The 57,671-nt window shown below is 44.9% G+C and carries 55 protein-coding genes (2 of these 55 only partly in view); 13 read left to right on the top strand and 42 right to left on the bottom strand.

The features are described from left to right. The 5 genes in view from LJ707_RS14820 to LJ707_RS14800 are tightly spaced (at most 15 nt apart) and all read right to left on the bottom strand, a layout consistent with a single transcriptional unit that may run on beyond the window. Window positions 1-469 carry the 5' portion of an amidohydrolase gene (locus LJ707_RS14820; protein WP_228952330.1) on the bottom strand. It extends 365 nt beyond the left edge of the window, so the window shows 469 of its 834 coding nt (coding positions 1-469); the start codon lies at window positions 467-469; the stop codon falls past the left edge of the window. After that, on the bottom strand, window positions 456-1,313 hold the full coding sequence (locus LJ707_RS14815) for a fumarylacetoacetate hydrolase family protein (RefSeq protein WP_228952329.1): 858 nt from the start codon (window positions 1,311-1,313) through the stop codon (window positions 456-458). Before LJ707_RS14815 ends, LJ707_RS14820 begins: the two co-directional genes overlap by 14 nt. 15 nt (window positions 1,314-1,328) lie before the next feature. Continuing rightward, window positions 1,329-2,093: an SDR family NAD(P)-dependent oxidoreductase gene (locus tag LJ707_RS14810; protein WP_228952328.1), complete on the bottom strand. Its 765-nt coding sequence runs from the start codon at window positions 2,091-2,093 to the stop codon at window positions 1,329-1,331. Window positions 2,094-2,102: 9 nt separating this feature from the next. Beyond that, on the bottom strand, window positions 2,103-3,767 hold the full coding sequence (locus LJ707_RS14805) for a UxaA family hydrolase (RefSeq protein WP_228952327.1): 1,665 nt from the start codon (window positions 3,765-3,767) through the stop codon (window positions 2,103-2,105). Window positions 3,768-3,777: 10 nt separating this feature from the next. After that, window positions 3,778-4,110, bottom strand: a complete 333-nt coding sequence (locus LJ707_RS14800) for an L-rhamnose mutarotase (RefSeq protein WP_228952325.1) — start codon at window positions 4,108-4,110, stop codon at window positions 3,778-3,780. Between the two features lie 203 nt (window positions 4,111-4,313). On the opposite strand from LJ707_RS14800, the gene LJ707_RS14795 reads away from it, so the two are divergent. After that, the gene (locus tag LJ707_RS14795; protein ID WP_228952323.1) at window positions 4,314-5,180 is read left to right on the top strand and encodes an AraC family transcriptional regulator; all 867 of its coding nucleotides are present in this window, start codon (window positions 4,314-4,316) and stop codon (window positions 5,178-5,180) included. A gap of 70 nt (window positions 5,181-5,250) precedes the next feature. On the opposite strand, the gene LJ707_RS14790 is transcribed toward LJ707_RS14795, so the two are convergent. Continuing rightward, window positions 5,251-6,807 carry a choice-of-anchor I family protein gene (locus tag LJ707_RS14790; protein ID WP_228952322.1) on the bottom strand — a complete coding sequence of 519 codons (1,557 nt, stop codon included), beginning with the start codon at window positions 6,805-6,807 and terminating at the stop codon, window positions 5,251-5,253. A 295-nt stretch (window positions 6,808-7,102) separates the two neighbouring features. Between LJ707_RS14790 and LJ707_RS14785 the strand changes: the two genes are divergently transcribed. After that, the gene (locus LJ707_RS14785; protein ID WP_228952321.1) at window positions 7,103-8,086 is read left to right on the top strand and encodes an SH3 domain-containing protein; all 984 of its coding nucleotides are present in this window, start codon (window positions 7,103-7,105) and stop codon (window positions 8,084-8,086) included. A gap of 2 nt (window positions 8,087-8,088) precedes the next feature. Here the strand turns inward: LJ707_RS14785 and LJ707_RS14780 are convergent, their stop codons facing one another. After that, a complete protein-coding gene (locus tag LJ707_RS14780; RefSeq protein WP_228952319.1) occupies window positions 8,089-8,982 on the bottom strand; it encodes a pirin family protein in 894 nt (297 codons plus the stop codon). Window positions 8,983-9,070: 88 nt separating this feature from the next. Here LJ707_RS14780 and LJ707_RS14775 point away from each other — a divergent pair, with 88 nt between their 5' ends. Beyond that, the gene (locus LJ707_RS14775) at window positions 9,071-9,526 is read left to right on the top strand and encodes a hypothetical protein (RefSeq protein ID WP_228952317.1); all 456 of its coding nucleotides are present in this window, start codon (window positions 9,071-9,073) and stop codon (window positions 9,524-9,526) included. A 185-nt stretch (window positions 9,527-9,711) separates the two neighbouring features. On the opposite strand, the gene LJ707_RS14770 is transcribed toward LJ707_RS14775, so the two are convergent. The 15 genes from LJ707_RS14770 to LJ707_RS14700 form a co-directional block, all read right to left on the bottom strand. Beyond that, complete coding sequence (locus tag LJ707_RS14770) at window positions 9,712-10,056, bottom strand: phosphoribosylpyrophosphate synthetase (protein WP_228952315.1); 345 nt, start codon at window positions 10,054-10,056, stop codon at window positions 9,712-9,714. A gap of 147 nt (window positions 10,057-10,203) precedes the next feature. Next, window positions 10,204-10,638: a c-type cytochrome gene (locus tag LJ707_RS14765; RefSeq protein WP_228952312.1), complete on the bottom strand. Its 435-nt coding sequence runs from the start codon at window positions 10,636-10,638 to the stop codon at window positions 10,204-10,206. Between the two features lie 77 nt (window positions 10,639-10,715). Then, window positions 10,716-11,561, bottom strand: a complete 846-nt coding sequence (locus tag LJ707_RS14760) for an SDR family oxidoreductase (protein ID WP_228952305.1) — start codon at window positions 11,559-11,561, stop codon at window positions 10,716-10,718. A 47-nt stretch (window positions 11,562-11,608) separates the two neighbouring features. Further along, complete coding sequence (locus tag LJ707_RS14755) at window positions 11,609-12,694, bottom strand: DNA topoisomerase IB (protein ID WP_228952303.1); 1,086 nt, start codon at window positions 12,692-12,694, stop codon at window positions 11,609-11,611. 132 nt (window positions 12,695-12,826) lie between these two features. Further along, window positions 12,827-13,594, bottom strand: a complete 768-nt coding sequence (locus tag LJ707_RS14750) for a DUF1080 domain-containing protein (protein ID WP_228952301.1) — start codon at window positions 13,592-13,594, stop codon at window positions 12,827-12,829. A gap of 13 nt (window positions 13,595-13,607) precedes the next feature. Next, window positions 13,608-14,480: a sugar phosphate isomerase/epimerase gene (locus LJ707_RS14745; RefSeq protein ID WP_228952299.1), complete on the bottom strand. Its 873-nt coding sequence runs from the start codon at window positions 14,478-14,480 to the stop codon at window positions 13,608-13,610. Window positions 14,481-14,535: 55 nt separating this feature from the next. After that, on the bottom strand, window positions 14,536-15,777 hold the full coding sequence (locus LJ707_RS14740; RefSeq protein WP_228952297.1) for a nucleoside permease: 1,242 nt from the start codon (window positions 15,775-15,777) through the stop codon (window positions 14,536-14,538). Window positions 15,778-15,803: 26 nt separating this feature from the next. Beyond that, entirely contained in the window at window positions 15,804-16,310 is a 507-nt protein-coding gene (locus tag LJ707_RS14735) for a c-type cytochrome (RefSeq protein WP_228952294.1), read from the bottom strand. 60 nt (window positions 16,311-16,370) lie between these two features. After that, on the bottom strand, window positions 16,371-17,426 hold the full coding sequence (locus LJ707_RS14730) for a sugar phosphate isomerase/epimerase (RefSeq protein ID WP_228952293.1): 1,056 nt from the start codon (window positions 17,424-17,426) through the stop codon (window positions 16,371-16,373). 17 nt (window positions 17,427-17,443) lie between these two features. Then, window positions 17,444-18,595, bottom strand: a complete 1,152-nt coding sequence (locus LJ707_RS14725; protein ID WP_228952291.1) for a Gfo/Idh/MocA family protein — start codon at window positions 18,593-18,595, stop codon at window positions 17,444-17,446. Window positions 18,596-18,645: 50 nt separating this feature from the next. After that, complete coding sequence (locus LJ707_RS14720) at window positions 18,646-20,094, bottom strand: Gfo/Idh/MocA family protein (RefSeq protein ID WP_228952289.1); 1,449 nt, start codon at window positions 20,092-20,094, stop codon at window positions 18,646-18,648. A gap of 39 nt (window positions 20,095-20,133) precedes the next feature. Continuing rightward, on the bottom strand, window positions 20,134-21,852 hold the full coding sequence (locus LJ707_RS14715; RefSeq protein WP_228952286.1) for a GMC oxidoreductase: 1,719 nt from the start codon (window positions 21,850-21,852) through the stop codon (window positions 20,134-20,136). Next, window positions 21,845-22,396, bottom strand: a complete 552-nt coding sequence (locus LJ707_RS14710; RefSeq protein ID WP_228952284.1) for a gluconate 2-dehydrogenase subunit 3 family protein — start codon at window positions 22,394-22,396, stop codon at window positions 21,845-21,847. The genes LJ707_RS14715 and LJ707_RS14710 overlap by 8 nt, the downstream gene beginning before the upstream one ends. A gap of 129 nt (window positions 22,397-22,525) precedes the next feature. Next, window positions 22,526-23,434, bottom strand: coding sequence for a sugar phosphate isomerase/epimerase (locus LJ707_RS14705; RefSeq protein ID WP_228952282.1), 909 nt, complete (start codon window positions 23,432-23,434; stop codon window positions 22,526-22,528). A 155-nt stretch (window positions 23,435-23,589) separates the two neighbouring features. Beyond that, the gene (locus tag LJ707_RS14700; protein WP_228952280.1) at window positions 23,590-24,663 is read right to left on the bottom strand and encodes a fatty acid desaturase; all 1,074 of its coding nucleotides are present in this window, start codon (window positions 24,661-24,663) and stop codon (window positions 23,590-23,592) included. A 250-nt stretch (window positions 24,664-24,913) separates the two neighbouring features. Here LJ707_RS14700 and LJ707_RS14695 point away from each other — a divergent pair, with 250 nt between their 5' ends. Both LJ707_RS14695 and LJ707_RS14690 read left to right on the top strand, forming a co-directional pair. Then, complete coding sequence (locus LJ707_RS14695; RefSeq protein WP_228952278.1) at window positions 24,914-27,655, top strand: TonB-dependent receptor domain-containing protein; 2,742 nt, start codon at window positions 24,914-24,916, stop codon at window positions 27,653-27,655. A 57-nt stretch (window positions 27,656-27,712) separates the two neighbouring features. Continuing rightward, on the top strand, window positions 27,713-28,399 hold the full coding sequence (locus tag LJ707_RS14690; protein WP_228952276.1) for a hypothetical protein: 687 nt from the start codon (window positions 27,713-27,715) through the stop codon (window positions 28,397-28,399). Window positions 28,400-28,443: 44 nt separating this feature from the next. Here LJ707_RS14690 and LJ707_RS14685 read toward each other — a convergent pair whose 3' ends face one another. The 7 genes from LJ707_RS14685 to LJ707_RS14655 form a co-directional block, all read right to left on the bottom strand. Then, window positions 28,444-28,944: a peptidylprolyl isomerase gene (locus tag LJ707_RS14685; RefSeq protein WP_228952274.1), complete on the bottom strand. Its 501-nt coding sequence runs from the start codon at window positions 28,942-28,944 to the stop codon at window positions 28,444-28,446. A gap of 24 nt (window positions 28,945-28,968) precedes the next feature. Next, the gene (locus LJ707_RS14680; protein WP_228952267.1) at window positions 28,969-30,981 is read right to left on the bottom strand and encodes a thioredoxin domain-containing protein; all 2,013 of its coding nucleotides are present in this window, start codon (window positions 30,979-30,981) and stop codon (window positions 28,969-28,971) included. Window positions 30,982-31,141: 160 nt separating this feature from the next. Then, entirely contained in the window at window positions 31,142-32,572 is a 1,431-nt protein-coding gene (locus LJ707_RS14675) for a Glu/Leu/Phe/Val dehydrogenase (protein WP_228952265.1), read from the bottom strand. Window positions 32,573-32,731: 159 nt separating this feature from the next. After that, complete coding sequence (locus LJ707_RS14670) at window positions 32,732-32,944, bottom strand: CcmD family protein (protein ID WP_228952263.1); 213 nt, start codon at window positions 32,942-32,944, stop codon at window positions 32,732-32,734. Beyond that, a complete protein-coding gene (locus tag LJ707_RS14665; RefSeq protein ID WP_255678934.1) occupies window positions 32,944-33,615 on the bottom strand; it encodes a 2-vinyl bacteriochlorophyllide hydratase in 672 nt (223 codons plus the stop codon). The genes LJ707_RS14670 and LJ707_RS14665 overlap by 1 nt, the downstream gene beginning before the upstream one ends. A gap of 101 nt (window positions 33,616-33,716) precedes the next feature. Further along, window positions 33,717-34,919: a carboxypeptidase-like regulatory domain-containing protein gene (locus LJ707_RS14660; RefSeq protein WP_228952261.1), complete on the bottom strand. Its 1,203-nt coding sequence runs from the start codon at window positions 34,917-34,919 to the stop codon at window positions 33,717-33,719. After that, window positions 34,907-35,590: a heme exporter protein CcmB gene (locus LJ707_RS14655; RefSeq protein ID WP_228952259.1), complete on the bottom strand. Its 684-nt coding sequence runs from the start codon at window positions 35,588-35,590 to the stop codon at window positions 34,907-34,909. The genes LJ707_RS14660 and LJ707_RS14655 overlap by 13 nt, the downstream gene beginning before the upstream one ends. A gap of 74 nt (window positions 35,591-35,664) precedes the next feature. Between LJ707_RS14655 and LJ707_RS14650 the strand changes: the two genes are divergently transcribed. Then, on the top strand, window positions 35,665-36,156 hold the full coding sequence (locus tag LJ707_RS14650) for a methylated-DNA--[protein]-cysteine S-methyltransferase (protein WP_228952256.1): 492 nt from the start codon (window positions 35,665-35,667) through the stop codon (window positions 36,154-36,156). On the opposite strand, the gene LJ707_RS14645 is transcribed toward LJ707_RS14650, so the two are convergent. The 8 genes from LJ707_RS14645 to LJ707_RS14610 all read right to left on the bottom strand — a co-directional run bounded on the left by LJ707_RS14645 (window position 36,140) and on the right by LJ707_RS14610 (window position 45,451). Continuing rightward, complete coding sequence (locus tag LJ707_RS14645) at window positions 36,140-38,083, bottom strand: response regulator (RefSeq protein ID WP_228952253.1); 1,944 nt, start codon at window positions 38,081-38,083, stop codon at window positions 36,140-36,142. The two genes, LJ707_RS14650 and LJ707_RS14645, sit on opposite strands and share 17 nt — an antisense overlap. Before the next feature lie 28 nt (window positions 38,084-38,111). Beyond that, entirely contained in the window at window positions 38,112-38,699 is a 588-nt protein-coding gene (locus LJ707_RS14640; protein ID WP_228952251.1) for a chemotaxis protein CheB, read from the bottom strand. Next, window positions 38,689-39,519: a protein-glutamate O-methyltransferase CheR gene (locus LJ707_RS14635; RefSeq protein ID WP_228952249.1), complete on the bottom strand. Its 831-nt coding sequence runs from the start codon at window positions 39,517-39,519 to the stop codon at window positions 38,689-38,691. The genes LJ707_RS14640 and LJ707_RS14635 overlap by 11 nt, the downstream gene beginning before the upstream one ends. A gap of 3 nt (window positions 39,520-39,522) precedes the next feature. Then, window positions 39,523-42,966: a response regulator gene (locus LJ707_RS14630; protein WP_228952246.1), complete on the bottom strand. Its 3,444-nt coding sequence runs from the start codon at window positions 42,964-42,966 to the stop codon at window positions 39,523-39,525. 97 nt (window positions 42,967-43,063) lie between these two features. Next, on the bottom strand, window positions 43,064-43,492 hold the full coding sequence (locus LJ707_RS14625) for a hypothetical protein (RefSeq protein WP_228952242.1): 429 nt from the start codon (window positions 43,490-43,492) through the stop codon (window positions 43,064-43,066). A 6-nt stretch (window positions 43,493-43,498) separates the two neighbouring features. Next, window positions 43,499-43,828 (bottom strand): gliding motility protein GldC, encoded by a 330-nt coding sequence (gene gldC / locus LJ707_RS14620; RefSeq protein ID WP_228952239.1) that lies wholly within the window; start codon window positions 43,826-43,828, stop codon window positions 43,499-43,501. 9 nt (window positions 43,829-43,837) lie between these two features. After that, window positions 43,838-44,104 (bottom strand): hypothetical protein, encoded by a 267-nt coding sequence (locus LJ707_RS14615; RefSeq protein ID WP_228952233.1) that lies wholly within the window; start codon window positions 44,102-44,104, stop codon window positions 43,838-43,840. A gap of 6 nt (window positions 44,105-44,110) precedes the next feature. Further along, complete coding sequence (locus tag LJ707_RS14610; protein WP_228952228.1) at window positions 44,111-45,451, bottom strand: DEAD/DEAH box helicase; 1,341 nt, start codon at window positions 45,449-45,451, stop codon at window positions 44,111-44,113. Window positions 45,452-45,592: 141 nt separating this feature from the next. Here LJ707_RS14610 and LJ707_RS14605 point away from each other — a divergent pair, with 141 nt between their 5' ends. Together LJ707_RS14605 and LJ707_RS14600 are read left to right on the top strand one after the other, a co-directional pair. Further along, window positions 45,593-46,171, top strand: a complete 579-nt coding sequence (locus tag LJ707_RS14605; protein WP_228952226.1) for an NUDIX hydrolase — start codon at window positions 45,593-45,595, stop codon at window positions 46,169-46,171. Between the two features lie 225 nt (window positions 46,172-46,396). Then, entirely contained in the window at window positions 46,397-47,743 is a 1,347-nt protein-coding gene (locus LJ707_RS14600; protein ID WP_228952218.1) for a dihydroorotase, read from the top strand. On the opposite strand, the gene LJ707_RS14595 is transcribed toward LJ707_RS14600, so the two are convergent. Together LJ707_RS14595 and LJ707_RS14590 are read right to left on the bottom strand one after the other, a co-directional pair. Further along, complete coding sequence (locus tag LJ707_RS14595; protein ID WP_228952215.1) at window positions 47,744-48,166, bottom strand: SRPBCC family protein; 423 nt, start codon at window positions 48,164-48,166, stop codon at window positions 47,744-47,746. Window positions 48,167-48,267: 101 nt separating this feature from the next. Next, window positions 48,268-49,206, bottom strand: coding sequence for a YafY family protein (locus tag LJ707_RS14590; RefSeq protein ID WP_228952213.1), 939 nt, complete (start codon window positions 49,204-49,206; stop codon window positions 48,268-48,270). A gap of 136 nt (window positions 49,207-49,342) precedes the next feature. On the opposite strand from LJ707_RS14590, the gene LJ707_RS14585 reads away from it, so the two are divergent. Both LJ707_RS14585 and LJ707_RS14580 read left to right on the top strand, forming a co-directional pair. Then, a complete protein-coding gene (locus LJ707_RS14585; protein WP_228952211.1) occupies window positions 49,343-50,359 on the top strand; it encodes a N(4)-(beta-N-acetylglucosaminyl)-L-asparaginase in 1,017 nt (338 codons plus the stop codon). 37 nt (window positions 50,360-50,396) lie between these two features. Continuing rightward, entirely contained in the window at window positions 50,397-51,146 is a 750-nt protein-coding gene (locus LJ707_RS14580) for a copper homeostasis protein CutC (protein ID WP_228952209.1), read from the top strand. Window positions 51,147-51,792: 646 nt separating this feature from the next. Here the strand turns inward: LJ707_RS14580 and LJ707_RS14575 are convergent. After that, window positions 51,793-52,263, bottom strand: coding sequence for an Lrp/AsnC family transcriptional regulator (locus LJ707_RS14575; protein WP_228952208.1), 471 nt, complete (start codon window positions 52,261-52,263; stop codon window positions 51,793-51,795). A 200-nt stretch (window positions 52,264-52,463) separates the two neighbouring features. On the opposite strand from LJ707_RS14575, the gene LJ707_RS14570 reads away from it, so the two are divergent. After that, entirely contained in the window at window positions 52,464-54,368 is a 1,905-nt protein-coding gene (locus LJ707_RS14570) for an Nramp family divalent metal transporter (protein ID WP_228952204.1), read from the top strand. A gap of 28 nt (window positions 54,369-54,396) precedes the next feature. Continuing rightward, window positions 54,397-54,849, top strand: coding sequence for an SsrA-binding protein SmpB (gene smpB / locus LJ707_RS14565; protein WP_194099839.1), 453 nt, complete (start codon window positions 54,397-54,399; stop codon window positions 54,847-54,849). Between the two features lie 101 nt (window positions 54,850-54,950). Here the strand turns inward: smpB and LJ707_RS14560 are convergent, their stop codons facing one another. Then, a complete protein-coding gene (locus tag LJ707_RS14560) occupies window positions 54,951-55,607 on the bottom strand; it encodes a protein-L-isoaspartate(D-aspartate) O-methyltransferase (RefSeq protein WP_228952199.1) in 657 nt (218 codons plus the stop codon). Between the two features lie 130 nt (window positions 55,608-55,737). Between LJ707_RS14560 and LJ707_RS14555 the strand changes: the two genes are divergently transcribed. Further along, window positions 55,738-56,064, top strand: a complete 327-nt coding sequence (locus tag LJ707_RS14555; RefSeq protein WP_228952198.1) for a hypothetical protein — start codon at window positions 55,738-55,740, stop codon at window positions 56,062-56,064. Between the two features lie 2 nt (window positions 56,065-56,066). Here the strand turns inward: LJ707_RS14555 and priA are convergent, their stop codons facing one another. Continuing rightward, a protein-coding gene (gene priA, locus LJ707_RS14550; RefSeq protein WP_228952197.1) for a primosomal protein N' crosses the window boundary here: on the bottom strand, window positions 56,067-57,671 show its 3' portion. 879 nt of this gene lie beyond the right edge of the window; 1,605 of the gene's 2,484 nt are visible here — the last part of the coding sequence; its start codon lies off the right edge, out of view; it ends in the stop codon at window positions 56,067-56,069.

Raw genomic sequence — 57,671 nt, 5'->3', positions numbered from 1 at the left:
GCTCCGGAAATCCGGCTACCAATTCAATAGCCTCTTTTAGCTGGATGTTACCTATGATGATATCATAAGTATATCCGTGCAGGGCCAGTTTTGATATACCTCGTTTAAACTCAGGCGTAAGCATAAATCCCTCCGGCTCGGGCTGTACAATATGCCTGAAACCCTTTACCAGTTCATACTGCTGATAGTGAGCTAATCTTTCTTCAATATTCTCCGCCTGCAGATCAATCCAGCCAACAATACCTTTAATAAAAGGGTTTGTTTTAGCAAGGTCTAATAAAAATTCATTCTCCGCCTCACTCTGGTCGGCTTGTACCGCTATGCAGCCATCAATATTATTATACTGCAACAGTTCAAACACATCAGCCGGTAAAAAATCGCGTTGAATCACCGCCATATCGTCGGTTATCCAGGCTTCCTTTACCGGGTTATACAACCAGAAATGCTGGTGCGAATCAATTTTTTTCATACGCTACCACTTGCTGCCTTGATGAGCCCAATCCGTCAATACCCAACTCCATCACATCGCCGGGTTTAAGGTACACAGGCGGCTTAAAGCCAAGCCCTACACCTGCCGGAGTTCCGGTAGAGATCACATCGCCCGGCAATAATGTCATGAACTGGCTTACGTATGATACCAGGAAGGGTATGTTAAATATCAGGTTTGAGGTGCTGCCGTTTTGCATGGTTTCGCCATTCACCTTTAGCCACAAGCTAAGGTTATTAATGTCGCTCAGTTCATCCGGCGTAGCTAAAAATGGCCCCATTGGCGCAAAGGTATCACAGCCCTTGCCTTTATCCCAGGTACCGTTACGCTCTAACTGAAACTCACGTTCAGATACATCATTATGCAGTACATAACCTGCTATGTAATCAGCAGCCTCAGCTTCTTCAACATATGATGCTTTTTTGCCTATAACTACTGCCAGCTCCACTTCCCAATCAGTTTTTACCGAGTTTTTAGGGATCACCACATTATCAAAAGGGCCTGTAAGTGAGGTGGTACTTTTAAAAAAGATCACCGGCTCGGGTGGCAGCGGTGCATTGGTTTCGTGCGCGTGATCGGCATAGTTAAGACCGATGCACACTATTTTTGACGGACGGGCTATAGGGCTGCCCAGGCGCTCGTTGTCATCAATTTTTTCAAGCTTATCCTGGTTATCTTTCAGGTAAGCAGCAAGTGCTTCGATGCCGCCATTCTCAAAAAATTGCTCGTGATAATCGTTGCCAAAACCGGCAGTACTATAGTTAACCCCTTCAATTTGTACACCGGTTTTTTCGTGACCGGCGGCACCATATCTAATTAATTTCATATATGCAGATCAGATCTAATTATTTAACGTAATAAAACCACCATCAATCGGGTAATCAGTACCGGTGATAAATCCGGCCTCGTCTGAACATAAATACAGGGCAAGTGAGGCCACCTCATCCGGTTTGGCCATACGGCCTATGGGCTGACTTTTTGATAGTTTTTCAAATATCTCCGCCTGGTTATCCGGGTAGTTTTTGGCGATAAAACCATCTACAAAAGGAGTATGTACCCTTGCCGGGGATATGCTGTTACAGCGAATATTAGCAGCCAGGTAATCGCGCGCAACGGATAACGTCATGGCGAAGATGGCACCCTTGCTCATGGAATAGGCAAACCTGTCGGTAATACCCACATGCGCGGCTATCGAGGCCATATTGAGTATAGCGCCGCCACCATGCTGCTTCATTAATGGTACGGCAGCATATAAACAGTTGTAAGCGCCTTTTATGTTCACCTGGTAAATACGGTCAAAGTCAGCTTCGCTGGTATTTTCCAGATTACCTACGTGAGCAATGCCCGCGTTGTTCACCAGTACATCAACCTTACCAATGCTGTTAAATATCGAAGCTATGGCAGCCTGATCGGTAACGTTACCGGCATGAACCTGCCCTTTGCCACCTGCCACGTTTATCTCGGCAACAACGTCAGCCGCCGCATCGGCATTTAGTTCGATAATATGTACCGCGGCACCTTGCCTGGCAAATAACAATGATATGGCTTTGCCAATACCGCTGCCGCCGCCTGTAATTACCGCTACTTTATTTTGTAAACTGAACATGGTTTATAATTATAATGATACCCCTCTTTTCCAGGGGATAAAATCGTCCTGACCTAATTTTACCGCTTTTGGCGTGATGTTACCGCTGGCTACGTCTATTACATAATTAAGCATACGCTCGGCAGCCTGCGCAATAGTTTCTTCACCCTCAATGATGGTACCACAGTTAATATCAATAATATCGGGCATACGTTTGTATAGCGCGGTATTGGTAGCCACCTTAATAACCGGCGTTACCGGATTGCCTGTTGGCGTACCTAAGCCTGTGGTAAACAACACAATGTTGGCGCCTGATGCTACCTCGGCCGTAGTGCTTTCCACATCGCTGCCGGGTGTGCATAGCAGGTTAAGACCAGGTTTGGTTACCTTCTCCGGATAATCGAGCACGGCGGCTACCGGTGATGTACCACCTTTTTTGGCCGCTCCTGCTGATTTAATAGCATCAGTGATCAATCCGTCCTTTATATTTCCAGGTGACGGGTTGGCGTAAAAGCCGGAACCATCAGCCTCTGCCCGGGCGTTGTAAGTACGCATCAGGTGCATGAATTTTTCGGCCGTTGGTATATCAACACAGCGGTCGCTCAGCTCCTGCTCTACCCCGCACAGTTCCGGAAATTCGGCCAGAATAACGCTGCCGCCCAGACTCACCAGTATATCTGATAAATAGCCCAATGTAGGATTGGCCGAAATACCTGAAAACCCGTCAGAACCACCACACTCCAAACCCACGCAAAGTTTTGACAGCGGTGCGGGTTGCCTTTCGGCCTTATTGGCTTCAATCAGCCCGGCAAAAGTTTGCTTCAGGGCTTGCTGCAATAAGGTACTTTCGGTACCCAACTGCTGTTGCTCTAAAATATATAGCGGTTTGCTAAAGTCAGCATCGCGTTTAGCTATTTCATTACATAAAATACTGGCCTGCGCGTGCTGACAGCCTAAACTTAATACGGTAGCACCTGCTACGTTAGGGTGTGTTATATATCCTGCAAGCAATCCGCAAAGCGCATCCGAGTCGATACGCGTGCCGCCGCAACCCATATCATGATTAATGAATTTTATACCATCAATATTAGGGAACAACTTGTTAGCTGATTTATTTTCAGGAGTCAATTCAAGGTCGGCCTGTAATATTTCCTTTACCGATTGGCCGGTGCGGTACATATCAACCAGTTTATCAACCTCGCTGGTATAACCACGTGGCCTGGTAAAGCCCAGTTTTTCGGTAAGGGCCTCTTTTAGCACGTTGATGTTACGGTTTTCGCAAAACACCAGCGGAATAACAAGCCAGTAATTGCCTGTACCTACCGAGCCATCAGCACGGTGATAGCCCATAAAAGTGCGCCCCTCAAATGCCGACACATCCGGTTTGTGCCATTCGGTTTTACGATCGCCTAAATGATATTCGCCCGCGGCATGTATTACATTATCAACCGTAATTGCGCTACCCTGTGGTATAGGCTGATTTGCTTTACCAACCAGTACGCCGTACATAAATATTTCATCGCCGGCGTTGAGGTTACTTATAGTAAACTTATGCTTGGCAGCAACATTGGTAACCAAAGAAAAATTGTTGCCATTAAATTGTACAGGCGTACCAACGGCAAGGTTGGTAAGGGCAACCAATACATTATCGGCGGGGTGTATTTGTATATAAGTTATATAATTACTGTCGGGCATTTTAGCGTTTTTACTTCAATTCAAATATCTTATCCATCAGCATCCATTTTTCGCCGGGTTTGGCCTGCGGCATGGGTTTCTGGAATTTCCACATCAGGTTTTCCCATTCCTGTACTTTAGGATTGTTCGCATCAGCTTTTGCCTTTGCCTCAAAACTAAAGCTATCATTTGCTTCCACTATCATGAACAGTCTGCTGGCAAAGCGGTATATCTCCATACTTTCAATACCGCTGCCGGTAATACTCTGTAACACCTCGGGCCAAACTTTTTTGTGCCAGTCGTCATAGGCGGCTATCAGTCCCGGATCATCATGCAGATCAATAGTAAGGCAGTATTTTTTCACGTGCTTGTGGATGGTTTAATAATAACCCCGGTTATAAAGGGAGGTTTTATAAAAGTAATGTTACAAATAAAGGTAAAGACATAAATTAAAAATTATTGTTTTTTATCCTATTATTAAGCGATATTGTATTGTATAAGGTTTAGTTTTTGTTTAGCAGGTATTTTACGCTTATTTTATATTTTTATAAACTGATTGTAACAGTAATGAAACCCCAACTATTAAAAGTATCAACCAATATTGTACACTCCTTTAGCGCCCGGCGCGATACGGAACCCGATGTAAACAGCCACTGGCATTATCATCAGGAAGCTGAACTGGTGTACTTTAAAAGTGGCAGCGGCACACAGTTTATAGGCGACAGCATTGAGCACTTTAAAACGGGCGACGTAGTGCTTGTTGGCGCTAACCTGCCCCATTACTGGAAGTTTGATGACGAGTACTTTGCCGGAGGACCATCAACAGCGGATGTATTTGTGGTACATTTTAATGATAACTTTTGGGGCGATGTATTTTTAAACCTGCCCGAGAATAAAGCTATTAAAGATACGCTGGATAATTCAAAAAGGGGCATCAGGCTAACCGGCGGCACGGATGAACAGATAGGCAGGTTGATAGAGAACATCATCTCAAACGAAGGGCCCGCTAAAATAATGCTGCTGATGCAGGTGATCACAGCACTGGGCAGCCACCCGCAACGGCAGGCACTGGCATCCATGGGTTTTCATTACAACTTTCAGGAGGCTGAGAAAGACCGCATTAATGCCATTTACAACTACACCATCGCCAATTTTAAAAATAAAATTAAGCTGGACGAGATAGCCGCCATTGCCAACGTAAGCCCTAATTCCTTTTGCCGGTTCTTTAAATCGCGCAGCCATAAAACTTACTCGCAATTTATAAATGAGATACGCGTGGGGCACGCCTGCAAGCTACTGATAGATAATCAGCTTAATGTTAAGGAGATATGCTATGAAAGCGGCTTTTACAACTTTGCCAGTTTTCATAAATACTTTAAGCAGATAACGGGCAAAAGCCCGTTGGGTTACCAAAAAACCTTTGTGCGCAACTAAGCTGCCGCATACAAAAAATGCCCGCATAAAGCGGGCATTTTCAGTTAAATTGTATAAGGTTGAGGAAAAATCAGATTGTATTTGGCGTATATACTTTTACTACACCATCGTTTTCGCTGCTTACTACCAACAAGCTCTTTTTAGTAGGGCTGTTTTTAGCCGGGATAAACAATACACCTTCGGGCGCATCGCCGCATTTAAAAAATTGCAGGAATGATGGTTTGGTTGGATCGGTAACATCATAAACCGCAACCGCGTCAGCACGTTCCATGCCTACAAAGGCTACAGTTTTGTTACCAACCTTACCAACGGTGATACCTTCAGGCTCCACTGATTTATCATCACTGCGGCCGTCATCATAAGTGTTGGCACCGAAAGCAATGGCCTTAACGTCAAGCTCATTCTTGCTATCAAACACCTGCGCACCGGTACTACCGTTCCATACGCTGAAAGAACGGGCGCCAAATGAGTAAAGTGCTTCATACTTACCATCGCCGTTGGCATCGCCCAAAGTTTTGGTAACGTTTAAACGCCCTAACTGCCCTTCCTTTTGCAGATCGGCAGCATTTGGAAACGCGGCAGCATCAAGTTTTAATTTACTTACACGTTCAGCTTCCTTAAAGGCATCGTACTCACGTGCATCACCTTCGTTAGCGGTGAACAGATACGGGGTGCCATTTGATTCAACCAGGGCAATAGCATCTGGCATATAAATTCCTTTTACATTCCATTTAGCTAAGGCTACGCTATTATCATCTTTATCGCTAACGTTAATCTCATTACCGTCGGCATTATAATCTTTAAACCCGAGCGGAAATATATCGGTAATGGTTTTGGTAGTCAGATTAATTTTGGCTATACCATTATTCTCCTGCAAAGTTACCCAGGCCGTTTTTGAATCTGATGAAACGGTGATATATTCCGGTTCGATGTTCTTAGCAAAATCATTTGTAACACCCGGGCCAAAAATGCGGAAACCTTTGGCAGCAAGTTCAGTTTGTTTGCCTGCAAATGGCGCGAAGTTAAGCGTGGTTACAGCATAATTATTATCAACAGCGATAATAGATACCGAGCCTTCAGGGTCATTGGTAAAATCAGTATTGGGTTCACCTTCATTAGCGGTAATGATGAACTTACCATCGGGTGAAAAGGTAACCATATCCGGCAGTGCGCCTACATCTATCTTTTTGATCTCGGTATAATCGGCGGTTTTAAAAACCGCTACTTTACCGTTGGCCTGTTTATCGGTTGATTCGATAGCGGCGGCAAGCTTGCCATCAAAAACGGCTACACTATTAACCGCGCCGCCGTAAGGCTGCATACTGATAGAATGGATCAGCTTCATGTTTTTAGGATCGCTGAAGTCAAGCACGTCAATGCGGTTAACTTCACCTTTGGTTTCATCGTTATTAACCACAAAAAGGCGGTTGGTTGATGGGTCGAACGCCGAGATCTCGGCAGCGCCCACATCGCCGATATCAATTGAACCAATCTCGGCAAAAGTGGCCGGGTTTTCGTTCACAAAAAATTCCTCTTCGGGTTTTTCAGTTTCAGGTGCGGTTTCGTCTTTTGTACAGCTTGTAAAGCCAATCAGCAATAATGAGATAAATAGTAAAGGATATTTCATAGTTTGAACTTAATGTATAAGCGCCAAAACTATGCGCTGATTATTAAGCTTGTTACTTAATTGCATTAAGGTTTTGTTAACCCATGTTAAGCGTTAACAACCGTGTTTATACGGTAAGGTTAGCGTGTTTACACCTTGGTAATAAAGCGCTTTTTTTGTATATTAGCATTACAATTTTATACCGGTTCACTCCCCCTATTTCTACGTAACCAACCCAAACTTTATAACAATTTTTTTGCAGGGCTTTCCCTGCATATTTTCTGTTTTTGACTTAGATCTCACATAAACACACATCATGACAACAAAATTTGGATTCACCAAAATGGATATCCAGGAATTTGAGGCCTGGATAGACTCGTTAAAGGTTGCGCGCACTGTACTCACCGTGCAACAACACCACACTTACAGCCCTTCATACCAGCTATTTAAAGGCAATAACCACTTTGAGCTGCAAAAGGGCATGCAGGATTATCACATTAACCATAACGGCTGGGCGGCCATAGGGCAGCATTTCACCACCTTTCCGGATGGTGCGATACTTACTGGCAGATCGCTTGAAAAATCTCCCGCCTGCATAACCGGCCAAAACGCCAATGCCATTTGTATAGAAAACCTGGGGAACTTTGATACCGGAAAAGACAGCATGACCGTTGAACAGCGTGATACCATTGTACGCATAACCGCTAAGCTTTGTACCCGCTTTAGCTTACCGGTAAATACCAATTCAATTGTTTACCACCATTGGTTTGACCTTACCAGCGGCCAGCGTAACAACGGCACCAAAAACAATAAAAGCTGCCCCGGTACGGCCTTTTTTGGCGGCAATAAGGTAAGCGATTGCGAGAATAATTTTTTGCCCCTGGTAGCAGTACTTACACAGCCAACGCCGCAAATAACAGGGCAAATTATTAAGTACGCTATGGTAACCGCAAGCTCGCTCAATATACGCACCAGGCCCGATCCGTCGAGCGCTAAGGCAAATGACAGGGCTGCTGCCACATTAGGTGCCGTATTACGCGTTTACGAGGAGAAAAGCGGTTGGTACCGCATATCAGCAAGCCAGCAGCACTGGGTAGCCGCCAAATTTACCGCCGGGGTTAAACATGCCACTGTTACAGCCAACACGCTCAACGTGCGTACCGGCCCCGGCACATCGTTTGAAAAGGTGGGCGCTTATACCAAAGGGCAGGAACTATTCATCGTTGAGCAAAAAAATAAATGGAGCCGCATTGGTATGGACAACAAATGGGTGAGTAATGATTTTTTAGCTTTTGATTAAGCTTACTTAAACTTCAGTCCCCTGGGCTCGGGTGGTAATGGTATAAAATCCGTTTCGCCGGGCACAGGGGCAAACTCCTGATCACGCCATTTTTGCTTAGCCCGTTCTATAAGCTCCTGGCTGGTGGCCACAAAGTTCCAGTAAATAAAGCGGCCCTCCGGGAAAGGTTCACCACCAAAAAAGTAAATGGTGGTACCCGCGGCCATGGTAAACTCGCAAAGCCGGCTGTTTTTGGCCACCAGTAATTCTTTAGGCTGATAGGTTGTGCCTTCGCTTTCTATACTTCCTTCTAAAATATAAAGCCCGCATTCACCATAAAGTTCGGCACCTATTTTAACGGTTTGCCTGCCGTTACTTTTTAACTCTAAAAAATACAGCGGACTGTATACCGGCACCGGAGATGCTTTGCCAGCAAACCTACCCGCTATCAGTTTATAATTTACACCGCCATGCTCCCACTCAGGCAACACATCAGCTTCGGCATGGTAAAACTCCGGCTCCATTTGCTCCAGGTGTTTGGGCAGGGCTACCCATATCTGCAAACCGTGCAACTGTTTTTCGGATGTGCGCAGGTATTCGGGCGTACGTTCGGAGTGGGCTATACCTTTGCCCGCTGTCATCCAGTTTACCTGGCCGGGTTTTATCTCCATCTCCGAGCCCATACCGTCCTTATGCATAATAGCGCCCTCAAACAAATATGTAAGCGTTGACAGGCCAATGTGCGGATGCGGCGCGATATCAATATTTTGATAACCGCTCAGCCTGGCAGGCCCCATGTGATCGATAAAGATAAAAGGCCCTACCATGCGTTTACTGCTGAAGGGCAACAGGCGGCCAACTAAAAAGTTACCAATGTCGCGCGGGCGCTCTTCAATAATCAGGCTGATGTTTGACATAAATGTGCAGATATATTTACCCTGGTAATTTACAAATTTAACAAAAGCGTTTGGGTTGGTTTTTTGTAATATTGACCGCATTAACGTTATGCTTACACAAGGCGAACTCATTAAACATATCTCGGCCACCATTGGCAAAGCCAGGGTATTATCGCTCACAGCACTTATGCGCGAGCATAAATTTCCGTTGCCGGAACTGATAGATATTACGTTTCATCATGATAAAAATATCGCCTTCAGGGCATCATGGCTGCTGGAGAACCTCGTCATCGCAAATGCTGATGAACTTATAAATGAATTACATTATTTGTTTCAACGGTTTGCTGACGTTAAATACCCCAGCAGCCAGCGGCATTATGCCAATACTATCATACGGCTTACCGGCTCAAAGGCATCTGCAAAGGTTAAAGAAAAATTAGCAAGACTTAACCTGGAACCGGTAGTTGAAAAGCTTTTTGACTGGCTGATAGATCCTGAAATACTTGTAGCGGTAAAAGCCTCATCAGCCGAAGCATTGCTCAATCTTTGTAACCGTTATAACTGAATAGCCGATGAACTTGCCAACCAAATGGAATTTTTAATGCGCGACGGCACTGCCGCCATACAAACCCGCGGAAAAATGATACTAAAAAAACTCAATGCACGTAAAACAAAATAGCGACGGATATTAAATCCGTCGCTATTTTTTAGTAAAGCTTAATTTTGTTATTTCGGCTCCTGTTTGGGGCATTAAGCTTTAGGCCTGTCCTCACCGTGTAAGTTATCACTCACCTGGTTATGGTGCAGCTTGGCTAAAAGCGCACCACTGGCATTATCGGCATAAACACCATAAGCGTTTACCAAAACACCTTTCAGGTTATATTTTTCGGAACTGATGGCATACACAATCGATGTATCTGATGGGCTACTTGGCCCTTCAAAACGATAAAACTCGTCTATCTCAAACTCATCAGGCAGCATTTCAAGGCCGCGTTCCTTATCATTTACTGAGTCTTCATCCATACTCAGATTGGCTGTATATCCCCTTTTTAAAAGGTCGTTAGTAGCATCCACTAAAGTTTCGTAATTTTCCATGGCGATGTATATTTGGTGATAAATATGCAGCCTGGTTGCGGGCTGCTTTTATAACACTATAACCTGTTTACTACGCCGCTTGTTTTAGTTTTTTGCTACTAAATTGATGTTTATTAAATAGTATCTCACTAAATTGTGCAAGCTAAACTATTCCTTTTTTTTGCTTGCAGGCTCAACTTCCGGATGCGCGTTCCCCCTGTGGCAGCTATTGCAGTTCACACCTTCCTCAGCCATCATACCCAGTTCATTCTTTTTGGCATGAAAGTATTTTTTATTAAGCATGGCCGTCATTTTATACATGCTGCGGGCCATTTCCTTTTCGGGTTTGGCATCACTCGCCCAATCCATCTTACGGGTGGCTGTATCGCGCACGTGGCAAAAACTACAGCGCACCCCCAGGGCATGCTCCCACTCTTCCATCACCTCGTGCATTTGGTCTTCGGTAATGTTTTTGGGTAATACTTTAAGGTTTTTGAACTTTTTTTCTTCGGCGGGTGCTTCGCTTTTAAACGACATCATGGACGTAGCGGCAACAACCGCCAGTAAACCAATAGTGATAAATGTTTTTTTGCTGATAAACATATTAGGGTGTGATTGAGCAGTAAATATAGTAAGCCGCCCGAAATTTTAAGCCCGATATCGTAAATATACCAACACTGTTACACAGGCTGATGCTGCTTTAACATCTGCCCGCTCAGTTGCCAAAGTTTTTCCCCGGCGGCATCATCATTGGCTGCTGAGGATACCTTGGCTGGGTTGCGCTTTTTAAAATACATGCCGCTTTTAGTATGCAAGCCGCTTTGGGTGGCCAAATAAACCGGTGTTTGCGCACCTTGTTCGGCAGTGATCATAAACGGCCGGGCCAGCGAAAGCAAAAAGCCTGTGATGCCACCTGTACCTGCACCAAACGATGTATTTACCACGCCCGGATGAACCGCGAAGGCGGTAATACCTTTATCCTTATACTTTTCAGCCACTGACTTGGTGAAATAAACATTGAACAGTTTGGCCACAGCATAAACCTTCATAGGCGAGTACGCCTTTTCACTGTTAATATCATCAAAATTAGCCTTACCAATACGATGCGCTTCTGAACTGAGGCTGATTATACGGGCCTGCCCTTTCACTAATAATGGCAACAGGTGATGAAACAGGGCAAAATGCCCTAAGTGGTTTACGGCTAAGGTCATCTCTAATCCATCCTTACTTACCTCCCGCTGCGGAAACATTCCACCGGCATTATTTATAAGCACATTAATAGCAAACAGCCTGCTTTTAAGTTTCTCCGCGGCGGCATATACACTATGCAGATCAGCCAGATCACACTTAACGCAAAATATCTCCTTGTTGCCCGTTTGTTCGGTAAGTTGCCTGGCCAGTTCATCGCCGCGCACCATATCCCGAACTAACAGATACAGGCCATGCCCTTTTTTAGCCAGCGCGAGCGCGGTTTCTTTACCAATGCCTGATGTTGCACCGGTGATAATGGTAGTTATTGCAGCCAATTAATTGTGATTAGTGTATAATTAGTAAATATAGTGCATAGCTAAACTTAACTGGCCTGCGCCAGTTTTTCATTTTCAAGTATACTCAATAATGCCTTTTCAGCGGTTCGTAGTTCAGACGCTTTTTCTTCTTTATCTTCATCTAAATGACCAATGTATTTAAAGAGCGTTCCGTCCTCGTAAGTTTTTATTACCAGCGGATGCACATAATATTTTTTGCAAACGGTACGGGTGTTACCTAAAACTACGGCCACTTCATCCAGTACGCTTACAATCTTCTTTTTACAGTCAGTCGCGTTATCATACTCACCGGCCTCCTTAAAGGCGAACAAGGCGCTCACGCTGCCTGCCCAGGTACGAAAATCTTTGGCGGTAAAATCCTCACCGGTAATATTTTTAAGGTAGGTATTTATATCGCCCGAATCAATAGTGCAGCGTTTACCTTCGTCATCATAAAACTGAAACAGCTCCTTACCCGGAATATCCCGACATTGTTTAACCAGCCGTGCCAGCTTTTTACTTTGCAGCGATATTTTTTGGTACACGCCCTTTTTGCCCTTAAACTCAAAACGCATGTTCGAGCCTTCTATCTTTACGTGCTTATCCTGCAAGGTAGTTAGGCCGAAAGACCCGTACAGCTTTTTATAGGATTCATTACCCACGCGTATGCTCGTCAGTTCCATTAACCGTACAACCAGCGCCACCACCTTATCATAACCGAGGTTTCGGCGTGCCAGGTCTTTGTCTACCTGTTCGCGGATGGCGGGCAGATGTGCCGCGAAAGTTTGCAGGCGATAGTATTTTGATTGATTGCGGATCTTATTCCATTCAGGATGATAGCGGTACTGTTTGCGCCCGGCGGCATCAACGCCGGTAAACTGGAGGTGCCCGTTCTCCTGCGGCGATATCCAAACATTGGTATATGCGGGCGGTATTACCAGCCTGGTAAACCGTGCTATCAGTTCCTTATCTTTAACCAAAGTACCATCGGCATCATAAAAACTCCAACCCTTGCCTGATTTTTTGCGGGTATATCCCGGCATGGTATCGGTTACGTAACGTAAACCTACGGCTTTGGCGGTTACCTTAGGGTCGCGACCGATTTTTTCGAGTTTTTTTTGAAGGCGGTTCATATCAGTGTATTGCGTAACAACAATGCTGAAGATTTTAAGTTTGCCAACTATACTCGTGTTTAAGTACATCTGCAATAAACAACAAAGGCCATGCTTACGCATGGCCTTAAAATAATTTATTATATATTAAGCTTATAACTCTCTAACCCAAATATTCCTGAAACTTAGCGGCTCGCTTGGGTCGCCGTGTGCTTGCAGGTAAATTGGTGCCGCACCATGCTTTTGGTACGATGGTTTGCCAATATATTGGGTTGGGCCTAACAGTTCGGTATGATTTTGTACCAGTACCCCGTTCAGGAAAGCCGTAACATAGGCCTTGGTTTTCACGCTGCCATCCTCGTTAAAGGTTGGCGCGGTCCAGATCACATCGTAGGTTTGCCACTCGCCCGGTTTGCGGGTTGGGTTAACCAGCGGCGGAAATTGCTTATAAATACTACCGGCCTGACCGTTAACGTATGTTTTATTATTGTATGAGTCGAGCACTTGTAACTCGTAACCTGCATCGCCTTTGCCTATTGAGGCTAAGAAGATACCACTGTTACCCCTGCCCTGCCCTGTGCCGGTAATATTAGCAGGCACACGCCATTCAACGTGCAGTTGGTAATTGGTGAATTTACGTTTGGTTACTATGCCCCCTTCGCTTTTTTTCACAGTAAGGGCACCACCAGCCACATCCCATTTAGCGGGTTTGCTGTTATCATCGGCTGATGCCCATTCGTTAAGGTTCTTTCCGTCAAACAGCACAATAGCGTCTGATGGTGCTTCGGCGGTAGTTTTTCCCGGTGTAACCACTTTAGGTACAGGCTCCCAAACCTCGGTATCCTCGGGTTTGGCGTTTTGCGCAAATGCCGATACGCTGCCAAAAGCAAGCAGCAGTGTCAGTATAGTTTTATTATTCACAGTAATTGGTTTTTTATATAGATAATGTTTTTACGTATGAAATGCTTTCGCCAATGCTCACGTAAGGATCAATATTGGTAAAGTTTTCCTGCTCAACTATAAAGTGTTTTACACCCGCTTTTTGTGCAGCGGCAAAAATCGCTTTATAGTCTATTAACCCTTTGCCCACCTCTGTGTTAAGCTCTTTGTTAGCTTTATCGGCATCCTTTACATGCACAAGTTTAAACCTGTTCGGGTTTTCGTTAAGCATTTTAACCGGATCAAGATTTGAACGGTAAACCCAGTACAGGTCAAGCTCAAGGGTAACAAGGTTAACATCAGTTTCCTTTAACAATACATCATAAAATGAGGTATCGCCAACCGGTTTCCACTCAAAGTTGTGGTTATGGTAACCAAATTTAAGTCCGGCTTTTTTTACCATTTCACCGGCCTTATTGAATTTTTGCGCCATAGCTTTGCACTTGTCAACCGTATCAATCAGTTCGCCGCCCATCCATGGTAATATCACGTAGGTTGAACCGATGATCTTAGCAGCCTCAATGGCTTCATTGATCTCTTTATCGCTACCATCACGGAAGTATGATTCGATACCGTAATGCCCGCTTGGCGAAACCAGTCCGTTAGCTTTCAGCAACTGACCGTAAGCTTTGGCATCTAAACCCCAAAACCCATTTTGTTTGGAGTAACCATAGGTTTCAACCTCTTTATAACCCGCTTTGGCAATCTTTTCGGTAACGCCTTTTACGTCTTTTGGCAGGTAATCGCGCAGGCTGTAAAGTTGTAAACCAACTTTACTTACACCCTTGGCCGATGACAGATCGGGCCTTAAAAGCATGGCCGCGCCCAGTAAACCGGCCTGACCTAAAAATATACGTCTGTTTGTCATGTGCAATATTTTTTATTGTTATTTACTTTGATTAAGTATTTGTCGTTTAGTTTAATTACAATACAATTTCGGCGTCCTCGGCATCAACACCGGGCTGTGTTTCAACGTGTTTTTTATCTTTGAACAGCAACAGGAATACTAAAAGTACCACAGCAGCTATACCTGCAGGCACCAACCATATTGATTGCCAGTTATGCGCATTTTCACCTATTTTCCAGTGATCTACTATCGGGCCTGAAATGTAAGAACCAATAAGCATACCTACGCCATAGGTAGCAAGGGTAATAAAACCCTGTGCAGCACTTTTAAAACGTTCGCCTGCCAGGTTATCGGTATAAATTTGGCCTGTAACAAAAAAGAAATCATAACAGATACCATGTAAAACAATACCTGCAATCAGCATATAATAATTGGTATCGGCATTGCCGTATGCAAAAAACACATAACGTATTACCCAGGCAAGCATACCAAAAGCAAGCATCTTTTTAACCCCTAAACGTACAAAGAACAATGGCATCAGGATCATAAATAATAATTCAGAAATTTGACCGCCTGTTTGTATACCGGCAGCTTTCTCCATACCTACCTCGTTTAAAAAGCGGTTAGTAAAGTTGTAATAAAATGCCAAAGGCACACAGATAGCCACCGATGCCAGGAAAAATGTGAGGTACGATTTATTTTTTAACAAGCCGATAGAATCCAGACCGATAATATCACCAAAGGTGGTTTTTTGACCCTTTTTAGCCGGAGGCGTGTCAGGCAAAGTAAAGCTCAACAAACCTAACAATAGCGATGCCGTACCGGCCATTTTAAAGGTAAGCACCAGTTGGTTGCTTTTTTCCCAGCCTAACCAGCCAATGGTAACGCCTGCTATTATCCAACCGAAAGTACCCAATACACGTATTGGCGGAAACTCCTTGCTCGGATCTTTCATTTGCTTAAATGCTACCGAATTTACTAAAGCCAATGTAGGCATGTAAACAATCATATAAGCTAAAATTACAGGGTAAAAGCCATCAAAGTTGGTAATTGTTGTGGCATACCATAGCAGCGCACCGCCTATCAGGTGCAATACGCCCAATACTTTTTGAGCTGAAAAATATTTATCGGCAATCAGGCCGATAATGAACGGCGCAATGATAGCCCCCCATGATTGGGTAGCATAAGCAACCCCATTTTGAAAATCAGTAGCATTAAGCGATTTAAGATACGTGCCCAGCGTAACAAACCAGCCACCCCAGATGAAAAACTCCAGGAACATCATGGCTGATAATTTAAAGCGGTTAGTAAAGGTCATTTTTTATGGTTTGTTTGGTTTAATTGTTATTTAACCGCTAATATATACTTTACCATCTCTTTTGCATCATTTTTTGACACATTAGGATGCGGGCTCATGGGTATCTGGCCCCAGTTGCCCGAGCCACCGGCAATCACTTTATCGGCAAGCATATCAATATTAGCCGCGGTTGGCTGGTACTTTTTAGCAACATCGGCATAAGCCGGGCCCACCAGTTTAACATCTTCTTTATGGCAGGTAAGGCAATCGCTCGCTTTGATCAACTCACCACCCTTTGCCGAACCGGCAGCCAATTCAGGCTTTTCTTTCTTTTCCGGCTTCTCGGTTTGTTCTGGCTGCTCTTGCTTTTCAGCCGGTGGCGACACCGGTTTGTCGGCAGCGATCAAAGTATCGTTATCCGCAACAGAGTCAGGAGCGGCTACTTCTGTACCATCGGCTGCCGTGGTATCGGCATCCCCGGTATTAGTTTTACTTTCACCACCGCATGATGCAAATAGCAGCCCTGCGGCAAGTAGTATAAAGAGTTTTTTCATAGGTATAGTTTAAGCTACTTGTAAAAAAAGCCCTCTCCTATGGAGAGGGTTGGGTGAGGTTTACTCCAACCCCAGCAATCTTCTGTTATACGCTTCATCGCCGCCGGCCGACGCAAAGTCGTCAAAGGCGTGATCGGTTACGTGGATGATGTGGCTCTTGATGAACTCGGCACCTTCGCGCGCGCCATCTTCCGGGTGTTTAAGGGCACATTCCCACTCCAACACGGCCCAGCCTTCAAAATCGTAAGCTGCCATTTTGCTGAATATAGCCTTAAAGTCAACCTGCCCGTCACCTAACGAGCGGAAACGGCCTGCACGGTCAACCCAGTTTTGATAACCTCCATATACACCCTGCCTGCCGGTCGGGTTAAACTCGGCATCCTTAACGTGGAACATTTTGATCCGTTCGTGGTAAATGTCGATGTATTCCAGATAATCCAGGCATTGCAGCACAAAGTGCGATGGATCGTATAATAAGCATGCACGCTTATGATTGTTCACCTTTTCAAGGAACATCTCATAAGTAATACCATCATGCAGATCCTCACCCGGGTGAATCTCGTAGCAAAGGTCGATGCCATGCTCGTCAAACACGTTCAGGATAGGTTCCCAGCGTTTGGCCAGCTCGGTAAAAGCGGTATCAACCAAACCCGCAGGGCGCTGCGGCCATGGGTAAACGGTTTGCCATATCAGCGCGCCACTAAAGGTTACGTGCGCATTCAAACCCAGGTTTTGCGATGCCTTAGCAGCATATTTTAACTGCTGTACCGCCCACTCCTGACGGGCTTTTGGGTTATTACGATATTGCTCGGGCGCAAAGGCGTCAAACAACTGATCGTAAGCCGGGTTAACGGCAACCAACTGACCTTGCAGGTGGGTTGAAAGTTCGGTGATCTCTAAACCGGCCTCGTTAACAATGCCTTTTATTTCGTCGGCATAAGTTTGGCTTTCGGCAGCTTTTTGTATGTCGATATAATGCGGATCATTGGTTGGCAGTTGCACACCTTTGTAGCCTAAACCCTTTGCCCAATCGCAAATAGATTTCAGGTTATCAAACGGCGCGTTAGGGCCAACAAACTGTGCTAAAAATATTCCGGGTCCTTTAATGGTTCTCATATATGTTTTTATTGGTTTTAGATCACAAAATCAGTCCATTTTTTATCCGATTTGCCCGAGGCGATCACATTCTCAACAAACGCCATACCGCGTACGCCCTCTTCCACACCCGGAAAATCAAGCCATACGGCCTCTGCTTCTTTACCCTCAATGGTTGCTTTAACTGTTAAGGCGAAATTTTTATACAGGTTAGCGAATGCTTCCAGGTAACCTTCGGGGTGACCGGCAGGCGCACGCATGTTACCGGTTACATAGCTACTTGTGTAACCGCCGCCGGTGCGCCATATTTCGGTTGGCTTATCCAGATATTTGACCAATAATGTATTCGCTATGTCCTGCTGCCACTCTATTCCGCCTGTTTCGCCATAAACACGAATCTTAACGTTATTTTCGTCGCCCGCTGCAATTTGTGTAGCCATAAGCACGCCGCTTGCACCATTGTCATATTTCAACAACACCGCGCCGTCATCATCCAGCTTACGGCCTTCAACTACTACATTAATATCGGCGTTTAGCTTAGTGGTTTGCAGGCCGCTAACGTATTCAGCCAGGTTAAAGGCATGGGTACCAATATCGCCCATGGCACCGGCAATACCGCTCTTGCCCGGGTCGGTACGCCATGAGGCCTGTTTGTTGTCCTCTCCTTCTAAAAAGGTGCTTAACCATCCCTGCGGATACTCCACATAAACTTTACGTACTTTACCAATTTTGCCTGAAGCAATGAGTTGCCTTGCCTCTTTAACCATTGGATAACCGGTGTAGGTATGCGTTAAGCAAAACAGCTTACCACTGCTCTTTACCACCTTTTCCAGTTCCTTTGCCTCGTTTAACGAGAAGGTCATGGGTTTATCCAATATCACATGAAAACCATTCTCCAGAGCCAGTTTGGTTGGCTCAAAGTGTACGTGGTTAGGCGTTACTATGCTGATCACCTGTACGCGTTCATCCTCGGGCAGTTGCTTTTCTTTTTCAATAAGCTCCTGGTACGAAGTGTAGGCGCGCTCAGGCGATACACCAAGTGCTAAGCCGCTGGCGCGTGATTTTTCGGCATTGCTGCTGAATGCACCGGCCACCAGTTCATAATGGTCATCAATACGTGAGGCAATGCGGTGGATAGCGCCAATAAAGGCACCCTGCCCACCGCCAATCATTGCTAATTTCAGTTTCATCGGTTGTGTTTATATTCTCAGATATTTATTCGCTCAGGCGACGGGCGTAATTAAACACCCAGTTTCCAACCCTCGCGGTATTCGCGTTTTACAAACTGGTTAACGGCATCAAAGTTGGTTACCTTCATGTTCTGGTTATCCCAAATCAGTTTAATATCATTACCAGGGAATGAGCTTTCACCCTTGTCATTCTTTACCTCAACAGCATGGCCTCTGATAGAAAGGTTGGCCATCAGCAACGCTTCAGTTAACGGACCAGCGATCTCAAACGGTGAACTTACTTCCATTTTACCGTAACCTGCTAAACAAGCTTCAACCCATTGTGCATAGTGCCCTTCGTCGCCGCCTTTAACACGCTTAACAGTTTGCGGAACATTGGCCTCTTTAGTGCGTGACAATGGCAGCAGTTGCGGGTTAACCGCGTACGTACCGGCCATCATTTTACCTTTTGAACCAATGAACAGCATACCGTTGCCGCCATCGCCAAATGTTTCATTAGGGGCAAGCTCTGCCGGTCTTTCAGGCTGAATGCCGCCATCCATCCAGTGTACGGTAACATCGCCCTGTGTTTTGGCGGTTTTAGGGAATGTTAAGGTAATGTGGCTTGATGGAGGGCAGCTTTCAGGGAAATAACCTTTCCTGAAAATGTCGGTATAAACCGTACCCACGCTTGATTGTACATCCTTAACATAAGTAAGATCAAGCAAACGGAAGGCAGGCTCCATAATGTGGCAGCCCATATCACCAAGAGCGCCTGTACCGTAATCCCACCAGCCGCGCCAGTTAAACGGCACTAATTTTTCAATATAATCTTTGTAAGGAGCTGTACCCAGCCAAAGGTCCCAATCCAGTTCTTTTGGAACCGATGCCTTGTTTTTTGACCATGGAATACCTTGTGGCCATACGGGGCGGTCTGTCCAGCAGTAAATGGTATTAACATCACCTATCAGGCCTGCATCAAACCATTCCTTTAACTGCCTTACACCATCGCCTGATGAACCCTGGTTACCCATTTGGGTTACTACCTTATATTTTTTAGCAGCCTCAGTTAAAATACGGGCCTCATAAATATCGTGGGTTAATGGTTTTTGTATGTAAACGTGCTTTTTAAGCTGCATGGCTGCCAGGCCGATAATGGCGTGGTTATGATCGGGCGTTGAAACCGAAACGGCATCAATATGCTTGTGTTCTTTTTCAAGCAGTTTGCGCCAATCCTTGTAGTATTTAGCTTTCGGAAAGTTCTTTACAGATTCTGCCGCTTCACGATCATCAACATCGCACAGGTAAGCTATCTCGGCCTTACCGCTTTTGTAAAAGTTGGCAATATCGCTTTTACCTTTACCGCCTGCACCTACGCCGGCAACAATCAGCTTATCGCTTGGTGCTATAAAGCCTTTACCGCCAAGCACATGGCGTGGCACAATCATGAAAGAGGCGGCTGCTATCGCCCCGCTTTTAATAAAACTTCTTCTCGAATTGTTTTCAGTTTCTTTTGTCATGGTAAGTACTGATGTATAGTTTATTTAACTTAATTGATTTTAAAGGTTTCCTTTTTTCATTTCACTTACGGCATAATCAACCGAGCGGGCGGTAAATGCCATATAGGTTAATGATGGGTTTTGGCATGCGGTGGATGTCATGCTGGCGCCATCAGTAACAAAAACGTTGCTGCAGGTGTGTACCTGGTTCCATTTGTTGAGTACGGATGTTTTAGGATCGTGCCCCATACGGGCACCGCCCATTTCATGAATGTCCAAACCCGGTGCTTTGCCCTTGGTTATTTCTTTACGGATGTTTTTAAAGCCCGCGGTTTCAAACATCTCGCTTACCTGCTCCAGGTAGTCATTGGTCATTTTGCGGTCGTTATCATCATAATCAACCGAGATGCGCAGCAACGGCATACCCCATTGATCTTTCTGATCCTTATCCAGCTTTACGTAGTTGCTTTCCTTAGGTATGGTTTCGCCCATCATGTGCGAGCCAACCTTCCAGCCGCCCAGTTCAGGACTGCCCAGGGCGTTTTTCAGTTTACTGCCTACGCCTGATGAATCAGTATGGGTTGAGCGGTACGCGCCTAAACCGGCAGCATAGCCACGTAAAAAGTCGGTTTCCTGCTTTTGAACATTGCGGAACCGGGGAATGTAGCCGCCGCCGGCAGGGTTACGGCCTTCGGTTTTAAACTCGGTAAAGCCATCTACATCGGCATTAACGGTAGCTGTATACAGGTGGAATGCTACGTATTTACCCAGCACGCCGCTATCATTACCCAAACCGTTGGGGAAACGGTTTGAGGTAGAATTAAGCAATATCATGTTAGTATTAAGCGCCGCGGCATTAACAAAAATAATGCGGGCGTAATACTCTATAACTTCGTTGGTATTAGTGTCGATAACACGTACGCCGGTAGCTTTTCCTTTGCTTTCATCGTAGATAATCGATTGCACTACTGAAAACGGGCGCAAAGTCATGTTACCTGATTTCATGGCCCAAGGGATGGTTGAGGCATTGCTGCTGAAGTAACCACCAAACGGACAACCACGCTGGCAAAGCACCCGGTTTTGGCACTGCACCCTGCCCTGTTCAAAATGGATGGGCTCCGGTTTTGAAAGGTGCGCGCAACGCGCGCTGATGACGTGGCGGTTATTATATGTTTTTTTAACGTGATCGCTAAAATATTTTTCGACCGTGTTTAAAGGAAAACCCGGTAAAAACTCACCATCGGGGAGTTCGGCAATGCCATCCTTATTGCCTGATATACCGGCAAATTTTTCGACGTAGCTGTACCACGGTGCAATGTCTGCGTAGCGTATAGGCCAGTCAACAGCGAAGCCATCACGTGCAGGGCCTTCAAAGTCAAAGTCGCTCCAGCGCTGGGTTTGGCGTGCCCACAGTAACGATTTACCGCCTACCTGGTAGCCACGTATCCAGTCAAAAGGTTTTTCCTGTATATAAGGATGCTCCTTATCCTTTACAAAAAAGTGAGCCGCATCCTCATGAAAAGCGTAGCAGCGTGAAACAATAGGATTTTCCTCCCGTACGGCCAATGGCATTTCGTTACGGTGTTTAAACTCCCAGGGATACATGTTGGTGGTTGGGTAATCAACATTATGCTTAACATCGCGGCCACGCTCAAGCACCAGTGTTTTAAGGCCTTTACCTGTCAATTCCTTCGCAGCCCAACCCCCGCTTATTCCCGATCCAATAACAATGGCATCAAATGTGCGTTCCTTAACGCTGTCGATGTTCAAATTAGCCATGCTTAACTGCTGTATTTTTAGTTTTAACAGGCACGTTCACGTTGTACCTGCTTGGCACAAGTTCGTAAACCACCTTTTTTGTCATGAAATATTTTGATTGCGTATAGCCCTGCACTGTTTTATCCTTGGTAATGCGGTAAAACCTGTTCAGTTCGGCAGGGAGATCGTTTTTTTGTTCGATAGAAAGCAACAGCGCCTCACGCTGCGCCTGCGGCCACAGGGCGAATGGTTTGGCACTCTGTTTTGCAACGATGGCGGCAAATTGTTTTAAGCCTTCGGTAAACTGCTGCTGATCCTGCTTGCCATAACAATCGTTAAGCATAAGCAGTGCAAACAGGTGCAGGCCCATATCTTTGGCGCCGGGAGTTGTAGTTTTAGGAATGATAGTTTCGGCAACCTCAGCCAGCAGTTTCTCCTGCGCCGGGCTGATGCTCAAATTGTTTAGCTGAATGAGGTTTTTGCCGCCCGCAAGTATATCCTTCGGAAAAAGCGTAGCTCCGCCTAATACCAATGCCAGATTTTTTATTGCAACTCTTCTGTCCATTAAAACTTTTTATCAGTATTGATAATTTAACGCTAACAGGGCGCTAAACTTAGGTTCGGCTATGATAAGCCGTGTTTTTCAAACATAATAACTTTATTATTAAAAAAGTATTATGCGATAAATAAGTTACTAATAGCCCCATTTTTTCATCACCTGCAGATCGATACCCGCACTTTCGCTTTGGCCCAAACCCTGGTATTCTTCCTGCTCTATCACAAAATATGATGTTCCGGCGGTTTTACGGGCGGCTTTAAGTATCTGTTTTAATGGCAGTAAGCCTTTATCAAGCTGGCAGCTCTCGTATTTGGGTTTACCGTTTTCATCGCCTACTTTGATCATGTTCTTCACATGCATCAGCTCAAACCTGTTTGGGTATTTTTTGATATAATCCATCGCGTTGGCACCCGCCATGTACATATTGCCCATATCCAATTGCTGTGCAACCAGCGCCGGATCGGTATTTTGCAGCATAAAATCAAACAAAAGTACACCGCCAACGCGCTGTTCAAATTCAAAATCGTGGTTATGGTAGCCGAATTTCATGCCATGCTTTTTGCATAGCTCGCCGCATTTGTTAAACTGATCCATATAAGGCTTCATTTCATCAACCATCATGGCAGCGCCTGATAATGACGGGCTGATCACAAAGCGCTGGCCAATAACGGCGGCATCTTCAACTGTCTGTTTCCATTTATCAGTAAAATCGTTTTTAGAAGTATCCCAATCCTGCCGCGCCATGGTGGTGTGGCCACTTGGCATGGTAAGGCCATTATCATTCAATATGGCTTTAAACTCCTTTACGGTAAAACCATAGAATTTACGGTCGGCATAGTTGGCATGTTCTACGTGGCGGTAGCCCAGTTCGGCCAGGCGTTTAAGCGTAGCTTTCGGGTCGGCACGCATTTCATCACGTACCGAATAGAGCTGCAAAACGGTGCGCTGCAGCTTATTATCGGCGGCTAACAGGTTACCCGGTATGGCCGAGGCGGCAGCCAATACAGCGGCACCCTTTAAAAAATTTCTCCTGGAATTGTTCATTATATAATTGGTTTGATACAGGCACCGCAAAACACAAACCCATCATAACGGCATCTGCCCTACTAAAGTAACCATTGCCGTGGTAAATTGAAACTTTATAGCTGTAAAACTGACTGCATAAAAAAAGCCACCTTGCGGGTGGCTGTATTATATTCTTATATTTCGGTGAGGAGGAGCCCTGTTTTTGGGCATATCTTATCTACCACAGGCACCGGTACCGGTTTATAATACTGCTGATAAAAGCGCTTCTTTGAATCGTTGTAACAAGTTACCGCGCCTAAAAAGTGCATAGCCTTTATATAGTACCAGGCCATATCAACCTGGTATGGCTTAAAGCCCGAACGCGCGCTTTTTGGAAACAGGTGATGGTTATTATGCCACTCGCCTGCCACAATACCAGGCCAAAGCTGATTAACCGACATGTCGTTACGGTTATGGTCAACACCTTCGCGTCGCATATCCTTACCTTTGCCGTGGCCTTCGTAATTAAAGGTACGTACACCTACCGCCCAAAAACCGGCAGCGCCAAGTAAAGCGCAAGCTAAAGCTATGCCACCAAGCAGGTAAAATACAGTGAACCAAAAACCCCAGCTTAACAATACACCGGCTACGGTATAAAACGGATTAGCTACAGTGCCCCATTTTTTATACTGGGCATAAGTGTTGGCTTTTACGCCGGTATGCTTCATCAGGGTTACACAGCGGTTGTAATCGCTCTCGCTCATGTTACGGTTTATAGGCTGATGATTGGCATCGGCCAAAAAACAGTATAAAAAGCCGCCGGTAGCGTTATATGGATCGCCGGGCTGATCAGACAGCGCGTGATGCACGTGGTGCGAGATCACATATATTTCTTCAGGAATAATTTTGAGTGTAAGGTTTTGTGTAACAAAACGCCAAAAATTATTGCGGAACTTAAAAGCCCTGTGGGTGCAATAGCGGTGGTACCATATTGTACCATGCGTACCCATTACCACCATACTATATAAAAAGGTGATAAGCAGCAGTTTAAGGCTAAAATATTTGAATATAAAAAGCAGAAAGAAAGGTGTTAACGCCAAAACCATCAGCCAGCTCATTAAAGGCAGCCAGTTGCGGCGGTTTTTAAAAACATTCATGCGGCTTGCAAATGCTTTTAGAATTTCGGTCGGCGAAGGTTTTGAAAGATTACCATCGCTATCCTGCCAACCGTATGCAGGTGCTTCAAGTACCGTATGAATAAAGGCCATAAATTTGAAATGGATTTAATTTTTTAAACTATTAGGAAAGTGGGAAGGTAAGTATAATTTATCACACTAATGTAAAAATCTTACAACCCGCGTGAATATACTTGCTGAGAGATATACCCTTTAACGCACATTTCAGGGTTTAATTGCCTTTGCCTTTAATTTACTGCAACATTTATATTACAACAGGCAAGGCTGTTAAACTATGGGTTATCTTCAACGTCAAATACAGAACTTTAACCCCTTTTGCCAATTGAAAAAACTTGTACTTATCACCTTAGCCCTATTAATATACTTTACAGCACATGCGCAAACCAGCCGTGAGGTTACAGGCAGCGTGATTGACAGCACGAACGTTACCCTGCCCGGCATCAGCGTAAAGCTGGTTACCCCTACTGATAGTGTTACCGTTGCTACCGATATGGAGGGCAAATTCAAATTTCCGGCAGTAAAAAGCACCACTTTTAAACTTACGGTAACCGGCATTGGCTATGAAATATTTAAGGGTGATTATAAACTTACCGACGCGGCATCGGCCAATTTAAAACCCATTAAACTTAAAACACAGTTTAACCTGCTCGGCATAGTAAATATAACTGCGTTAAAACCACCCATCACTATAAAACAGGATACGGTGGAGTATAATGCCGCTGCCTACAAAGTGCGCGATGGCTCGCCTACTGAAGACCTGCTGAAAAAGATGCCGGGTATTGAGGTAGACAAGGATGGTAACATTAACGCGCACGGTAAGGCCGTTACCAAAGTGCGTGTAAACGGTAAAGACTTTTTTGCCGGCGATCCAAAACTCGCTACCCAAAACTTGCCTGCCGACATTGTAGAAAACATACAGGTAATTGATGATTACGGCGACCAGGCAAACCTGACCGGCATTAAAACCGGCGAACCTGCTAAAATATTGAACATCACCATAAAAAAGAACCGTAACGTTGGTAACTTTGGTCGGGTAAACGCCGGTGTTGGTAATGAGGAAAGGTTTAACACCCGCGTGTTTGCCAATCATTTTAATGATCAGCAGCAGATATCGGTATTAGGTAATTTTAACAATACCGATGGCAGCCAGAACGGCACCAACACGCAACGCTCCGGGCAGGTGCGCTTTAGCGATGAATTTGGCAAAAAAATTAAGTTTGATGGCCGCTACAGTATTGATGATAACGACCGTAATACCATCACCTCATCGCTTAGGGAAGAGTTATATACCTCGGGCGCTATTACCCGTAACAACCAAAGCAACAACACCAATTGGAACACCAGCCACCATGTTGACTTTAACCTGGAATTTAAGCCGGATACACTTAACTTTTTTAAGATAAGCCCTAACCTGAACATCAGCACATCAGGCAGTGATAATAAGCTCGACTTTATCAATAACCGTAACGGCATTACCGATATTGGCCAGCAATACAACAACAGCAGCAACCGCTCGCCTAATTATGGGGGTAACTTTTTGTTTAACCATCGTTTTAAGAAAAAAGGGCGTAACGTTAGTATCAACCTGAACTTCAACTCGTCTGACAATACCAATAGCGCGCAGGACCTATATAATGCCCAAAATCAACAAACCAGCTTGCGCGATACTATTTATCAGCAAATAAATACCGCGGGATCAACAGACCGTTTTGGGGCAAGCCTGTCATACACCGAGCCGCTTGGCCAAACTACGTTTTTAGAGGCTAATTACAATTATAACTATACTGATAACAAGAACGACCGTTTTAACTACCGCATTAACCCTTATACCAATGAACTCACTTATGTCGACTCGTTGAGTACGGTTTATAACTACCAGTTCATTAACAATCGTTTTGGTTTGAATTTGCGGAGCATAAAAACCAAATACAACTTTACTTTGGGTATGGGTTTTCAGCCCACAACTTTACAGGGCGAGTTTCAGGGAACGCGCACATCGCGCAATACGGTGAATTATATACCTAACGCTAATTTTATATACAAGTTTACGCCTAACCGCACGCTTACCTTTAATTTTAACGGATCAAACCAGCAGCCAAGCTTTTACCAGTTACAGCCTAAGCCCGACCTTTCAAACCCGCAAAACCGTGTTTATGGTAACCCTGATTTGAAACCCGAGTTTAACATGCGATACAGCTTGCGTTTTAACCAGTTTAATGTGCAAAGCGGTAACTCGTTATTTGTTAATCTGGATTACAACACTACCGCTAACAACATCGTATCAAACACCAAACCGGTACGGCTTGATGATACGTCAGCAACTCAAAGCACGGGCAGGTTGATACAGGAAACCCGCTACCTTAATACTGATGGCTTTTATTCAATAAACGGTAATTACGCTTTTACTACCAAGCCGTTTACCAATAAATCGTTCACGGTATCATTAAACGGCAGCAGTAATTACAATAACCAGGTAACATTTATTGAAAGTGAGCGCAACCTGGTAAAAAACCTTGTATTAACCCAGGGGCTGAAATTTCGCGCGGATATTGACAGCGTGATGGATACCGAGATAAGCGGCAGCTATAGCATTAACACCTCAAAAAACAGTTTAACTAATGATGAACGCCCACTTAACCGCAACGTTAACACATGGAATATAGGGCTTGATGGCCGTAGTTATTTTTTTGATGGCTGGATATTAGGTTACAATGTATCCAAACAAATAAACAGCGGCTTTGGCTCGCGCAGTGTTAACCCGGCCATCATCAGTACTTATGTAGAGTACCAGTTTCTGGCGCAAAATTCGGCCTCGTTCAGGCTGCAGGGGTTTGACCTGCTTAACCAGAATACCGGCATCAGCCGTACCGTGAACGGCAACGTTACTGTCGACTCGCGAACCAACCGTTTGGGCCGGTACTTTTTATTTACTTTTAGCTACCGTTTCCGCAAATTTGCGGGCGGCCGCGGTATGGGCGGCGGGCGGGGCGAACGCCGTGAAGGTGGCTTTGACCGTGGTGGCCGCGGCGGCGGTGGTGGTGGCGGCGGTGGTCGCCGTGGATAACAAGAATTAATTTTTGAGAGAATAAACCTAAACTCCTATTTTGAATCTATATAGGTAATGAAACACTTATTTACACTTTTGCTATGCGCTGTAGCATTAAACACCTATGCCCAGGTAACGCAAAACAAGGATGAAAAGCTGATACAGGATGTACAGGAGCGATATGCTGTACTGGCCGATAGTCCGTCAGTAAGGCATGGGCTATATCAGGCTATCTATAAAAAAAAGATAGCCATTGCCAGCGGCCGCTACAACCGTGGCAAACGTGTAGGTGTATGGCATTTTTACAGCAAAAAAGGCATACTGCTGCAAAACTATGATTATGGCAAACATGCTATTATGTTTTCATCGCCGGTTGATACCATGCGTGCCGTACGCTATGTAATTGACGATGAAATAAAGCCTACTGATACCATAACAGCCCCGATAAAACCGGGCAGCGTATACTTTGGTTATATGGCCTACGTAAAGCAAATTGCTGTACCGCCTGATTTGGGAGTAATAGATTATTCAATACTGACCGGTGTGGTTGAACTGCTGGTTAGCCCCGGCGGGCGCCTTGCCGATTTTAAGATACGTGTTGTATCGCCAAGTGGTTTTATCAATAAGGTAGCCGATATGCCGCTCGACACATTATCCGAAGAGGACAAGGTATTTTTACCGGCTTCAAAAAACGGCAACAATGTAGGCATGACCGTTATTATTACCTGCCGCTTTGATAGCCGTGGACGAATATACTTTTAATAACAAAGGCGCTTTAAGCGCCTTTGTTATTAAAATAAATAATTTTATTCGTGACCGTGGTGGCCGTCGGCACCATGGGCATGACCATGAGATAACTCTTCTTCGGTTGCCGGGCGTACGTTAAGTACAGTACCTTTAAAGTGCAGCTCCTGCCCTGCCATAGGGTGGTTCAAATCAACAATAACGGCATCCTCGGCTACTGATACTACCTGGCCGCGAAAACGGTTGCCATTGTTATCCTGTAGCGGAATAACGCTGCCAATCTCAGGAATTTCAGTACCCTCAAACATTTCTTTAGGCAAATTGGCTACAGCTTCTTCGTCATATTCACCATAAGCATCTTCAGCACTCAGGCGAAATTCATAAGTATCACCGGTTGAGTGGCTACTTAAATTTTCTTCAAATTTTGGCAACATCTGGCCTGCGCCAAATAAAAAGGTAAGTGGTTGCTCCTCGGTCGCGCTTTCTACTTTTTCTTCGGTACCATCGTTATCAACATATAAATCATATGTTAATGATACTACGTGCTTTGGTTCAATTTTCATTATAGTCGTTTTTAGTATAAGTAATCAGGCTTCAATTTGTTTTAAAGCCTCGTTAACAGTTAGGGATGGCAGGCCGCAGGTTTTATCCCGGCATATAAAAATCTGTGTTTCATCCCCAAATTTCCCTTGCAGCAAAGGTAAACTTCCTGCGGTGCCGCCCAACATTATTTTGTTAGGAATATATTTTTTTTCAATATCGCGGCGGTAGCTTTCAAAACCGCTTCCGGTTACAGCAACCTCGTAAACACCGTAAACTTCATCAGTAAGCAGCGCTATCCAGTTTGAATATACCGAGCCATATTTACCCAGGTAAGGCATGATATTACGCAGCAGTTGTGCCGATATTTCATGGTATCGCTCATCATCAAACAGCAAGCCCAGCTTTTTAAGATTACGCGCCATGGTTGAATTGGATGCCGGGGTAACGCCATCCATTATTTCAGATTTACGGGCGATCAGCATTTCATCATCCGCGGCGGTGTAAAAGAATATGCCGCCCGCTTTATCATAAAAATTACTGATCGCTGTATCAGCAAGGTTACGGGCAACAGTTAGCCATTGCTCATCAAACGTCACCTCGTATAAGGCGATAAAGGCATCAATAACATTGGCATAGTCATCCAAAAAAGCCAGCCCATCGCCGCCGGGTACATCCTTTTTATACAGGCGCGATAGTTTGCCCGATGAGGTTAGCAGGTTATTTAAAATAAAGTTAGCGTTAGATAAGGCATATTGCAGATAACTATCCTCGTTAAACGCCCGGTAGGCATCACTAAGTCCCTTCAGCATCAGGCCGTTCCATGAGGCTAATATCTTATTGTCCAATCCGGGTCTTACCCGTTCAGCACGGGCAGTTAGTAACCGTTGTTTAAGGCTCGTTATTTTTTGGCGCAAGGCATCAACCGGCAAATCCAGATCCGCCGACAGCGCATCATCATCCCGGTTACGGAAAAACACATTGGTGTGTTCCTCCTCCCAGTTACCCTCGTTTGTAGCATTATAATATATACCGAAAAGATCAGCATCCTCACCTAATATGCCAGATAATTCAGCTTTGGTAAAAGTATAAAACTTGCCCTCTATCCCTTCGCTGTCCGCATCAAGTGCAGAGTAAAAGCCGCCATCTTCTGATGTAAGTTCGCGTAATACGAACGAAGTTATTTCGGCAGCCACTTGTTTGTAAAGCGGTTCAGGTTTCCAGGTATAAGCTTCGGCATATAAACTTAACAACTGACCATTATCATACAGCATCTTCTCAAAATGCGGAACATGCCAGTGCCCGTCAACCGCGTAACGGGCGAAACCACCGCCCACATGATCATATATCCCGCCGTAAGCCATCTTTTTCAGTGTCAGATCAACGGCGGCTGTTACCTCGGCATCCTTGCTCAGATGCGCGTAGCGCAGCAGGCTGATCCAACTATTAGGCATCGGGAACTTGGGTGCGGCACCAAAACCGCCCTCTGCATTATCAAAATACTTTTTCCAGTTATTGATAATGGTTTGCAGATCTTTCAGCTTATACTCATCCTCGGTTTTCTCAATAAAATCAACCGACTCATATTGATTGATACCCTCGGTTAGTTTAACCGCGTATTCCTCCGCTTCCTGTGGTTTTTGTTTATAAAAATCGGCCAGGTTAAAAAGTAATGATGTCCACTCATTTTTACGGAAGTAGGTACCGCCGTAAATAGGCCGCTGATCGGGCAGGCAAATGCAGTTAAGCGGCCAGCCGCCACGGCCGGTCATCAGTTGTACGGCACTCATGTATATCTGGTCAACGTCGGGGCGTTCCTCACGGTCAACCTTAATGCAAACAAAGTACTCGTTCATAACGGCGGCTACCTGCTCGTCCTCAAAGCTTTCATGCTCCATTACATGGCACCAGTGGCAGGCCGAGTAGCCAATGCTTACCAGTATGAGCTTATTTTCATCCTTTGCTTTTTGCAAAGCCTCCGGCCCCCAGGGGTACCAGTTTACAGGGTTATTAACGTGCTGAAGTAAGTATGGTGATGTTGAATTAGCCAGATGGTTCATTTAATATAAATTTGATAGGCAGCGATTTGTTTTTACGAGTTGCAAATCTGAATGAAACTAATGGCAATTATATCATACACACGTTATAATTTCAGGTAAAAACAAAGCGCCGTTGCATAAACCTGCAACGGCGCTGATATATATTTTCTTTGCTTATTAGTTATGGCCAAACACCCAGGTTTTGGTATGATACGGCAATTTTGTTGATAGCGCCAACAAAAGCCGCGGTACGCAAGGTATCAATCTTTTCTAACTTATAAGTTTCACGAATTTCGTGGTATGAGCGGATCATGGTATCCTCTAAACCTGAGTTAACCAGCTCCAGTTCTGACGAACCTTTAACGATGGTTGCACGCTGTGTTGGGGTTAAAGAAATACCGGTGATGCCTTCGATCATGTTCACCAGGTTAAGGTTGTTATTTTCCTCAAACCTGCGGTTGATACGGCCAAAGGCCACGTGCGAAAGGTTTTTTAACCACTCAAAGTACGATACGGTTACACCACCTGCGTTGGCATACATATCAGGGATGATGATGCCGCCTTTGGCGTAAAATATCGCCTCAGCTTCCGGCGTAGTTGGCCCGTTTGCACCTTCAGCAATTATCTTGGCTTGTATGCGGCCTGCATTCTCAGCAGTTATCTGGTTCTCTAAAGCGGCAGGTACTAATATATCGCATGGCTGCTCCAGGCCTTCACCTGAGTTTTTGAATTCCTGTTTGGCACCGGCATAACCTAATATTGATCCGATTGCTTTGCGGTGCTGAAATACGGCCTCCACATCTAAGCCGTCAGCATTGTAGATAGCACCTTCAAACTCGCAAATGCCTACTATAATACCGCCGTACTCCTGTAAAAACTTGGCGGTGTAAAAACCTACGTTACCCAGGCCCTGCACAATTATGCGCTTGCCGGCAATACCTGTAGGCAAGCCCAGTTTCTGCATATCCTCAGCAACGCCAACACACTCGCGTATGGCGATGGCCACACCACGACCGGTAGCCTCACGGCGGCCCTGTATACCATGTAAGGCAATCGGCTTGCCGGTTACCGAACCCATAGCATCTAACTGGCCGGGGTTCATGGTGGCATAGGTATCGGCTATCCAGCTCATTTCCCGCTCGCCGGTACCGTAATCAGGTGCGGGCACGTCAATGCTGGGGCCTATAAAGTTCTTTTTGATTAATTCTACCGTATAACGGCGGGTTATGTTCTCCAGCTCCTGTACGCTGTAATTTTTGGGATTGATACGGATACCGCCCTTAGCGCCACCGAACGGTACGTTTACTATGGCGCATTTGTAGGTCATGAGCGCGGCAAGGGCCATCACCTCGTCCTCGTTTACAAATTCGCTGTAACGTATACCGCCCTTGGTTGGCGATTGATGATGAGAGTGCTCTACACGCCAGGCATCAATAACCTCAAAGCCATTGCCACGGCGTATCGGGAAACGAAAACGGTAAACGCTGTTGCATGACCTGATCTGATCGAGCAGGCCGGCATCGTGTTTGGTAAATTTAGCGGCGTAATCAAAATTTTTGCATACATCCCCAAAAAAGTGGGTATCCTGAGCTAAAATCGAATTATCTGACATAAAAATATTTGTATGAGTAAATAATTGGGTGTTAATATATGCGCAAAGTTGACACAAATTTTAGCACAACTGCAAATGTCAAAACGCATAGTGTTTTGCCTACACTACATAACAACCTAATTAAACCAATGTTTAAACAACACAGGCTAATTTTTTGAACTATTTTTCGTTTTCGACTTTTTTTAATCTTTTATCTATAGCGAACAGATAAATGGCCAAACCGACGAAAATAATGGCCAAAGTAGCCACTACAACGTATATTTTACCAGAGCTGCGCAGCGTATCGGCCATTTCAATATCGGCACCATTTTGCGCAAAAACGGCGGTAAAGCTCAGCAGTAAAACTATGAGGGATAATATCTTCTTCATCATTAATCAAGGGAATTCTGTTTGTATTCAATTAAACGGATGCGGTAGCGCAGGGTGGCTATCCAAACAGCCATTAAACTCCAGGCAATAAAACCTATGTATAAAATTATACGAACGTTGTTATCAGTAATTTTACTAAAGGCAGGATTACCTCCATTACCCGGATGCAATGAATCCGTCATTCGGGGCAATACCATAATCAGCACAATCATCACCGGGAAAGCAAAAATATTATAGATGGCTGATATACGGGCACGTTTTTGCTCTTCATCAATAGCATTACGTAGCACCAGGTAAGCACAATACAGCAAAAAAGCAATGGCCGCACTGTTCTGTTTAGGGTCGTTACTCCAATATTCGCCCCAGGTATTGCGGGCCCATATCATACCGGTTATTAACCCGAGTACAAAAAAGAATACCCCTACGTTTACACATTCAACAGCGATCAGATCATGTGTTGGATTTGCCGAACGGAGGTATTTAACACTGTAAACAACCGATATAATAAATACGATGAACATGGCCATCCACATAGGCACATGAAAAAATGTGTTTCTAACCGTTTCGTGCACTATTGGCAAACGTGGTACCGTAATTAAAAATCCGGCAATGATGGTAAACAATACCAGCAATACCGCCAATACCTTCCACCACGATTGATAAATAAATCTCATAAAATATATTGTGGTGACAAATGTAGTAATTTTTAATCTACAACTTTGGCCGTTGCCTTGTCGGCGCAGGGTAACTTTTCCGTCGTTTTAATGATGTTGTATCAATCTCCGGGCATATAATCAAGCGGCAGCAGCTCGGCAAGCTTGGCTTTTGACCACGTGCCCTCCAGCATGGGCGGATCCTGCAATACACGACCGTTCATATCAAAATAAAGCACGGGTTTGGAGAAGGTCATTACACTGGTTTCAAAATTCTCCATATCCAGCGGCCGGTACAAATCCCTGAAATTGGTTTCCTCATGTTTTTTGGTGTAGATAACGTACAACATATACTTGTTAACCCCCATGCCAAATATCCCGGGGTCATTGGTTTTAAAAAAGAACTGGTTAAGCTTTAACGCCTCTTTGCCCAGCATCTCGTGGTAATATTTGGGCATGTTTGACATGTTGATCCAGTAGTTCGCCGAGTCGCGGTTGGTTGTACTGAATTGTTTGATCTTGCGCTGTATCAACTCTTCGGGTGCCCGGGCCGGGTTCATCTCGCGCACAAAGGGCTTAACAATAAAGCCATCCTCCTCAAATGTATCTGAATACACCGAACGGAAAAAGTGTTTGGCCGAACCATAATAAGCCTCCTTACGTTTTTCGCGCCATTTTTGCTTTTGCGATTCGCTGCCGGGCAATTGCTCAAACAAAGCCCTGCCCTCGTATGATACTATGCCGTTCAGCTTATCGGTCTTAAAATCATTGATCATGTATTTCACGCGGTAGCCCAGCGCCCGGTTCTCTACCACTAAAAACTCATCGGTATAAGCCTCTAATGTTTTTTTTGAGCTTTTGTAGCTCAGGCTTACCACGCGCGGGTTAGCTACGTAACACTTTTTTGAATTTTCGGACGTGCCTATAAAATCCTGCTTAAATATCTCGTAGTTTTTTTTCCAGTCGGCATCCGTCATGATCACCACTTCGCGCAGCATCATTGATTTTTGGCGGAGATCAATATCCAGCGTAAGGGTTTTATTGCTTACCATAATGGTTTGCACATCTTCCTGGTAGCCCACGCTGGTAACTACTAACTGGTACTGGCCGGGTTTTACCCCACGCAAGGTATAGGTACCATCATCAGCCGAGGTGGTACCAAAAGTGGCATTGTTTAAAAATACGCTTGCCTTTGCCAGGGGTTGCTTACCGCCTGCCGTGGTTATTTTACCCGTAATGGTACCATCCTGCGCCATGGCCGTATGGTATAGCCCAACAAGCAGAATGGTAATGAGGTATGAAGTAAAATATTTTAATCGCGCCATAAATAAGGGAATAACAACAGCGATGTTGCGATAACGATAGCGTTTATTGCGGCCAAAGCGCCCATGTGCCCATAGTTAAGGCTGCGATCTAACCCATCCATAGCATTTTTACTGAAACGTATAAGGATGAGTATTACCGGAATGATGACCGGAAAACTTAATATGGCCATCAGCGTACCATTATTGCCCGCCTTTGAGGCGATGGCCGAGATCATGGTGAATACCGTTGAAAAGCTGATGCTGCCGATGATCACCGAAGTAAAATACAACAATGGATCGCCAACCACATTTTTAAAAAAAACCACATATACGATGATGGCCAACGTGCTTAACAAAGCCATTAATAACATATTGTAGATGATCTTAGACAGAATTATGGCCTGCGGGCTTGCAATGGAATAATAGTAGAGCAACCGCCCGCGGCTTTCCTGCACAAAACTTTTAGCGATGGCGTTTACCGAGGCGAACAGCATGATGATCCAGAAAAGCACGTTCCAAACTATGGGGTAACCGCTGCTGCCTGCAAAACCGGCGCTCAGGCTAAAGGCTATATAGCATACAAACACTGTTGATACCACGTACAGCAGCACGCCGTTAAAAGCGTATTTTGAGCGCCACTCCAGCAATATCTCCTTTTTTAACAGGGTAAGTGTTTGATCCATCAGTTCCATTGGCTGCAAATATAATAAGCACAGGTTTGTGATTTGCTTTTGCCGCCATTTTTAAAAGCTTTAACTTTACCCTTATGCCTGTGAATTTATTTTACCGCACCCCGCTTGGTATAGCCCGCATTACTGATGATGACGGCTACATCAGCGCCATATCCATACGCGATGAGGAAGGACTGGAAGTAAATGAGCCCGAAACCGCCCTGCTTAAAACTGTAGCTATACAGTTTGATGAATATTTTGCCGGCGAACGAAAGGATTTTGATTTACCAATAAAACAGGCCGGTACCGAGTTTCAGCATAAGGTTTGGCAGCAACTGCTGCAAATACCTTATGGCACTACTACCAGTTATGCAACCCTGTCAAACCAAATGAAAAACCCGCTTGCCATACGCGCTATCGCCTCAGCAAACGGGAAGAATAATTTATGGATAGTGGTACCCTGCCACCGCGTTATCGGGTCAGACGGCAGCCTTACCGGCTATGCAGGCGGTTTGTGGCGCAAGCAATGGCTGCTTGAGCACGAGGCCCGTATTGCCGGCACCGGCCAAACTAAGTTGTTTTTTTAACCGGGCTTTTCTTTAACAGCCTGCTAATTTTTTCGTGCAGTTGAAACGGCTGGAACGGTTTTGAAAGCACATCGTCCATTCCTGCGGATAAGGCTTCCTTCTGCTCGTAATCTAACGTAGCGGCTGATAGTGATATGATCGGGATGGAACGCTTGGGGCCTTCAAAATCCATACGGATAGATTTTGCCGCCTGATAGCCATCCATCTCGGGCATATGGGTATCCATCAATATAATATCGTAATCGCTTTCTCTCAATTTATCAAGCACCTTGCGGCCGTTGTCAACAATATCTGCAACAATATTCCAATCTTTCAGCAACTTGCTTATCATAAACTGGTTAACCATGTTATCCTCGGCAACCAAAACATGTACATTATTGAATGGCAACAGGCTTTCAGTTGGCCTGCGTACCTGTTTTTCTTTAGGCATTTCGGCAAGTGCGTACCAATTTATAAACCTGAACTCGCTGCCTTCGCCAACCTTGCTGCTTACTTTTAGCTCGCCGCCTTTAAGCTCAACCAGTTTTTTCACGATGGCCAGGCCAAGGCCGGTGCCACCATATTTTACCGAGGTATCGTCCTCAGCCTGCTCAAACGAGTCAAATATTTTTGAAAGGTGATTCGCCGCAATGCCAATGCCGCTATCGGCTATACAAAATTCAATTTTAGCACTTCCTGATGTTTTTTCGAGCACTTTAACATTAAGCTTTACAAAACCACGCTCGGTAAATTTAATAGCGTTGCTAAGCAGGTTCATCAGTACCTGGTTAAGGCGCAACGAGTCGACCATCACATGCTCAGGCACATCAGATGCCATATCAAACACAAACTCGACATTTTTTTCATCGGCCTTGAATTTAAGCAGACCGTACACTGATTTAATAATATCGTGCAGATTGTGCGGTGCACGTATAATGCTGAACTTACCGGCTTCTATTTTTGAAATATCCAGCACGTCATTCACCACGCCAAGCAATGATTGGGATGATACCTCGAGCAGGTTAAGCATGTTGATCTGCTGCTCATTCACTTCCGTTTTGCGCAGCAGGTTGGTTATACCTAAAATACCGTTGATAGGCGTGCGTAACTCGTGGCTCATGTTGGCCAAAAAGTTTTCCTTTATCTTTTTGCCCATTTCGGCAGCTTCTTTTGATTTGATGAGCTGCTGCTGATAGCTTTTTTGCGGTGAAACATCATTGATGTTAAGGAAAAGCATTTTGTTACGGTATGATGCCCTGCACTCGCCCCATATCACATTTTTGTTAAAGGTTTCAAACTGAAACTCAAATACGGCGTAGGTTAACCTGTCCTTAATTACTTCGGCAAGTTTTTGACGAAACGCCGGGCGATCGCCCTCCACCACACGGTCAACCAAACTGGCATCAATAAGCTCAGATGGCTTAAAACCCAGTATTTGTTCGGCGGCAGGATTTATGCTCATAATACGCATGGTTTGCGCATCAACTGTACAAATTATATCGGCAGAATTTTTTACTACTGTAGCGTAGTTTTGCAACTCCTCATTCTTTTGTTTGATCTCATCGCGCGAGCGGGCTAACTGTACAAACGAATCAACCTTGGCCGATGTGATATACGGATCAAGCGGCTTATACAAATAATCTACCGCGCCTACTCCTAAACCTTTAACCACATACTTAGCCTCCTTTGATATAGCGGTAACAAATATCACCATGATATCGCGTGTGCGCGGATTTGATTTGAGCATTTCAACCAGTTCAAAGCCATCCATTTCGGGCATCTGAACGTCAACCAATGCTATAGAGATGGCATTATCCCAGGCAATTTTAAGAGCTTCGTTGGGCGATGTGGTAGAGTGTATGCGAATATCGTCGCGGTTGAGCAATGCCTCAAGTGCAACAATGTTCTCTTCTCTATCATCAACAATAAGGATATTAACAGGGGTCATTGCTAATTGTGTAAGATGGGATATTTTGCTAAGTACGTATTAATTGTATAATATCTTCCGTTTTTAAAACAAAGTCGGCAGCATCCAGTTCAACAGCAGATCGGGGCATTTCTGCCATTTCAGCCTCTGTTGGGTCCTGCACTATGGTAAGCGATCCGCATTGCCTCAATTTCAATAAACCTTCGGCACCATCCTGGTTGGCTCCCGAAAGTAATATCGCGGCACATCGCTCTTTAAAAACATCGGCGGCGCTTTCAAAAGTTACATCAATTGAGGGTTTGGAATACCATACCGGGTCTGAAACATCAAGGCTAAAGTAACCCTCCTTCTCAATCAAAGTATGGTAATTTGCAGGCGCAATGTATATGGTATTCTTTTGTAGTATATCCTTGTCTGCAATTTCCTTGAGGTATATACGAGAATGCTCAGCAAAGAGTTTTTCAATTTCACTAAAAAAGTTCTTTTTACGGTGCATAATCAAAATAATTATCTTGTTTATGTCCGCATCTATGTTTTTAACAACACTAAAAAAAAGCTTGAACGAGCCCGCGGAGCCGCCTATCAAAAGCACCTCGGCCTTTTGCCAACGTTGCAATATTTCGTTATCAAGCGCCAATTTTCTGGTATATATTTTCTTTGCTGTTTATTACCTTAAATTTTTTACGGAACATTTCTGACCGTATGGTTTCCTTTGAGCCCAGGCATAAAAAACCATGGGGTGCAAGGCTGTTGTAAAACAGTTCAAGTATGCGCTCCTGCAGGGGGTTATCAAAGTAAATAAATACGTTGCGGCAGGTGATGAGCTGAAACTCGTTAAAAACCCCGTCAGACACCAGGTTATGTACCGAAAACAGTGTATCCTGCTTTAACTCGCTATGTATGGTGGCGGCATCGTACATAATGGTAAAATGATCGGTTAATGAGCCTTTTAAACCCGAGAGCGCATAGTTTTCTGAGTAACTCTTTATTTTGCGAAAGCTGTAAATTCCCTTGCGGGCCTCTTTCAATACTTCGGTATTTATATCAGTACCATATATAAAGCATTTTTGCTTTATGCCGGCTTCGCGCAATAGTATGGCAAGCGAATATACTTCCTCGCCGGATGAACAACCCGCCGTCCATATCTTAACGTGCTGATAGGTTGAAAGGTAGGGTATTACCAGATCCTGCACGGAGCGGTAAAAACTCGGATCGCGAAACATCTCGGTAACGTTAACCGTGATCTCCTCTAAAAAATGCTGAAAAAAGCCGCTGTTATTAACCAGCATATGTTTCAGATCGTAAAACGACAGTTTTTTAAGGCTCATTATCCGGCTCACACGCCTGGTAAGGGATGCCTTGCCGTAATCACTAAAATCAAACCCGTGCGCACCCTTTATCAGGGTGATCAGCTCACTTAACTCCTCGGGCGATATTCCACTCAACTGTACCTTCATAAATTAGCTTTCGAGCCAAAGCTGCATCAGGGCGATCAACCTGTCCATATCAACCGGTTTGGTAATATAGTCGTTCGCTCCCGCTGCAATACATTTTTCACGGTCATCCTTCATGGCCTTGGCTGTTAAAGCTATTACAGGCAATTTGGCCCATTTGTTTTGCTTACGTATCTGCCGGGTAGCCTCATAACCATCCATTTTAGGCATCATGATATCCATCAGCACTATGTCAATATCAGGCACCTCATCCAGTTTAATAAGCGCTTCTTCCCCATCGTTGGCAATCTCTACGTTCATATCATAGCTTTGCAGGGCGCTGCTAAGGGCAAATATGTTACGCATGTCATCATCAACAATAAGTACTTTTTTGCTTTTGATTACCTCCTTGCCTTTAGATATGGATTTGGCCTTCGGCGAGGTGTTTTCACCTTCGCTTTTTGATGATTCAGCGATCTTGTTGAGGAAGAGGTTAACTTCATCGATCAACCTGTCTGACGATTTGTTGGTTTTAATAACCATGGCATTGGCATACTGCATCAGCCTGGTTACCGATGTTTTGTCGAGCTCCATGGCGGTGTTGATGATAACCGGCAATTCCAGGAACTTATCAACCGCCTTTATTTTATCGAGCAGATCGAGCCCTGAAATATCAGGCAGGTTAAGGTCAAGTATTACGCACTGGTACTCATTCTCGTGCAACATTCTGAAGGCTGATTCACCGTCAAACGCCTGGTCAACCTCAATTCCCTGCGCCTGCATCATATCCTTCAAGGCCTGGCTTTGCGCCTGGTGGTCCTCAACAAGCAGTATCTGCTTGAATTTGGAACCGCTTTGCTGCATAATATCAGTAAACAGCTTATCAAGGGCGCTGGTATCGATCGGTTTTTTAAGGAAGCTGATAGCCCCCTCGCGGCGTACACGGTTAGCCGCGGCCTCGCCTGCCGACATCAGGTGCACCGGTATGTGCATAGTGGCTTCGTCGTGCTTCAATTCACGCAATATCTGCCAGCCATCCTTACCAGGCAACATAATATCAAGTATAACCGCGTCAGGCTGGTTATCTTTAATGATCTGTACGGCGTTGGTACCCTCGTTCACCATGATGGATTTATAACCATGATCGCGCGAGTAATCTTTCAGAATATCGGCAAAGTTCTTATCGTCCTCTACAATAACCACCAATGGCTCAACATTGGGCTTTTTGACTAATTGAGCGGCCGGTTTTAAAAATTCCTTTGGCGGCGTAAATGTTTCAACTGTTGGCAATACCTCCTCTTCAGCATTTTCTTTTTGCTCAACCGCGAAAGGTATGGTAAGCGTAAACTCGCTCCCCGCGCCCGGCTCACTTTGCAGTGAAATATTACCCCCTAACAGGAATGCCAGCTCGCGGCTTATTGACAGGCCTAAACCTGTACCGCCGTATTTACGGCTGGTTGACCCGTCAGCCTGCTGGAAGGCCTCGAATATGAGCTTTTGCTTATCAGCAGGAATGCCTATACCGGTATCCTTAATATGGAAGCTAACGGTGCTTGCAGCCGTATTGGCTGTGGCGTTTACCATAATGCTGCCGTTCTCTGACGTGAACTTGAAGGCGTTTGAAAGCAGGTTTTTGATGATCTGCTCCACCCTTACCTTATCAGTAAATATGGTTGAAGGTATGTTGGCAGTGGCGCTGGTGGTGTAGCTAATCTTTTTATTCACAGCCACCTCGCCAAACATCATTTCCATATCCTTGAGTATATCGCTTACGCGCACATGCTCGTTCTGCATTTCGAGTTTGCCTGATTCAATTTTCGAGAGGTCAAGAATATCATTGATGAGCGTAAGTAAATCATTGCCCGCATTGAAAATAACGCTGGCATATTTTATTTGATCCTCGCTCAGGTTGTCTGATTTATTGTCCTTCAGGATACGGGCAAGTACCAATATACTATTTAACGGCGTACGCAGCTCGTGGCTCATATTAGCCAAAAACTCCGATTTATATTTTCCGGTGGTTTCCAGCTCTTCAACCTTGAGGTTGATGGCCTGCCGGGCTTCCTCAATAGCCTGGTTCTTCTCTTCAAGCAAACTGGCTTTTTCTTCCAGTTCGGCGTTAATGGTGCGCAACTCTTCCTGTTGTACGCGTAGCTCTTCTTCCGAAGCCTGCAGCATCTCAGTTTTGTTGAGCAGTTCCTCATTGGTAACGCGCATCTCTTCCTGCTGCGCTTCCAGTTCTTCGGCCTGTTGCTGCACTTCCTCAAACAAATCGTGCATAATGGTACGCGCCTGCGCGGTGTTAACCGCTATACCAACATCATTGGTAATGGTTAATATATAATCGCGAACGGCCTCGTGTACCTCTGCCTGGTAAGCAAGCTCTATTACGCCCTTTAATTTTTTATCATAAAAGAAAGGCACTAAAAAGCTTTCTATCAACTCGTTTTGCAGCAGCGATGTTGAAAGCTCGAGTTTGCTGTTCAGCTTGCCTTTAACCAACACGGCTTTTTGCTCTACAGCTACCTGCCCCAGCACCCCTTCGGACATGCGAATAGATTTTTTAAGCAGATCAGGATTATGAAAAGCGTATGAGCCATACAGGTCAAGCCTGTCATCCTGCTCGTTAAGCAGGTAAAAAGTACCGGTTAACGCTTTTGTATAATTGCATAGCTCTTGTATAACATTGGCTGCAAGTTCCTTTTCGGTTTGCTGGCCCTGCATGGTTTCATTTAACTGGGCTGTACCGGTAAGCAGCCAATTTTTAGCTTCATTCTCGCGTAATACCTGGCCTAATTGTACATTGGCATCGGTAATTTCCTGCTCAATCTTCTTTTGGCGGTTAAAGGTACCCTGTATGTAGTAAAACAGGATAATGATGATAACCAGAAATATGCCCGAACCAACAACAATAACAAAAATGGCCTGCGTTGATGATGCCTGAGTAGCATTTTTACGCTTTATTAATAAGGTGTTCTCTGTATCAACTACCGAAGCTATCACACTGCGAATCTTGTCCATATTGGCCTTGCCGTTTATCAGCATATCATTGGCTACCATGTAAGCCAGGCCCTTATCATCGCGGGTTTTTATGTTGTTGCTTAGTATGCTTAACTGCCCGCCGGTAAGCTTATATAAAGCCTCAACCCTTTTTACCTGTGCCGGGTTATCCTCTATCAGTCCTCGCAGTTTATCCAGGTCGCTCTCGATACTTGGTATGGCCGAATTATACGGGTCAAGAAAAGGCTTTTTACCCGTTGCACAATAGCCGCGCATACCGGTTTCGGCATCAATAAGCTCCTGTAAAAGGCTGGTTGATGTTTTTATAACCTGCTGTGTATGTTCTACCTTAACATTATCATCCTCAAGCTGGTTAATACTTTTGTAGGACAGGATAGCAACAACAAAAACAAGCAGTATTGATATTGCGAAGCCTGCAAGTACCTGATTGCGAAAAGAAAGCTTTACCATTGATTTGGTTTATTTTACTGCAAATATGTTTAAAAAGTTGAGATATTGTAATACGCAAAACCATTAAAAAGGTTAAGCATAACTATCAATAATCTGCTTACGAAACAACTTCGTTACCGGTTTTTGGCACAACCGATTTTCGTGAAAATAATATTGACAGGCACAGTACCGCGCCGGTAAATAACACATACCAACCCCATTTAAATTTTATTTTTGAGGTTAGATATGCCGCTACCGATGACATTGGCAAAAAACTGAATGAGGTGTGCACCTTTAAGTAAGCGCCCACATACAGCAATGCCGATAACGTTACCGTTGTCCAGGCGGCCAAACGGGCAATTTTAAGTTGATTGAACACCACCCCGATCATGCCGATAACAGCTACCAGCAGTATCACCATACCGAAAGGTTTATTCATATCATAAACATTCATGCTGAATAAACCAAAAGGGCGCAGCATAGGGCAATAGGTAGCCGCTATTACTACAATAAAACCAACCAGCGAAAGTAATGAAGGTATACGCATAGTGTATTAACGGGTTATTTCCATTTTTTCGGCAAAGTGGGCACAGTAGTCGCGCAGGTCTTCAACGATGTTGGTTTCGCCGGTGGCGCGTAAAAAGCTGTCGCCCATGGTTTGCAGGGTTTCATAAAAAAAGCGTTTCATCTCGTCAACCGGCATATCCTTGGTCCATAGGTCAATACGCAGGGTATTTTTAAAATTCTGATCCCACAGGGCCAGCATCATTGATTTTACAGGCAACGCCTCTTTATTATCCGAGTCGGTAGACTCCCACAGGATGTTCTCGGGCACGTTATTATCGTCAAGTTCAATAGTCAGTTTTATTTCGGCTTTTTTCATTTTTTATAATTATTTAACAAGTAGTAATAGTATAATAACCAGCGCTATAAAGCTCAGCTCAATGGTCCACAGCGTGCGTGTTTCCTTAAAAAAGTTGCGGAAGGTAATATCCAGAAAGGCTACTACAAAGGCGAACAGTAAAAATATCCATACAATGGTACCGCTCCAGTTTTCGTACTGGCTGCCGGTTATGCTTGCCCCGTATATCCAAATATAACCCGCAAGCACAATTAAAAACGCCGAGGCGATGTTTAAAGGTGTAATCCTGAATTTCATCGGTGTTTATTTTCGTTTTGATGAGCGCTTGGTGCTCAGTTTTTTGGCTACGCGAGGGTTTCGCTTTGCCTTTTCGGCCTCAAATTTCTTTTTTTGGTTGAGCGTTTTTTTCTCGTGGAAAGCTCCTTTAAAGTCGGGGTTTTCACGGCGCTTTTGCATGTCGATCTCCCTGGCCTGATCCTGGCGCTCCTCGTAAGGTGTATCCTCCACAAATACATCAGCCGGAATAGCCTGTACCGGTATCTGCTGCCTGATCAATTTCTCCGCCTTACGGATATAATACTCCTCGGCCGGGTTACAAAACGTAATAGCCTCGCCTGATTGATAGGCCCTGCCTGTACGACCAATGCGGTGTACATAATCCTCAATCACTATCGGCACATCAAAGTTAATAACGTGGCTAACATCATTCACATCAATACCGCGTGCGGCCACATCGGTAGCCACCAGTATCTTCACCTCATCAGCCTTAAAAGCGTTAATGGAGTTGATACGTGTATTTTGGCCTTTGTTGGCATGCAACACCCTAACTTCATCCTCGCTATACTTACGCGATAAAAACCTGAACACCCCCTCTGCCGATACACGCGTTTTGCAGAAGATGATCAGCTTTTTGATCTCGCCATCTTCTTCCAAAAGCTTTTTGAGCAGGTTTATTTTTGTTTTGATGTTGGGTACGTAATAGAGCTTTTGCGTTACTGTTGCCGCCGGGGTAGCCTGCGGCGTAACTTCAACCACGGTTGGATGCTCTAAAAAGTTAGCCGATAGCTGGTGTATCTTGTCAGACATGGTGGCCGAGAACAGCAGGTTTTGCCTTTTGCGCGGCACTACCTCTAAAATACGGTTAAGCTGCGGCATAAAGCCCATATCCATCATTTTATCAGCTTCATCAAGCACCAGCACCTGCAGGTTCTTGGTAACAATATGCCCCGCAAGGTACACATCCATAAAGCGGCCTGGTGTGGCTACAATAATATCCACCCCTTTATTAATATTTTCAATTTGCGTTTTTGGGCCGATACCGCCGTACAGCACCACTACCCGCAGATCGGTATAGGTGGCAAAGGTCCGCACATTCTCTTCTATCTGTAAGGCCAGCTCGCGGGTTGGCGCTATAATCAGCGCGCGCGGGTCTTCACCCTGCGCATATTTCAACTTCATGATGATGGGCAACACATAGGCCGCCGTTTTGCCCGTACCGGTTTGGGCAATGCCCATTACATCCTGCCCGTTGGCAATGGGTGGAATAGCCTTTTGCTGTATGGGCGTAGGCTGCTCATAACCGGCATCGGTAATGGCATTTAATATCTGCCGGTTAAAATCAAAATCATCAAAAGTTACTGCCATGCCGCAAAGATAGTTTTTTCTTTTAAGGTGCGCTTAACTGTAAATACCCTGCCCGCTATTTGATGATATAATGATAAATGACCATTTAGTTCGGCTGTATTTGATATTTTAGGGGTAATATTAAATCCTGAACAATAAATTATGACCGATAAAGAAATAAAGCCGTGGAAGTTACTGAGCGAAGAGGATGTATCGCCAAGCCCGTGGTTCCCGATACTGAAACATGCTGTTGAATTGGCCAACGGCAGCATTGTTGACGACTATTATTTTTCGCCACTGGGCGATGTGGTACAGGTGCTGGCCATAACCAAAAACAACGAGGTGGTATTGGTTGAGCAATATAAACATGCTTTAAGCCAGGTACTGCTTGAACTGCCCGGCGGTATGCAGCAAAAAAACAAAAGCATCATTGAATCGGCTTTGAACGAACTGGAAGAGGAAACAGGCATTAAAGCCACTGCCGACCGCCTGATACCCATGGGTAAGATAGCCAACAACCCAACCAAACTAAGGCAGATAACCTACGGCTTTGTACTGTTTGATGCGGAGTTCAATTCAGCACAAAAGTTAGACATTACCGAGGATATAAATGTTATCACCCTGCCTGCACCCCAGGTACTGCAAAAAGCCATTGATGGCGAGATTTGGGTAACGGATTCGCTAAACCTGATATTTAAAACGGCACTGGCTTATCCGGAGATTTTTGGTTTGAAGCGATAGCAGGATGTTAAGACCCCTCCCTGCCCTCCCGGGGGAGGGAATAAATAAAATTTCAATATAATATTCAACTCCCTCCCTGGGGAGGGCAGGGAGGGGTTTCGCTAAGCAATTCCAAAATAGTTTTCAAGTCCTCACCCTCGGGCAGGATTATTCGCATATTATTAATTTTTAATGGAATTCATGAGGGCTTCGCCGTTTAGGAGGGGTTTTTAATATCTTTGTCGCATGGCATCCATACTGATAAAAGCGGCAACCATTGTTAACGAGAACAAGCAATTCAATGGCGATATACTGATTAAAGACGGCTTTATTGAGCGCATTGATACCAGTATTGATGCCAGGGCCGATACCGAGATCAACGCCGAAGGGCTGCACCTGCTGCCGGGCTGTATTGACGACCAGGTGCACTTTCGTGAGCCGGGGTTAACGCACAAGGCCAAAATCTTTTCAGAATCAAGGGCCGCCGTTGCGGGTGGCATCACCTCTTTTATGGAGATGCCCAACACCGTGCCTAATACCCTTACGCAGGAGTTATTGGCTGATAAGTACGCCATTGCCAATAAAAGCTCATTAGCTAACTACTCTTTTTTTATGGGTGCCAGTAACGATAACCTGAAGGAGGTGTTGCGTACCGATGCCCGTAACGTTTGCGGTATTAAGGTGTTCATGGGCTCATCAACAGGCAATATGCTGGTGGATAACCGCACCACGCTCGAAAATATTTTCATCAACTCGCCAATGCTGATCGCTACGCATTGCGAGGATGAGGCCACCATCAAGCATAACCTCAATCATTATAAAATGACTTTGGGCGAAGAAAATATCCCCATATCATTACACCCGGTGATCCGTAGTGCCGAGGCTTGCTATCTGTCGTCATCCCTGGCGGTCGAACTGGCTAAAAAGCACGGCACCAGGCTGCACATACTGCATATTTCAACCGAAAAGGAAACACACCTTTTTGATAACAGCATCCCGCTGGCGGATAAAAAAATTACTGCCGAGGCGTGCATACACCACCTGTGGTTTAGTGATGCGGATTATGAAACCAAGGGCAACCTCATTAAATGGAACCCGGCCGTTAAAACCGCCGCCGACCGTGAGGGCATCCTTAAAGCAGTGTTAGACGGACGCATCGACGTGATAGCCACCGACCATGCCCCGCATACCATCGAAGAAAAAGCCCAGCCTTATATGCAGGCACCATCAGGCGGCCCGTTGGTACAACATGCCTTAACCGCCATGCTGGAGTTTTACCATCAGGGCAAAATCACCCTGGAGCAAATAACAGAAAAGATGGCGCACAACGTGGCCACCTGTTTCCGTATTGATAAACGCGGTTTTTTACGCGAAGGCTACTGGGCCGATATGGTACTGGTTGACCTTAACAAACCCTGGCAGGTTGAAAAAGACAATATATTATACCAATGCGGCTGGAGCCCCTTTGAAGGATCTACTTTTAAGTCAAGTGTGGTAAGTACCATCGTATCAGGCAACTTGGTTTGGGATGACGGTCATTTTGTGAACCATCACCTGTCCGGCCAGCGCATGGCGTTCAACCAGCAGGCTTAATTACTCGATCAGCTTTTTAAGCTCCGCCATAAGGGCTTGCCAGTTATGTTCGGAGTGCTGTTTCTTCTCTTCGTCGGCAATATTTTCCTGCGTAATGATTAGCCGGGTACCGCCGTTATTATCGCTAAGGCGATAACTTACGACCTGGTAGTTTTCGATCAAATCCTCCGTACCCGACATACTGCTCCAGTAGCTGTATTTGGCAAATTCGCCGGGGATAACTTCCAGCACGGTGCCTTTGTCTTTATACACAACACCGTCCCACTCCCCTGTCCAGATGATGGGGCTGCCGATGGTCCAGTCAGTAATAAGTTGCGTGCCGAAAAAGTATTGTTTGATCAGTGCCGGATCGGTCAATCCTTGCCAAACTTTTTCTTTTGGTGAAGTAAAATCAACAGTGGTGGTTAAAGTGATGTCTGTCATGATGATGGGTTGTATAATTGTACAACAGCTTAATTGCTGTTTTGTGCAAAAAAACATCCGCCTAATGACAACCCTATGTCAGCAGCAAGCAAATCCCGAAATTATTTTTTAACGATAGCCTGTGCGATTTCCTGAATGCGCTCCTTTAAAACATCAGGCGTAATAATGGTAGCCATATCGCCATACATCATAAACCAGCGGGCAAAGCCTTCAATGGAGGTGGTTAAAAAAGTCATCTCCCATTCATCTCCATCCAACTTTTCGGACACGAAACCATTATAGTATTTTTGATTGGTAAGATATTGATATACGTTTTTCTGTATGCGCATAATAACCGTTTCCAGCTTATGCTCGCGGGCGGTTTGGTCAATATAATCCTTTAATGCCGGGTGCTGGCCCGAAAAAACATCATCAGTAATGCTGATACCCTTTATACGATCGAGCCTGAAATCGCGGTAATCATTACGCATTCGGCAATAGGCTATCAGGTGCCAGTAACTTTCAAGATAATAAATACCCACCGGCTCCACCATGCGGCTGGTTTGCTGCTGGCTGTGCATAGCAAAATAATTGAGTGCCAGCACCCGCTTTTTAGCAATCGCGCTTAAAATGGTTTGGATGTGATCCTGGTTATCTGCACCAAGCTGGCTGCGGCTTTTTACTACAGCTATACTCCCGTCTAAATCTTCCAGCGTATTTTTTTCGGCAGTGCGCAGTATGGCGCGTATCTTGTCCATCGCCGAGCGGTGATAGCTGGTGGTAGAATTGTCGGTAAGCTTTTCGATAAACTTCTCGGCCGTTAAAAAGGCCGTTGCTTCCTCGCGGGTAAACATCACCGGGGGCAGGCGGTAACCATCCATAATGGAGTAACCCACCCCGGCCTCGCCCATCAAAGGTACGCCCGCTTCTTCAAGGGTTTTAACATCGCGGTAAACCGTACGCAGGCTGATACCGAAACGCTCGGCAATATCGGCAGCTTTTACTACCCTGCGCGATTGTAACTGGATCAATATGGCTGATATGCGGTCGATACGGTTCATCGCACCGAAATTAAATAAAAAAGGCCTGTGCTTTGTATCATCCGCCTGCGCTTTTTACCAACAGCCCGCAGCGTAAAAAATCACTTACATTTTATGCAGGTTTTGTTTGCACTAACATATTTAGCTATATTCCGCCATGATATCCCGCCGAAATTTTATTAAACTATCATCAGCAAGTGCCGCTTGCGCCTCAATATCAACAAGTTTTGCTAAACCATTAAGCCTTGTTGCGCCAAAATTGCCCGTAGTAATATCTACCTGGGATTTTGGTATTGCCGCCAATAAGGAAGCATGGACAATTTTAGGCAAGGGCGGGCGAGCCCTTGACGCTGTTGAAGCCGGCGTAAAAATACCCGAAGCGGATTTAACCAACCATACTGTTGGCCGTGCCGGATACCCCGACCGCGACGGCCATGTAACCCTTGATGCCTGTATAATGGATGAAAAAGGCAATTGCGGAGCCGTAGCAGCCATGGAGTACATAGCGCACCCCATAGAAGTTGCCCGCATGGTGATGGAAAAAACCCCGCACGTAATGCTGGTTGGCGAAGGTGCAACCCAATTCGCGGTTGAGCAGGGCCTTAAACGGGAAAAACTGCTTACCCCGGAATCAGAAAAAGAATGGAAGAAATGGCTTGAAACCAAACAATACAAGCCGGTAATGAATATTGAAAACAGCCAAAAACCTGGCAACCAGTATAACCACGATACCATTGGTATGCTGGCTATTGATGCCAAAGGCAATATATCAGGCGCGTGTACAACCAGCGGCATGGCCTTTAAAATGCATGGCCGTGTAGGCGACAGCCCTATTATTGGCGCCGGGCTTTATGTAGATAACGAGGTTGGCGGCGCTACCTCAACCGGTGTTGGCGAAGAAGTGATCCGCAACGTGGGCAGCTTTTTAGTGGTTGAACTTATGCGCCAGGGCTACTCGCCCGAGGCGGCTTGCAAAGAGGCCGTTATGCGCATTGTAAAAAAGAAACCCGATACCGCCAAGCAAATACAGGTAGGCTTTTTGGCCATCAACAAAAAAGGCGAATACGGCGCTTTTGCCCTGCAGGATGGCTTTAGCTATGCCGTTTGCGACAATGAGAAGCAAGACCGCTTAATAAAAGGGAAGTTTTACTATAAAAACACCAATAACAAGTGATATTTTTATTGTTATATTAGATCATTATAAACCCTGAATGATATCACTTGAAGTTTGTGCCAACTCCACCGTATCAGCAGTGGCGGCGCAGGAAGGCGGCGCTGTACGTGTTGAACTGTGCGATAATTTAAGCGATGGCGGTACCACGCCGTCAGCCGGGCAAATATTGCTTGCCCGCAAATTGCTCCATATTAAAATATATGTATTGATACGTCCGCGTGGGGGCGATTTTTTGTATAATGACCTGGAATTTGAGATCATGAAAGCCGACATACGGTACTGCATTGAGGCAGGATGCGATGGTGTGGTGATCGGGATGCTTACACCTGAAGGACATGTGGATAAACCCCGCTGTAAAGAGCTTGTGGATATTGCCAAACAATGGGGCTTGGGTGTAACCTTTCATCGCGCTATTGATATGGCCGCCGATATACACCAGGCCTTAGAGGATATTATTGAGATAGGCTGCGAACGTGTACTTACCTCGGGTGGTAAAACCACCGCTATTGAGGGCGCGAGTGTATTGGCCAGCCTTGTACAGCAATCAGCAGGGCGTATCAGCATTATGCCCGGCTGCGGGGTCGACGAAAATAACGTTTACGACATTGTGCGCTTTACAGGCGCTAAAGAAGTGCACTCAACCGCCAAATCAAGAGTTGGCAGCAATATGCTTTACCGTAATGACCATATATTGATGGGCGGCGCCGATGTGGACGAATACAGCGTAATAGTTACTAATGCTGACCGGGTAAAAGCCATTTTAAAGGCGGCGAATGAACAATCATAATTTGGCTTGATATGCAAATATTAAAATAGAAAAGCGGAGTTTATCCGCTTTTCTATTTTAATACTTTTCCCAATACCAGTTAGTCCCCCATCCGCCGGATTGATCCGTTATTTTTAATCTTTCTCTATGTGGGCAATTTCTACATCGCCTGTAATTGCCATCATCGTTATAAAGCCAGCTATGCCAGCCTAAATAACACCTTAGTTTTTTCATTATGTTGTCGTAATTTGTAGCAAAAAATATGGCGTGGACTATATATCTTCAGCCGCTACAGGGTTACGACGCCCTACCAGACACAAAGACAAAGCCACGCCATTGTTGGCGTACTCGATGCTTTGTATTGTCTGGTGCTTTGAGGTCGTAATTCGTAGCAGCAATACTAAACTCAGTACTATTTTTTAGTTGAAAATCGGTCTGTATGATGGTAATATTGAATCGCCTCAAATACCATCAATCTACTTTTTTTCACATTTTACTTCACCTACAGGTGGTTAATTATTTACATATAGTCAAATTTATATTCTCCCCTAAAGTTAATATTTTAGGTTAATCATAAGCCGCTAATCTTACTTCCGCCTAAAAATGCAGCACAATCTCATTGTAAATTATTAAACAGATAATATATATCTTACTGCTTACTAAACAGCTAATACTCTAACGGGATAATCGGTTCCTTTTTATTGGTTGACATGATCATCATGGTATGGAATGTTTTTACCACACCAATGCGGCTTATCTTGTCCATGATCAGGCGCTCGTACGATTTAATGTCGCGCACGTAAACCTTTAGTAAAAAATCGCACTGGCCGGTTACGTGGTGGCATTCAGTTACCTCTTTTATATTCTTTATCTCCTCCAAAAACACCTGGATGGTATTGCTCTTATGAAAATCGAGCGATACCTGTATAAAGGTTTTTATGCCAAGGCCAAGCTTTTCCTCATCTACCAGGGCATGGTAGCTTTTTATGTATTCAGAATTTTCAAGCTTGCGCACACGCTCTAAAGTAGGCGCAGGCGAAAGCCCTATCTCGTTCGAGAGCTGAAGGTTGGTTATCCTTCCGTTCTCCTGTAAAATTTTTAATATCTGTAGATCTATTTTATCTAATTCGGCAGCCATGGTGGTACAAATATATACTATAAAAATATTAGCAAAATAATATTTTTATAAAGCGCAGTCATTCAAAAGTATATTTTAACCGGTTATTAGTCTTATCTAATTTTTTTTATTAGATTTGAGAAAATATACTTTTTAAAAACATCTGCTTTTGTTTAACGTTAGCAAAGGCAAAAAAGATACGGGAGCCACAAAATATAATTATGGATGCCAGGCATAGCGAATCATTAAGCAATGTACACGGAACGGTAAATACTGAACATCGCACAGGCTGGCGAAAGATATTCGCGTTTTTAGGTCCTGCCTACCTGGTAAGCGTGGGCTATATGGACCCCGGCAACTGGGCTACCGATATTGCCGGCGGCAGCGCCTTTGGTTACCGGCTGATATGGGTACTGCTGGCCTCAAACCTTATCGCCCTCCTGCTGCAATCATTAAGCGCGCGTTTGGGCATAGTTCGGGGGCTTGATCTGGCACAGGCATCAAAAAACGCCTACCCCCGCTTTGTAAACTTTTGCCTGTATATCCTCGCCCAAATAGCTATTATAGCCTGCGATCTGGCCGAGATCATCGGTATGGCCATCGGCCTTAACCTGCTGTTTGATCTGCCCATGATATGGGGTGTGATACTCACCATTACCGATACCGTATTGTTGCTGTTTTTAATGAACAAAGGCATGCGCAAACTCGAAGCCTTTATAGTATCCATGATCTCCGTTATTGGCATCGCTTTTTTAACTGAGATGTTCATCGTTAAGCCGGATGTGGTAGAGATAGCCAAAGGTTTTATCCCCAACAACCTGTTTAAAAACGATGCGGTAAGCCAAAAAATGCTTTATATAGCTATTGGTATTATTGGCGCTACGGTGATGCCGCATAATTTGTACCTGCATTCGTCTCTGGTGCAAACCCGTAAAATCAACCGTACCAAAGAGGGCATCAAAGCTTCGCTGAAGTTCAACATGTTTGATACAGTGATTGCGCTTAACCTTGCCTTTTTGGTAAATGCCGCTATACTGATACTTGCCGCCGGGGCCTTTTTCAAAAACGGTTATTTTGAAGTAGCCGAAATACAGGATGCCTACAAGTTACTGGAAAATATTTTTGGTAAGATAGCCCCGGTGCTGTTCGCGGTAGCGTTAATAGCATCCGGACAAAGCTCTACCGTTACGGGCACCCTGGCAGGGCAAATTATTATGGAGGGGCACATTAACCTGCGTATTGCCCCCTGGATGCGCCGCCTGCTTACCCGCCTGTTAGCCATTTTACCGGCGGTGTTTACCATATTATATTTTGGTGAAGATGCTTTGAGTGACCTGCTGATATTAAGCCAGGTAGTGTTAAGCCTGCAATTAGGCTTCGCCATTATACCGCTCATACACTTTACGTCTGACAAGACTAAGATGCACGGCTTCGCTATCGGCCCAATCGCTAAAACAGGTGCATGGATAAGCGCTGTACTGATAGTTGGCCTAAATGTAAAATTGGTGATCGACCAGATAAAAGATTGGATCAATGGCTATCCAGGTGCGAGGTTAGAGATCTATGCCATCGTAATACCGTTGATATTAGGTGTTGGGGTATTAATGCTTTATATTTTTATTAGGCCGTTATTATTTAAGCTGAAAGAAAGGCCCTCCCGAGTACCGCATGGTGAGGCTACATCCATTGGTGACATCAGCCCGATACTTTATAAAAATATTGCCGTTACCATTGATTTTAGCGCTAATGATCGCGACTCTATCCGCCATGCTATTATGCAGGGCGGCAAGGATGCAACATATACCTTGATACACGTGGTTGAAACCGCTGCCGCACGCTACCACGAAACCGAGGTAATGGACCGCGAAACACAAAGCGATGTTAAAAACCTGGATATGTATGTTGATGACCTTAAAAATTTGGGATATGATGCCCATGGCCAAATTGGTTACGGCATCCCGGCAAAGGCTATCGCTAAAATTGTGAACGATCAGGGTATTGATTTTATGGTGATGGGGTCGCACGGGCACCGGGTTTTGAAGGATCTGATCTTCGGCACTACTGTAAATGCAGTAAGGCACCTGGTAAAGGTTCCGGTACTGGTTGTTAAGCCTCAAGCAAAATAAATTTGCATATTTGCACCCACAGAGAGATATGAGCCAGGATAAGATCTACATAAAAAACAAAAAAGCCTACTTTGAGTACCATATACTGGATAAGTATGTAGCCGGTATACAATTGTTAGGTACCGAAATAAAATCAATACGCCAGGGCAAGGCCAATATTAATGATGCCTTTTGCAGCTTTATAAACGGGCAGCTTTACGTGCGTAACCTGCATATTTCGGAGTATTCGTTCGGCTCGTTCTACAACCATGAGGCCAAGCGCGACCGTGTGCTGCTGCTCAATAAAAAGGAATTAAAGAAGCTACTTACCAAAGGCGAAGAGCGTGGATTTACTATTATCCCGCTGGCCTTATTTATCAGCGAGCGGGGCTTTGCCAAGCTGGAGATAGCACTTGCTCAAGGTAAAAAAGACTTTGACAAACGCGAAACCATGAAAGAACGCGACTCCAAACGCGAACTGGACAGGGTGATGAAGCAATAGCCGCCCCTTCCGTCCCCTAAAGGGGAAACTTAATAATCATTTACAATACAACTCCCCTTCAAGAGCTGGGGCTACTCCCCTTTAGGGGCTGGGGGCACCCTTTACCACGCCTTATCCCCCACCAGCGGTACAAACCTGAAGGTATCAAGCACTACTTTTTCGTAATCATGCTCGCCAACTTTAAGTATGGTAACCATTTGCTGCGAGTTTTCATCACCTACGGGGATCACTAATATGCCACCAATTTTGAGTTGCTGCAGCAACACATCGGGCACGGTGGGCGCACCGGCGGTAACTATTATTTTATCATACGGAGCATGTTCGGGTATGCCCTTTGAGCCATCACCTAAAAAAAAGTTGGGCTTGTAGCCCAGGCGGGTAAGGCCGTCAACCGTACGTTCGTACAGGGCCTGCTGGCGCTCAATGGTATAAACCCTGGCACCAAGCTTTAATAATATACTGGTTTGATAGCCGCTGCCGGTACCTATCTCAAGCACTTTATCGCCTTTATGAATGTGTAAAAGCTGGCTTTGGTAGGCAACCGTATAAGGCTGGGATATGGTTTGCCCCTCACCTATCGGAAAAGCGATATCCTTGTAAGCCTGGTTCCAGAAGGTTTCATCAAAAAAGTAATGCCGCGGAACTTCCCACATGGCATTAAGCACATTTTCATCATCAATGCCTTTCTTTTTTAAAAGTTCTATCAACCGCTTACGCGCTCCCTTTTCACGATAGTTATCAATACTCTTGTAGGCCATTTGATGCCAAAGTTAGCTAAAAAGAGTGGCGTTACCGAGACCATCCAAGTATATACGCAGGCCATATAATTTATCTGTTTGTGTAGCATCCTGTTAAAATTATACGTATCGGCAATTAAATACAAAAGGCATGAAAATAACTTTAAAACCTTATGCGCTGTTAATAGCTATGCTTGCTGCCTTATCAAGCATACTCGCATCGTGCAAAAAAGATAAGAATGAAAAGCAAGCCGAAGGCATGATGATCAACACCGGCTCGCCCGCGGCGGATGGCTGCGGCTGGCTGATAGCGATTGACAAAGTAATGTACAGCCCCGATAACCTGCCTGCCAGCTTTATGCAGGACAGTTTAAAGGTAAAGGTTGATTACACTAACTTAAAAACCAGGTTTGGCTGCGGCATGATCGCCAACACAGGCTTTCCGCAGATCCATATAAAAAACATCAGCAAAAAATAAGCTTAATACGGGTCAACATCCGGCTGAACAATGCTGCCCTTGCTCAGTTTTGTTGTTTGAAACTGGGTGATCACATCGCGGATAACTGCTTTGGCTTTGTTGATGGAAATACCATCCTTTTCAAACTTGAGCATAATGCTTTTGATGTAGTAGTTACGTATGCGGCTAACAAGAGGCGCTTCAGGACCTATCACCCTATCACCAAATTGCTTGCGTAGCTCATTGGCCAGGTAAATAGCCTGGTTATACAGCGCGTCAGGGTCCTTGTGTTTTATATCAAGGTTGATGATGCGGTAATATGGCGGATATTTAAAGCTTCGCCGCTCCTCCATCTCGGTAAAATAGAGGTCGTGGTAATCATTCTCTATCACCTGTTTTATCACACGGTGATTAACGTCATAAGTTTGTATCACTACCTTACCACGCTTACCCCTGCGGCCTGCCCTGCCGCTCACCTGCGATAACAACTGGTAACTACGCTCATTGGCACGGTAATCCGGAAATTTAAGTAAGCTATCGGCATTGATGATACCGATAACGGTTACTCCGGCAAAATCAAGCCCCTTGGCTACCATTTGCGTACCTACTAATACATCTATCTTTTTTTCTTCGAGATTATTAAGGATGTTTTGCAGCGCGTTGCGCGATCGTGTGGTGTCCATATCCATACGGGCAAGGCGCGCATCAGGCAGTAGCAGGCTTAATTCATCCTCTATCTTTTCGGTACCAAAACCCTTATATTCCAGGTGCGTTGAACCGCAGGCCGGGCAAACGGACGGTGAATCTTCCTTATAACCACAATAATGGCAGTGTAACTTGCCGCTGCTTTTATGGTAGGTAAGGCTTACATCGCAATTAATACACTTTGGCGTATGCGCGCAGGTGCGGCACATCAGCAATGGCGCGTAGCCCCTGCGGTTTTGAAACAGGATCACCTGCTCCTTATCTGCAATGGCCTGCTGCATATCCCGCATCAGCACACTGGTAAAGTGCGATTTTATTGTTTTTTGTTTGGTTTCTTCAGCTATGCTTACCACCTCAATATCGGGCAGTTCAACGCCGCCGTAACGCTGCACCAATTCAGTCAATCCGTATTTATGTACACGGGCGTTAAAATAACTCTCAAAAGATGGCGTAGCCGACCCCAGCAGCACCTTGGCTTTATACATGCCTGATAGGTAAATGGCCACATCGCGCGCGTTGTAACGTGGTGCCGGGTCAAACTGTTTGTATGAAGTTTCGTGTTCTTCGTCAACAATGATCAGCCCCAGATCATCAAACGGCAAAAACACCGATGATCGTGCACCTAAAATTACTCTGTAATCGCCGTTCAGCACCTTTTGCCATACCTCTGCCCGCTCATTATCATTAAACTTGGAATGATATACGCCTATGTTGTTCCCAAAGTAAGCCCGTAAACGCTCAATGATATGGGTAGTCAGGGCAATTTCGGGCAACAGATAAAGCACCTGTCTGCCGCTGTTTATCATCTCCTCTATCAGGCGCACATAAATCTGCGTTTTACCTGATGATGTTACGCCATAAAGCAATACGGTATCCTTATCGTCAAACTGCCTTTGTATATCGGTAAGGGCCGTTTGCTGCTG

The sequence above is a fragment of the Mucilaginibacter sp. UR6-1 genome (assembly GCF_020880975.1).
Lineage (GTDB): Bacteria > Bacteroidota > Bacteroidia > Sphingobacteriales > Sphingobacteriaceae > Mucilaginibacter.
Note: the sequence above shows the minus strand (reverse complement) of the source record. Positions and strands in the feature narration are given on the sequence as shown.

Bases quoted from the DNA above. Each gene is read 5' to 3' on its own strand.
- LJ707_RS14815 (WP_228952329.1), bottom strand. From the start codon at position 1,313: ATGAAATTAATTAGATATGGTGCCGCCGGTCACGAAAAAACCGGTGTA.
- LJ707_RS14810 (WP_228952328.1), bottom strand. From the start codon at position 2,093: ATGTTCAGTTTACAAAATAAAGTAGCGGTAATTACAGGCGGCGGCAGC.
- LJ707_RS14805 (WP_228952327.1), bottom strand. From the start codon at position 3,767: ATGCCCGACAGTAATTATATAACTTATATACAAATACACCCCGCCGAT.
- LJ707_RS14795 (WP_228952323.1), top strand. From the start codon at position 4,314: ATGAAACCCCAACTATTAAAAGTATCAACCAATATTGTACACTCCTTT.
- LJ707_RS14790 (WP_228952322.1), bottom strand. From the start codon at position 6,807: ATGAAATATCCTTTACTATTTATCTCATTATTGCTGATTGGCTTTACA.
- LJ707_RS14785 (WP_228952321.1), top strand. From the start codon at position 7,103: ATGACAACAAAATTTGGATTCACCAAAATGGATATCCAGGAATTTGAG.
- LJ707_RS14780 (WP_228952319.1), bottom strand. From the start codon at position 8,982: ATGTCAAACATCAGCCTGATTATTGAAGAGCGCCCGCGCGACATTGGT.
- LJ707_RS14775 (WP_228952317.1), top strand. From the start codon at position 9,071: ATGCTTACACAAGGCGAACTCATTAAACATATCTCGGCCACCATTGGC.
- LJ707_RS14770 (WP_228952315.1), bottom strand. From the start codon at position 10,056: ATGGAAAATTACGAAACTTTAGTGGATGCTACTAACGACCTTTTAAAA.
- LJ707_RS14765 (WP_228952312.1), bottom strand. From the start codon at position 10,638: ATGTTTATCAGCAAAAAAACATTTATCACTATTGGTTTACTGGCGGTT.
- LJ707_RS14755 (WP_228952303.1), bottom strand. From the start codon at position 12,694: ATGAACCGCCTTCAAAAAAAACTCGAAAAAATCGGTCGCGACCCTAAG.
- LJ707_RS14745 (WP_228952299.1), bottom strand. From the start codon at position 14,480: ATGACAAACAGACGTATATTTTTAGGTCAGGCCGGTTTACTGGGCGCG.
- LJ707_RS14740 (WP_228952297.1), bottom strand. From the start codon at position 15,777: ATGACCTTTACTAACCGCTTTAAATTATCAGCCATGATGTTCCTGGAG.
- LJ707_RS14735 (WP_228952294.1), bottom strand. From the start codon at position 16,310: ATGAAAAAACTCTTTATACTACTTGCCGCAGGGCTGCTATTTGCATCA.
- LJ707_RS14730 (WP_228952293.1), bottom strand. From the start codon at position 17,426: ATGAGAACCATTAAAGGACCCGGAATATTTTTAGCACAGTTTGTTGGC.
- LJ707_RS14725 (WP_228952291.1), bottom strand. From the start codon at position 18,595: ATGAAACTGAAATTAGCAATGATTGGCGGTGGGCAGGGTGCCTTTATT.
- LJ707_RS14720 (WP_228952289.1), bottom strand. From the start codon at position 20,094: ATGACAAAAGAAACTGAAAACAATTCGAGAAGAAGTTTTATTAAAAGC.
- LJ707_RS14715 (WP_228952286.1), bottom strand. From the start codon at position 21,852: ATGGCTAATTTGAACATCGACAGCGTTAAGGAACGCACATTTGATGCC.
- LJ707_RS14710 (WP_228952284.1), bottom strand. From the start codon at position 22,396: ATGGACAGAAGAGTTGCAATAAAAAATCTGGCATTGGTATTAGGCGGA.
- LJ707_RS14705 (WP_228952282.1), bottom strand. From the start codon at position 23,434: ATGAACAATTCCAGGAGAAATTTTTTAAAGGGTGCCGCTGTATTGGCT.
- LJ707_RS14700 (WP_228952280.1), bottom strand. From the start codon at position 24,663: ATGGCCTTTATTCATACGGTACTTGAAGCACCTGCATACGGTTGGCAG.
- LJ707_RS14690 (WP_228952276.1), top strand. From the start codon at position 27,713: ATGAAACACTTATTTACACTTTTGCTATGCGCTGTAGCATTAAACACC.
- LJ707_RS14685 (WP_228952274.1), bottom strand. From the start codon at position 28,944: ATGAAAATTGAACCAAAGCACGTAGTATCATTAACATATGATTTATAT.
- LJ707_RS14680 (WP_228952267.1), bottom strand. From the start codon at position 30,981: ATGAACCATCTGGCTAATTCAACATCACCATACTTACTTCAGCACGTT.
- LJ707_RS14675 (WP_228952265.1), bottom strand. From the start codon at position 32,572: ATGTCAGATAATTCGATTTTAGCTCAGGATACCCACTTTTTTGGGGAT.
- LJ707_RS14670 (WP_228952263.1), bottom strand. From the start codon at position 32,944: ATGATGAAGAAGATATTATCCCTCATAGTTTTACTGCTGAGCTTTACC.
- LJ707_RS14665 (WP_255678934.1), bottom strand. From the start codon at position 33,615: ATGAGATTTATTTATCAATCGTGGTGGAAGGTATTGGCGGTATTGCTG.
- LJ707_RS14660 (WP_228952261.1), bottom strand. From the start codon at position 34,919: ATGGCGCGATTAAAATATTTTACTTCATACCTCATTACCATTCTGCTT.
- LJ707_RS14655 (WP_228952259.1), bottom strand. From the start codon at position 35,590: ATGGAACTGATGGATCAAACACTTACCCTGTTAAAAAAGGAGATATTG.
- LJ707_RS14650 (WP_228952256.1), top strand. From the start codon at position 35,665: ATGCCTGTGAATTTATTTTACCGCACCCCGCTTGGTATAGCCCGCATT.
- LJ707_RS14645 (WP_228952253.1), bottom strand. From the start codon at position 38,083: ATGACCCCTGTTAATATCCTTATTGTTGATGATAGAGAAGAGAACATT.
- LJ707_RS14635 (WP_228952249.1), bottom strand. From the start codon at position 39,519: ATGAAGGTACAGTTGAGTGGAATATCGCCCGAGGAGTTAAGTGAGCTG.
- LJ707_RS14630 (WP_228952246.1), bottom strand. From the start codon at position 42,966: ATGGTAAAGCTTTCTTTTCGCAATCAGGTACTTGCAGGCTTCGCAATA.
- LJ707_RS14625 (WP_228952242.1), bottom strand. From the start codon at position 43,492: ATGCGTATACCTTCATTACTTTCGCTGGTTGGTTTTATTGTAGTAATA.
- gldC (WP_228952239.1), bottom strand. From the start codon at position 43,828: ATGAAAAAAGCCGAAATAAAACTGACTATTGAACTTGACGATAATAAC.
- LJ707_RS14615 (WP_228952233.1), bottom strand. From the start codon at position 44,104: ATGAAATTCAGGATTACACCTTTAAACATCGCCTCGGCGTTTTTAATT.
- LJ707_RS14610 (WP_228952228.1), bottom strand. From the start codon at position 45,451: ATGGCAGTAACTTTTGATGATTTTGATTTTAACCGGCAGATATTAAAT.
- LJ707_RS14605 (WP_228952226.1), top strand. From the start codon at position 45,593: ATGACCGATAAAGAAATAAAGCCGTGGAAGTTACTGAGCGAAGAGGAT.
- LJ707_RS14600 (WP_228952218.1), top strand. From the start codon at position 46,397: ATGGCATCCATACTGATAAAAGCGGCAACCATTGTTAACGAGAACAAG.
- LJ707_RS14595 (WP_228952215.1), bottom strand. From the start codon at position 48,166: ATGACAGACATCACTTTAACCACCACTGTTGATTTTACTTCACCAAAA.
- LJ707_RS14590 (WP_228952213.1), bottom strand. From the start codon at position 49,206: ATGAACCGTATCGACCGCATATCAGCCATATTGATCCAGTTACAATCG.
- LJ707_RS14585 (WP_228952211.1), top strand. From the start codon at position 49,343: ATGATATCCCGCCGAAATTTTATTAAACTATCATCAGCAAGTGCCGCT.
- LJ707_RS14580 (WP_228952209.1), top strand. From the start codon at position 50,397: ATGATATCACTTGAAGTTTGTGCCAACTCCACCGTATCAGCAGTGGCG.
- LJ707_RS14575 (WP_228952208.1), bottom strand. From the start codon at position 52,263: ATGGCTGCCGAATTAGATAAAATAGATCTACAGATATTAAAAATTTTA.
- LJ707_RS14570 (WP_228952204.1), top strand. From the start codon at position 52,464: ATGGATGCCAGGCATAGCGAATCATTAAGCAATGTACACGGAACGGTA.
- smpB (WP_194099839.1), top strand. From the start codon at position 54,397: ATGAGCCAGGATAAGATCTACATAAAAAACAAAAAAGCCTACTTTGAG.
- LJ707_RS14560 (WP_228952199.1), bottom strand. From the start codon at position 55,607: ATGGCCTACAAGAGTATTGATAACTATCGTGAAAAGGGAGCGCGTAAG.
- LJ707_RS14555 (WP_228952198.1), top strand. From the start codon at position 55,738: ATGAAAATAACTTTAAAACCTTATGCGCTGTTAATAGCTATGCTTGCT.